The 55,796-nt window shown below is 74.2% G+C and carries 56 protein-coding genes and 3 pseudogenes (2 of these 59 cut by a window edge); 41 read left to right on the forward strand and 18 right to left on the reverse strand.

What is annotated here, in order from left to right:
* The 11 genes from Ae717Ps2_RS05680 to mnhG (Ae717Ps2_RS05730) all read left to right on the forward strand — a co-directional run.
* Nucleotides 1-1,919 carry the 3' portion of a malate synthase G gene (locus tag Ae717Ps2_RS05680; protein ID WP_075307672.1) on the forward strand. It extends 232 nt beyond the left edge of the window, so only the last 1,919 of its 2,151 coding nucleotides appear in the window; the start codon falls outside the window, past its left edge; the stop codon is at nt 1,917-1,919.
* Between the two features lie 89 nt (nt 1,920-2,008).
* Nucleotides 2,009-3,229, forward strand: a complete 1,221-nt coding sequence (locus tag Ae717Ps2_RS05685) for an MFS transporter (protein ID WP_198932142.1) — start codon at nt 2,009-2,011, stop codon at nt 3,227-3,229.
* Nucleotides 3,230-3,282: 53 nt separating this feature from the next.
* Nucleotides 3,283-4,503: a cytochrome P450 gene (locus Ae717Ps2_RS05690; RefSeq protein ID WP_233147462.1), complete on the forward strand. Its 1,221-nt coding sequence runs from the start codon at nt 3,283-3,285 to the stop codon at nt 4,501-4,503.
* A gap of 61 nt (nt 4,504-4,564) precedes the next feature.
* Nucleotides 4,565-4,999: a GNAT family N-acetyltransferase gene (locus Ae717Ps2_RS05695; protein WP_083696296.1), complete on the forward strand. Its 435-nt coding sequence runs from the start codon at nt 4,565-4,567 to the stop codon at nt 4,997-4,999.
* 173 nt (nt 5,000-5,172) lie between these two features.
* On the forward strand, nt 5,173-7,545 hold the full coding sequence (gene mbhE, locus Ae717Ps2_RS05700; RefSeq protein ID WP_233147463.1) for a hydrogen gas-evolving membrane-bound hydrogenase subunit E: 2,373 nt from the start codon (nt 5,173-5,175) through the stop codon (nt 7,543-7,545).
* Nucleotides 7,542-8,126: an MnhB domain-containing protein gene (locus Ae717Ps2_RS05705; protein WP_020622060.1), complete on the forward strand. Its 585-nt coding sequence runs from the start codon at nt 7,542-7,544 to the stop codon at nt 8,124-8,126. The genes mbhE (Ae717Ps2_RS05700) and Ae717Ps2_RS05705 overlap by 4 nt, the downstream gene beginning before the upstream one ends.
* Before the next feature lie 20 nt (nt 8,127-8,146).
* The gene (locus Ae717Ps2_RS05710) at nt 8,147-8,581 is read left to right on the forward strand and encodes a Na(+)/H(+) antiporter subunit C (RefSeq protein ID WP_043276360.1); all 435 of its coding nucleotides are present in this window, start codon (nt 8,147-8,149) and stop codon (nt 8,579-8,581) included.
* A 5-nt stretch (nt 8,582-8,586) separates the two neighbouring features.
* Complete coding sequence (locus Ae717Ps2_RS05715; RefSeq protein WP_086002254.1) at nt 8,587-10,218, forward strand: Na+/H+ antiporter subunit D; 1,632 nt, start codon at nt 8,587-8,589, stop codon at nt 10,216-10,218.
* Nucleotides 10,215-11,024, forward strand: coding sequence for a Na+/H+ antiporter subunit E (locus tag Ae717Ps2_RS05720; protein WP_075307667.1), 810 nt, complete (start codon nt 10,215-10,217; stop codon nt 11,022-11,024). The genes Ae717Ps2_RS05715 and Ae717Ps2_RS05720 overlap by 4 nt, the downstream gene beginning before the upstream one ends.
* On the forward strand, nt 11,021-11,287 hold the full coding sequence (locus Ae717Ps2_RS05725; RefSeq protein WP_020622056.1) for a monovalent cation/H+ antiporter complex subunit F: 267 nt from the start codon (nt 11,021-11,023) through the stop codon (nt 11,285-11,287). Before Ae717Ps2_RS05720 ends, Ae717Ps2_RS05725 begins: the two co-directional genes overlap by 4 nt.
* A complete protein-coding gene (mnhG, locus tag Ae717Ps2_RS05730; RefSeq protein WP_337819525.1) occupies nt 11,269-11,727 on the forward strand; it encodes a monovalent cation/H(+) antiporter subunit G in 459 nt (152 codons plus the stop codon). The genes Ae717Ps2_RS05725 and mnhG (Ae717Ps2_RS05730) overlap by 19 nt, the downstream gene beginning before the upstream one ends.
* Here mnhG (Ae717Ps2_RS05730) and mnhG (Ae717Ps2_RS05735) read toward each other — a convergent pair.
* Genes mnhG (Ae717Ps2_RS05735) through mbhE (Ae717Ps2_RS05760) form a run of 6 tightly spaced genes read right to left on the reverse strand, consistent with a single transcriptional unit; the run spans nt 11,655 to nt 17,277 of the window.
* Nucleotides 11,655-12,035, reverse strand: coding sequence for a monovalent cation/H(+) antiporter subunit G (mnhG, locus tag Ae717Ps2_RS05735; protein ID WP_083695688.1), 381 nt, complete (start codon nt 12,033-12,035; stop codon nt 11,655-11,657). The two genes, mnhG (Ae717Ps2_RS05730) and mnhG (Ae717Ps2_RS05735), sit on opposite strands and share 73 nt — an antisense overlap.
* The gene (locus tag Ae717Ps2_RS05740; RefSeq protein WP_226358826.1) at nt 12,032-12,304 is read right to left on the reverse strand and encodes a monovalent cation/H+ antiporter complex subunit F; all 273 of its coding nucleotides are present in this window, start codon (nt 12,302-12,304) and stop codon (nt 12,032-12,034) included. The genes mnhG (Ae717Ps2_RS05735) and Ae717Ps2_RS05740 overlap by 4 nt, the downstream gene beginning before the upstream one ends.
* Nucleotides 12,301-12,705 carry a Na+/H+ antiporter subunit E gene (locus tag Ae717Ps2_RS05745; RefSeq protein ID WP_051050016.1) on the reverse strand — a complete coding sequence of 135 codons (405 nt, stop codon included), beginning with the start codon at nt 12,703-12,705 and terminating at the stop codon, nt 12,301-12,303. The genes Ae717Ps2_RS05740 and Ae717Ps2_RS05745 overlap by 4 nt, the downstream gene beginning before the upstream one ends.
* Nucleotides 12,702-14,231, reverse strand: a complete 1,530-nt coding sequence (locus Ae717Ps2_RS05750; protein ID WP_075307665.1) for a monovalent cation/H+ antiporter subunit D family protein — start codon at nt 14,229-14,231, stop codon at nt 12,702-12,704. Before Ae717Ps2_RS05750 ends, Ae717Ps2_RS05745 begins: the two co-directional genes overlap by 4 nt.
* Nucleotides 14,228-14,542 (reverse strand): sodium:proton antiporter, encoded by a 315-nt coding sequence (locus Ae717Ps2_RS05755; protein ID WP_075333107.1) that lies wholly within the window; start codon nt 14,540-14,542, stop codon nt 14,228-14,230. The genes Ae717Ps2_RS05750 and Ae717Ps2_RS05755 overlap by 4 nt, the downstream gene beginning before the upstream one ends.
* Nucleotides 14,539-17,277, reverse strand: coding sequence for a hydrogen gas-evolving membrane-bound hydrogenase subunit E (gene mbhE, locus Ae717Ps2_RS05760; RefSeq protein ID WP_075307663.1), 2,739 nt, complete (start codon nt 17,275-17,277; stop codon nt 14,539-14,541). Before mbhE (Ae717Ps2_RS05760) ends, Ae717Ps2_RS05755 begins: the two co-directional genes overlap by 4 nt.
* 189 nt (nt 17,278-17,466) lie before the next feature.
* On the opposite strand from mbhE (Ae717Ps2_RS05760), the gene Ae717Ps2_RS05765 reads away from it, so the two are divergent.
* From Ae717Ps2_RS05765 to Ae717Ps2_RS40235, 3 genes are read left to right on the forward strand one after another with little or no spacing between them, the layout of a single operon-like run.
* Entirely contained in the window at nt 17,467-17,991 is a 525-nt protein-coding gene (locus Ae717Ps2_RS05765; RefSeq protein ID WP_020627369.1) for a gamma carbonic anhydrase family protein, read from the forward strand.
* Nucleotides 17,988-18,668 (forward strand): uracil-DNA glycosylase, encoded by a 681-nt coding sequence (locus tag Ae717Ps2_RS05770; RefSeq protein WP_086002420.1) that lies wholly within the window; start codon nt 17,988-17,990, stop codon nt 18,666-18,668. Before Ae717Ps2_RS05765 ends, Ae717Ps2_RS05770 begins: the two co-directional genes overlap by 4 nt.
* A gap of 28 nt (nt 18,669-18,696) precedes the next feature.
* Entirely contained in the window at nt 18,697-19,032 is a 336-nt protein-coding gene (locus Ae717Ps2_RS40235; protein WP_083696297.1) for a DUF1707 domain-containing protein, read from the forward strand.
* Between the two features lie 71 nt (nt 19,033-19,103).
* Here Ae717Ps2_RS40235 and rpmB read toward each other — a convergent pair whose 3' ends face one another.
* Nucleotides 19,104-19,295, reverse strand: a complete 192-nt coding sequence (gene rpmB / locus Ae717Ps2_RS05780; RefSeq protein WP_020627372.1) for a 50S ribosomal protein L28 — start codon at nt 19,293-19,295, stop codon at nt 19,104-19,106.
* A gap of 157 nt (nt 19,296-19,452) precedes the next feature.
* Here rpmB and Ae717Ps2_RS05785 point away from each other — a divergent pair, with 157 nt between their 5' ends.
* Nucleotides 19,453-21,198 carry a DAK2 domain-containing protein gene (locus Ae717Ps2_RS05785; protein ID WP_075312150.1) on the forward strand — a complete coding sequence of 582 codons (1,746 nt, stop codon included), beginning with the start codon at nt 19,453-19,455 and terminating at the stop codon, nt 21,196-21,198.
* Nucleotides 21,199-23,379: an ATP-dependent DNA helicase RecG gene (recG, locus tag Ae717Ps2_RS05790; RefSeq protein WP_075307661.1), complete on the forward strand. Its 2,181-nt coding sequence runs from the start codon at nt 21,199-21,201 to the stop codon at nt 23,377-23,379.
* Nucleotides 23,380-23,383: 4 nt separating this feature from the next.
* Here recG and Ae717Ps2_RS05795 read toward each other — a convergent pair whose 3' ends face one another.
* Nucleotides 23,384-24,088: a hypothetical protein gene (locus Ae717Ps2_RS05795; protein ID WP_143510319.1), complete on the reverse strand. Its 705-nt coding sequence runs from the start codon at nt 24,086-24,088 to the stop codon at nt 23,384-23,386.
* Nucleotides 24,089-24,238: 150 nt separating this feature from the next.
* Here Ae717Ps2_RS05795 and Ae717Ps2_RS05800 point away from each other — a divergent pair, with 150 nt between their 5' ends.
* Both Ae717Ps2_RS05800 and rsmD read left to right on the forward strand, forming a co-directional pair.
* Nucleotides 24,239-27,619 (forward strand): pyruvate carboxylase, encoded by a 3,381-nt coding sequence (locus tag Ae717Ps2_RS05800; protein WP_075333109.1) that lies wholly within the window; start codon nt 24,239-24,241, stop codon nt 27,617-27,619.
* 21 nt (nt 27,620-27,640) lie between these two features.
* Nucleotides 27,641-28,195, forward strand: a complete 555-nt coding sequence (gene rsmD / locus Ae717Ps2_RS05805; RefSeq protein WP_075307657.1) for a 16S rRNA (guanine(966)-N(2))-methyltransferase RsmD — start codon at nt 27,641-27,643, stop codon at nt 28,193-28,195.
* A 7-nt stretch (nt 28,196-28,202) separates the two neighbouring features.
* Here rsmD and Ae717Ps2_RS05810 read toward each other — a convergent pair whose 3' ends face one another.
* The 3 genes from Ae717Ps2_RS05810 to Ae717Ps2_RS05820 are packed head-to-tail and all read right to left on the reverse strand — an operon-like array spanning nt 28,203 to nt 29,559.
* Nucleotides 28,203-28,886 carry an HAD family phosphatase gene (locus Ae717Ps2_RS05810; protein ID WP_158071461.1) on the reverse strand — a complete coding sequence of 228 codons (684 nt, stop codon included), beginning with the start codon at nt 28,884-28,886 and terminating at the stop codon, nt 28,203-28,205.
* Complete coding sequence (locus Ae717Ps2_RS05815) at nt 28,883-29,332, reverse strand: PTS glucose transporter subunit IIA (protein WP_075307653.1); 450 nt, start codon at nt 29,330-29,332, stop codon at nt 28,883-28,885. Before Ae717Ps2_RS05815 ends, Ae717Ps2_RS05810 begins: the two co-directional genes overlap by 4 nt.
* A complete protein-coding gene (locus Ae717Ps2_RS05820) occupies nt 29,329-29,559 on the reverse strand; it encodes a glucose PTS transporter subunit EIIB (protein WP_020626212.1) in 231 nt (76 codons plus the stop codon). The genes Ae717Ps2_RS05815 and Ae717Ps2_RS05820 overlap by 4 nt, the downstream gene beginning before the upstream one ends.
* Nucleotides 29,560-29,728: 169 nt before the next feature.
* Between Ae717Ps2_RS05820 and Ae717Ps2_RS05825 the strand changes: the two genes are divergently transcribed.
* The 7 genes from Ae717Ps2_RS05825 (at nt 29,729) to Ae717Ps2_RS05855 (ending at nt 35,387) form a co-directional block, all read left to right on the forward strand.
* Nucleotides 29,729-31,033 (forward strand): PTS transporter subunit EIIC, encoded by a 1,305-nt coding sequence (locus Ae717Ps2_RS05825; protein WP_075307651.1) that lies wholly within the window; start codon nt 29,729-29,731, stop codon nt 31,031-31,033.
* A gap of 26 nt (nt 31,034-31,059) precedes the next feature.
* Nucleotides 31,060-31,326, forward strand: a complete 267-nt coding sequence (locus Ae717Ps2_RS05830) for an HPr family phosphocarrier protein (protein WP_043280640.1) — start codon at nt 31,060-31,062, stop codon at nt 31,324-31,326.
* On the forward strand, nt 31,323-32,486 hold the full coding sequence (locus Ae717Ps2_RS05835; protein WP_075333110.1) for an N-acetylglucosamine-6-phosphate deacetylase: 1,164 nt from the start codon (nt 31,323-31,325) through the stop codon (nt 32,484-32,486). The genes Ae717Ps2_RS05830 and Ae717Ps2_RS05835 overlap by 4 nt, the downstream gene beginning before the upstream one ends.
* On the forward strand, nt 32,486-33,265 hold the full coding sequence (locus Ae717Ps2_RS05840; RefSeq protein WP_075307647.1) for a glucosamine-6-phosphate deaminase: 780 nt from the start codon (nt 32,486-32,488) through the stop codon (nt 33,263-33,265). Before Ae717Ps2_RS05835 ends, Ae717Ps2_RS05840 begins: the two co-directional genes overlap by 1 nt.
* Before the next feature lie 8 nt (nt 33,266-33,273).
* Nucleotides 33,274-34,020: a GntR family transcriptional regulator gene (locus tag Ae717Ps2_RS05845; protein WP_233147464.1), complete on the forward strand. Its 747-nt coding sequence runs from the start codon at nt 33,274-33,276 to the stop codon at nt 34,018-34,020.
* A 31-nt stretch (nt 34,021-34,051) separates the two neighbouring features.
* A complete protein-coding gene (gene coaD, locus Ae717Ps2_RS05850) occupies nt 34,052-34,537 on the forward strand; it encodes a pantetheine-phosphate adenylyltransferase (RefSeq protein ID WP_075333111.1) in 486 nt (161 codons plus the stop codon).
* 97 nt (nt 34,538-34,634) lie between these two features.
* Nucleotides 34,635-35,387, forward strand: coding sequence for a DivIVA domain-containing protein (locus Ae717Ps2_RS05855; RefSeq protein ID WP_020626219.1), 753 nt, complete (start codon nt 34,635-34,637; stop codon nt 35,385-35,387).
* Nucleotides 35,388-35,409: 22 nt separating this feature from the next.
* On the opposite strand, the gene Ae717Ps2_RS05860 is transcribed toward Ae717Ps2_RS05855, so the two are convergent.
* Both Ae717Ps2_RS05860 and Ae717Ps2_RS05865 read right to left on the reverse strand, forming a co-directional pair.
* Complete coding sequence (locus Ae717Ps2_RS05860; RefSeq protein ID WP_075307643.1) at nt 35,410-36,696, reverse strand: DUF222 domain-containing protein; 1,287 nt, start codon at nt 36,694-36,696, stop codon at nt 35,410-35,412.
* Between the two features lie 226 nt (nt 36,697-36,922).
* Nucleotides 36,923-37,420 carry a glyoxalase/bleomycin resistance/extradiol dioxygenase family protein gene (locus Ae717Ps2_RS05865; protein ID WP_075333112.1) on the reverse strand — a complete coding sequence of 166 codons (498 nt, stop codon included), beginning with the start codon at nt 37,418-37,420 and terminating at the stop codon, nt 36,923-36,925.
* A 60-nt stretch (nt 37,421-37,480) separates the two neighbouring features.
* On the opposite strand from Ae717Ps2_RS05865, the gene Ae717Ps2_RS05870 reads away from it, so the two are divergent.
* The 7 genes and pseudogenes from Ae717Ps2_RS05870 (at nt 37,481) to mutM (ending at nt 41,925) form a co-directional block, all read left to right on the forward strand.
* Nucleotides 37,481-38,248, forward strand: coding sequence for a helix-turn-helix domain-containing protein (locus tag Ae717Ps2_RS05870; protein WP_075307639.1), 768 nt, complete (start codon nt 37,481-37,483; stop codon nt 38,246-38,248).
* A gap of 449 nt (nt 38,249-38,697) precedes the next feature.
* A pseudogene (locus tag Ae717Ps2_RS40240) lies at nt 38,698-38,850 on the forward strand (ParA family protein); the annotation flags it as partial.
* Nucleotides 38,851-39,209: 359 nt separating this feature from the next.
* On the forward strand, nt 39,210-39,428 hold the full coding sequence (locus tag Ae717Ps2_RS05880; protein WP_143510321.1) for a hypothetical protein: 219 nt from the start codon (nt 39,210-39,212) through the stop codon (nt 39,426-39,428).
* A 26-nt stretch (nt 39,429-39,454) separates the two neighbouring features.
* Entirely contained in the window at nt 39,455-40,030 is a 576-nt protein-coding gene (locus Ae717Ps2_RS05885; protein ID WP_075333114.1) for a DUF177 domain-containing protein, read from the forward strand.
* Nucleotides 40,031-40,100: 70 nt separating this feature from the next.
* Complete coding sequence (gene rpmF / locus Ae717Ps2_RS05890) at nt 40,101-40,283, forward strand: 50S ribosomal protein L32 (protein ID WP_020626225.1); 183 nt, start codon at nt 40,101-40,103, stop codon at nt 40,281-40,283.
* Nucleotides 40,284-40,291: 8 nt separating this feature from the next.
* Nucleotides 40,292-41,041 carry a ribonuclease III gene (gene rnc / locus Ae717Ps2_RS05895; protein WP_075307637.1) on the forward strand — a complete coding sequence of 250 codons (750 nt, stop codon included), beginning with the start codon at nt 40,292-40,294 and terminating at the stop codon, nt 41,039-41,041.
* Between the two features lie 5 nt (nt 41,042-41,046).
* Nucleotides 41,047-41,925, forward strand: a complete 879-nt coding sequence (gene mutM / locus Ae717Ps2_RS05900; protein ID WP_075333115.1) for a bifunctional DNA-formamidopyrimidine glycosylase/DNA-(apurinic or apyrimidinic site) lyase — start codon at nt 41,047-41,049, stop codon at nt 41,923-41,925.
* 34 nt (nt 41,926-41,959) lie between these two features.
* Here mutM and lysA read toward each other — a convergent pair whose 3' ends face one another.
* A complete protein-coding gene (gene lysA / locus Ae717Ps2_RS05905) occupies nt 41,960-43,294 on the reverse strand; it encodes a diaminopimelate decarboxylase (protein ID WP_083695694.1) in 1,335 nt (444 codons plus the stop codon).
* A gap of 241 nt (nt 43,295-43,535) precedes the next feature.
* Here lysA and Ae717Ps2_RS05910 point away from each other — a divergent pair, with 241 nt between their 5' ends.
* Nucleotides 43,536-43,853 carry a PadR family transcriptional regulator gene (locus tag Ae717Ps2_RS05910; protein WP_075307633.1) on the forward strand — a complete coding sequence of 106 codons (318 nt, stop codon included), beginning with the start codon at nt 43,536-43,538 and terminating at the stop codon, nt 43,851-43,853.
* Nucleotides 43,850-45,091: a hypothetical protein gene (locus Ae717Ps2_RS05915; protein ID WP_075307631.1), complete on the forward strand. Its 1,242-nt coding sequence runs from the start codon at nt 43,850-43,852 to the stop codon at nt 45,089-45,091. The genes Ae717Ps2_RS05910 and Ae717Ps2_RS05915 overlap by 4 nt, the downstream gene beginning before the upstream one ends.
* A 40-nt stretch (nt 45,092-45,131) precedes the next feature.
* On the opposite strand, the gene Ae717Ps2_RS05920 is transcribed toward Ae717Ps2_RS05915, so the two are convergent.
* Nucleotides 45,132-46,178, reverse strand: a complete 1,047-nt coding sequence (locus Ae717Ps2_RS05920) for a magnesium and cobalt transport protein CorA (protein WP_020622005.1) — start codon at nt 46,176-46,178, stop codon at nt 45,132-45,134.
* Between the two features lie 42 nt (nt 46,179-46,220).
* Complete coding sequence (locus tag Ae717Ps2_RS05925) at nt 46,221-46,658, reverse strand: hypothetical protein (protein WP_075307627.1); 438 nt, start codon at nt 46,656-46,658, stop codon at nt 46,221-46,223.
* Nucleotides 46,659-47,008: 350 nt separating this feature from the next.
* Here Ae717Ps2_RS05925 and kdpF point away from each other — a divergent pair, with 350 nt between their 5' ends.
* The 6 genes and pseudogenes from kdpF to Ae717Ps2_RS05955 form a co-directional block, all read left to right on the forward strand.
* Nucleotides 47,009-47,107 carry a K(+)-transporting ATPase subunit F gene (gene kdpF, locus Ae717Ps2_RS35965; RefSeq protein WP_020624320.1) on the forward strand — a complete coding sequence of 33 codons (99 nt, stop codon included), beginning with the start codon at nt 47,009-47,011 and terminating at the stop codon, nt 47,105-47,107.
* A complete protein-coding gene (kdpA, locus tag Ae717Ps2_RS05935; RefSeq protein ID WP_075333116.1) occupies nt 47,107-48,789 on the forward strand; it encodes a potassium-transporting ATPase subunit KdpA in 1,683 nt (560 codons plus the stop codon). The genes kdpF and kdpA overlap by 1 nt, the downstream gene beginning before the upstream one ends.
* Before the next feature lie 38 nt (nt 48,790-48,827).
* Nucleotides 48,828-50,918 carry a potassium-transporting ATPase subunit KdpB gene (gene kdpB, locus Ae717Ps2_RS05940; protein WP_075312144.1) on the forward strand — a complete coding sequence of 697 codons (2,091 nt, stop codon included), beginning with the start codon at nt 48,828-48,830 and terminating at the stop codon, nt 50,916-50,918.
* Nucleotides 50,918-51,526, forward strand: a complete 609-nt coding sequence (locus tag Ae717Ps2_RS05945) for a potassium-transporting ATPase subunit C (protein WP_075307623.1) — start codon at nt 50,918-50,920, stop codon at nt 51,524-51,526. Before kdpB ends, Ae717Ps2_RS05945 begins: the two co-directional genes overlap by 1 nt.
* A 23-nt stretch (nt 51,527-51,549) precedes the next feature.
* Nucleotides 51,550-54,051 (forward strand): DUF4118 domain-containing protein, encoded by a 2,502-nt coding sequence (locus Ae717Ps2_RS05950; RefSeq protein WP_283160284.1) that lies wholly within the window; start codon nt 51,550-51,552, stop codon nt 54,049-54,051.
* Nucleotides 54,048-54,359: pseudogene (locus tag Ae717Ps2_RS05955) on the forward strand (response regulator); the annotation flags it as partial. The gene Ae717Ps2_RS05950 and the pseudogene Ae717Ps2_RS05955, both read left to right, overlap by 4 nt.
* A gap of 24 nt (nt 54,360-54,383) precedes the next feature.
* On the opposite strand, the gene Ae717Ps2_RS05960 reads toward Ae717Ps2_RS05955, so the two are convergent.
* Nucleotides 54,384-55,226, reverse strand: coding sequence for an IS5 family transposase (locus tag Ae717Ps2_RS05960; RefSeq protein WP_075329730.1), 843 nt, complete (start codon nt 55,224-55,226; stop codon nt 54,384-54,386).
* Nucleotides 55,227-55,333: 107 nt separating this feature from the next.
* On the opposite strand from Ae717Ps2_RS05960, the pseudogene Ae717Ps2_RS05965 reads away from it, so the two are divergent.
* Nucleotides 55,334-55,732 (forward strand): annotated as a pseudogene (locus tag Ae717Ps2_RS05965) (winged helix-turn-helix domain-containing protein); the annotation flags it as partial.
* 13 nt (nt 55,733-55,745) lie between these two features.
* Here the strand turns inward: Ae717Ps2_RS05965 and Ae717Ps2_RS38865 are convergent.
* On the reverse strand, nt 55,746-55,796 hold the 3' portion of the coding sequence (locus Ae717Ps2_RS38865) for a CAP domain-containing protein (RefSeq protein WP_075554074.1). Its footprint extends 756 nt past the window's final position; the window shows 51 of its 807 coding nt (coding positions 757-807); its start codon lies beyond the right edge, outside the window; the stop codon is at nt 55,746-55,748.

Genomic DNA, 55,796 nt, shown 5'->3' on the forward strand with positions numbered 1-55,796 from the left:
AGTTCCTCACCGACCTCGGCTACCTGCTCCCGGAACGGTCCCCGACCATCGACGTCGACCGGGTCGACCCGGAGATCGCCGAGATCCCCGGCCCGCAGCTGGTCGTGCCCTCCACCGTGCCCCGCTACGCGCTCAACGCCGCCAACGCGCGCTGGGGCTCGCTGTTCGACGCCTTCTACGGCACCGACGCGCTGCCGCAGGACCACGAGCTCGCCCCCGGCTACGACGAGCGCCGCGGCGCGCAGGTCATCACCGCCGCCGACGAGCTGCTCGACGAGCTGTTCCCGCTCGCGAAGGGCAGCCACGCCGACGCCACCGCCTACCGGCCGTCGACCGACGGGCTCGTCGTCGACACCGCCGCGAACGGCACGGTCGGGCTCGCCGACCCCGCGCAGTTCGCCGGCTTCCGCCCGGTCGACGGCGACGGTCGCGGCGCCGTCCTGCTGACCCGCAACGGGCTGCACCTGGAGATCACGATCGACCCGACCACCCAGGTCGGCACCCAGCACCACGCCGACGTCGCCGACGTCGTGCTCGAGTCCGCGGTCACCACGATCGTCGACCTCGAGGACTCGGTCGCGACCGTCGACGGCGAGGACAAGGCCCTGGCCTACCGCACCTGGCTCGGGCTGCTGCGCGGCGACCTGACCGCCGAGTTCCGCAAGGGCGGGAAGACCGTCATCCGCCGGGTCAACCCGGACCGCGAGTACACCGCGGCCGACGGCTCCGCCCTCACCCTGCCCGGACGGTCGCTCATGCTGGTCCGCAACTGCGGCCACCACATGACCACGAACGCCGTGCGCACCGCCGACGGCGGCGAGATCGCCGAGGGCGTCCTCGACGCACTGGTCTCGGCCGTCGCCGGGCTCTACGACCTGCAGGGCAAGGGCCCGCACACCAACTCCCGCGCGGGCAGCGTCTACATCGTCAAGCCCAAGCAGCACGGGCCCGAGGAGGTCGCGCTCACCGTCGAGCTGTTCAGCGCCGTCGAGGAGGCCCTCGGACTGCAGCCGAACACCCTCAAGATCGGCATCATGGACGAGGAGAAGCGGACCTCGGTCAACCTCTCCGCCTGCATCGCCGAGGCCGCGAACCGGGTCATCTTCGTCAACACCGGCTTCCTCGACCGGACCGGCGACGAGATCCACACCTGCTTCGCCGCGGGCCCGGTGCTGCGCAAGGGCGACATGAAGTCGACCACCTGGCTGAAGACCTACGAGGACCGCAACGTCGACGTCGCGCTCGCCGCCGGGTTCGCGCACACCGCGCAGGTCGGCAAGGGCATGTGGGCCAAGCCCGCCGCGATGGCCGAGATGATCGAGCAGAAGATCGGCCACCCGAAGGCCGGTGCGAACTGCGCCTGGGTGCCCTCGCCGACCGCCGCGACCCTGCACGCGCTGCACTACCTGCGCGTCGACGTGCACGCGGTGCAGGACGAGATCGCGTCCCGCACCACCGCCGACCGGCGCAGACTGCTGGAGGTGCCGGTGACCGACGCGTCCTCGCTCCCGGCTGACGCCGTGACCCACGAGCTGGAGACCAACGCCCAGTCGATCCTCGGCTACGTGGTGCGCTGGGTCGGGATGGGCATCGGCTGCTCCACCGTGCCGGACCTGGAGGGCGTGGGGCTGATGGAGGACCGCGCCACCCTGCGGATCTCCGCCCAGCTGGTCGCGAACTGGCTCCGGCACGGCGTCGTCGACGAGGCGGTCGTGCGCGACACCTTCGCCCGGATGGCCGCCGTCGTCGACGAGCAGAACGCCGGCGAGGACGGCTACCCCGCGATGGCCAAGGACCTGGAGTCCAGCGAGTCGTTCCAGGCGGCGCTGGAGCTGGTGTTCAGCGGGGCGACCGAGCCGAACGGCTACACCGAGCGGACGCTCACCCGCTGGCGTCAGCGGGCCAAGGCCGCGGCCTGAGGTCGCATCACCGTCACCACCACCGTCGACGACGACGCCCCCGGGACGCGTTCCCGGGGGCGTCGTCGTGATCAGGGAGGACGAGGATCGTGAAGCCGTGGATGCGGCCCGCGCTGGTGCTGTTCGGCGTCGGCTACGGCGCCAACCAGTTCAGCCCGCTGATGGTCATGTACCGCGAGCAGGGCCACTACTCGGCGACCGTGGTCGCCGCGTTCTTCGGCGTCTACGTGCTCGGTCTCGCCCCGGGTCTGCTCGTCGGCGGACCTGCGTCGGACCGCTGGGGGCGGCGCCGGGTGCTGCTGCCCGCCACGGCCGCCTCGATCCCGGCCAGTGCCGTCATCGCGCTGGGGGCGTTCTCCGAGCCCCTCCTCTACATCGGACGGCTGCTGTTCGGCCTGTGCATCGGCGTCGCTATGGCGGTGGCGACGACCTGGGTCAAGGAGCTGTCCGGCGAGGGTGAGGGTGCGCGGCGGGCCGCACTCGCGCTCACCGCGGGGTTCGGCCTCGGCCCGCTGGTCGGCGGGCTGCTCGCGCAGTTCGCGCCGCTGCCGATGGAGCTGCCCTACCTGGTGCACATCGTGCTCATGGTCCCCGTCACCTGGTGGCTCGTGGCCGCCCCGGAGACGGTCGAGCCGGGCCGCTCCCGGTCCTGGCTGCGCGACCTGCGGGTGCCCGCCGCCGCCCATCCGCGCTTCCGGTGGCTGGTGCTGCCCGCCGCGCCCTGGGTGTTCGGCGCCGCCGCGCTGTCGTTCGCGGTGCAGCCGACCGCGCTCGGCGACGTCCTCGGCGGCTACGGGCTGCTCGACGCGACCCTGCTCACCGCCGTCACCCTGGGCTGCGGGTTCCTCGCCCAGTCCGCCGCCCGCGCCGTCGACGCCCGCTCGCCGCTGGCCGCCACCCGGATCGGGCTCGCGCTCGTCGTCGCCGGGACGGTCGTGGCGGCGTTCGGCGCCGCCGGGCGCAGCATCCCGGTGGCGTTCGTCGCGGCCGCGCTGCTCGGTGCCGGTTACGGGTTCGTGCTGCTGTCCGGGCTGCAGGAGGTCCAGCGGATCGCCGCGCCGGAGCACCTGGCCGGGCTCACCGCGGTGTTCTACTCGCTGACCTACCTCGGGTTCCTGCTGCCGATGCTGCTCTCGGCCCTGACCGGGGTCGCGGGGTACCCGGTGCTGCTGCTCGTCGTCGCCGGGGTGCAGGCGCTCTGCCTGGTCCTGGTGTGGGCCGGAGCCCACCGGGTGGCGGAGCCGGTCCCCGCGGCTGATCCGCTCCGCGCGCGCGGAGCGGATCATGCGGCCGGCCGCGGATCCACCTGATGTCCACCTCCGGGCGGAGGCGGGTGCCGGCCCGCGCTCGTAGCGTCGGGCGGGTGACCACCACCACGGATTCCGACGCCACGGACCTGCCGCGCCTGCCGTTCCCGCGCCACGACGTCCTCGACCTCCCGCCGCAGTTCGACCACCTGCGGGACCGGTCCCCGATCACCCCGGTCCGGACCCCGGCCGGCGATGTCGCGTGGCTGGTCACCGGCTACGACGAGGCCCGTGCCCTGTTCGCCGACGACCGGCTCGGCCGCAGCCATCCCGCGCCGGAGCGGGCCGCGCGCATCTCCGACTCGATGATCTTCGGTGGGCCCAGCGGCGACTCACCGGAGACCGAGCGGAGCAACCACACCGCCATGCGCAAGTTGCTCGCGCCCGCGTTCTCGGCGCGGCGGATGCGCAGGCTGTCCGACCACGTCGCCGAGCTGGTGCACAGCCGGCTCGACGTCGTCGAGGCCGCCGGGCCCGGCTGCGACCTGCACGAGCTGTTCTCCTTCCCCCTGCCGGTGCTGGTCATCTGCGAGCTGCTCGGCGTCCCCTTCGACGACCGCGAGGAGTTCCGTCGCTGGTCCGGCGAGCTCGGGCTGCTCCACGACCGGCCCCGCGCCGAGGCCGCGGCGCAGGCGTTGTTCGCCTACGTCCGCGGCCTGATCGATCGCAAGGACGACGAGCCGGGGGAGGACGTGCTCTCCGACTTCGCCGCGCTCGGCTCGGCGCCGGAGCAGCGCGACCGGCTCGCCGCGCTCGGCGCCGGCCTGCTGTTCGCCGGGCACGAGACGACGGTCGGGCGGATCGACACCGGCACCGTCCTGCTGCTGGACCGGCCGGGGGAGTGGGCGGCGCTCGCCGCGGACCCGGAGCGGGCCGCGGGCGCGGTCGAGGAGGTCCTGCGGCTGGCCGTGCCCGGCGGGGGCAACGGCGGCATCCCGCGCTACGCCCACGCCGACATCGACATCGCCGGGGTGCACATCCGTACGGGCGACGCGATCCTGCTCGCGCTCGGTGCCGCGAACCGGGATCCGCGCCACTTCGACGGGGCCGAGGACATCGACGTCACCCGGAAGCCGACGCACCTCGCGTTCGGACACGGGCCGTACTTCTGCGTGGGCGCGAGCCTGGCCCGGGTCGAGCTGACCGAGGTGTTCCGGGCGCTGCCCGCCCGGTTCCCGTCGCTGCGCCTGGCCGTGCCGCGCTCCGAGCTGGAGCTGCGCACGGACGTGCTCACCGGGGGCCTGCGCGCGCTGCCGGTCACCTGGGACCGATCATGAGGGTGTGGGGGAGCTCGAACTGAGGGTGTCCGGGATCGACCATCCGGACGTCACGCCGCTGATGCGGCGGCTGCAGGCGTTCTACGGCGAGGTCTACGGCGACGGTGACGTCACGCCCGTCGTCCCGGCCGACTTCCGCGCCCCGTCCGGGTTGTTCCTCGTCGGCTACGAGGACGGCGTCCCCGTCGCCACCGGGGCGTGGCGCGCCGTGGACGCCGACCCGGCCGACCCCGCGCGCCGCGACGGCGACGCCGAGCTGAAGCGGATGTACGTCGAGCCCGCCGCCCGCGGTCGGGGACACGCCCGGACGGTGCTCGTCGCGCTGGAGCGCGCGGCGGCCGCCGCCGGGCGTCGTCGGATGATCCTCGAGACGGGTGACCCCCAGTCCGCTGCGATCGCGCTGTACGAGAGCAGCGGATACCGTCGGACCAGCAGATTCGGTGTGTACCGGAACGACCCCCGCTCCCGGTGCTTCGCCAAACCGCTGCCGGGGTGAGCCTCGGTACGGTCACGGGCGAAACGTCCGGTTGCGCCGATAGGATGACCTCGGCGTCGTCGCCGCGTCCCCTCCGGTGAGCGTGCGGCGGCCTCTTCCGGCGCTCCCCGTGTCCGGCCGTGACGTGAGCGGAACCGCTGGTCCGAACGACCCCGTGACCCCAGGAGGTGTCGGTGCTCGCCGTCGTGGCCGCCCATCTCGTCCTGGCGCTGTGCCTGCCCGCACTCGCCCGGTACCACCGGCGGCTGGCGTTCGGCGCAGGCGCCGCCCTGCTCGCCGCCACTCTCGTGTGGACGACGGCGCAGGCCTCGACCGCGCTCTCCGGCGGGGTGACCGACCGCATCGAGTGGGCCCCCGAGCTGGGGCTGACGCTGAGCCTGCGGATGGACGCGCTCGCGATCGCGATGATCGTGCTCGTCTCCGGCGTCGGAGCGCTGATCATGATCTACGCGGCCTGGTACTTCGGGCCGCGCTCCACCGACGCGGCCCGCTCCGCGGCGCTGCTGGTCGCCTTCGCCGGGATGATGCTCGGCCTCGTCCTGGCCGACGACCTGCTGACCCTCTACGTGTTCTGGGAGCTGACGTCGCTGACGTCGTTCCTGCTCGTCGGACAGGGCGGCCAGTACCGGGAGAACCGGCGTGCCGCGGTGCAGGCGCTCGTCGTCACCGTCTTCGGCGGGCTGGCGATGCTGCTCGGGATCGTGCTGCTGGGCCAGCTGGCCGGCACCTACTCGATCCCGGAGATCACCGCGGCCGCGACCTCCGGCACGCTCGCCCCCGACAGCCCGGTCGCGCTCTCGGTCTCGCTGGTGCTGATCCTGCTCGGTGCGCTGACCAAGTCCGCGCAGCTGCCGTTCCACCCGTGGCTGCCGTACGCGATGGCCGCCCCGACGCCGATCTCGGCGTACCTGCACGCGGCGTCGATGGTGAAGGCCGGGGTCGTGCTCGTCGCGCGGCTCGGGCCCGCGTTCTCGGTGCACCCCGTGTGGTGGGCACCGGTCATGGTGCTCGGTCTCGCGACGATGGTGCTGGGCGGCTGGCGCGCGATGCGCCAGACCGACCTCAAGCGGCTGCTGGCCTTCGGCACCGTCTCCCAGCTCGGGTTCCTCATGGTGCTGTTCGGGTCCGGCTCGCGGGTCGCCGGTCTCGCCGGCATCGCGATGCTGCTGGCGCACGGCCTGTTCAAGGCGCCGCTGTTCATGGTGGTCGGGGCGATCGACAAGGCCTGCGGCACCCGTGACCTGCGGGAGCTGTGCGGGCTCGGACGCCGCCGGCGCGGTCTGGCCGTCGTCACCACGCTCGCCGGGCTGTCGATGGCGGGGCTCCCGCCGATGCTCGGCTTCGTCGGCAAGGAGGCCGCGTTCGAGGCGTTCGTGCTCGAGGGCGGCGTCCGTGGCTGGATCACCGCGATCGGCCTCGTCGCGGGCTCGCTGCTGACCGTCGCCTACACCGCACGGTTCCTGTGGGGGGCGTTCTCCACCAAGGGGCTGCACCCCACCGGTGGCGACCCGGTCCCGCTCGGCCTGTCCGGCCCGGCCTGGCTGTGCGCGCTGACCGGGATCGCGGCCGGGTTCGCCGCGCCGCTGGTCCAGCAGCTCGCCGCCTCCTATGCCGCGTCGCTGCCCCCGGTCGGCGACGCCTACGCCGCCCGCTACGAGCTGGCCCTGTGGCACACCCCGGGGCTGCCGCTGCTGTTCACCGGGGTCGCGCTGGTCGGCGGACTCCTCCTGCACCGCTACGGGCAGCCCCTGACCGGGCACCTCTCGGTGCCGCACGTGTCGGCGCAGCGGGGGTACGAGGCCGTCGTGACGGGGCTGGAGCGCTCGGCGATCGCGGTCACCGGCCGGCTCCAGATCGGGTCGCTGCCGGTCTACCTCGGCTGCATCCTCGCGACCCTGATCGCGCTGCCCGGCCCGGTCATCGCCGTCACCGGGACGTGGCCGACCGACCAGGCCCCGTACCACTCGATCATGCAGGTCCCGGTCGGACTGATGGTGATCATCGCGGCGATCGCGCTCTGCCTGGCGCACCGCCGGTTCACCGCGGTGCTGCTGGTCGGTGCCGTCGGCTACGGCATCGGCGGCCTGTTCGTCATCGACGGCGCCCCCGACCTGGCACTCGCCCAGTTCCTGGTCGAGACGCTCACCCTGGTCGCGTTCGTCTTCGTGCTGCGACGCCTGCCCGCCCACTTCGACGAGCCGGACACCGAGCGCCGCGTCCGGGGCCCCAAGGCCGCGGTCGCCGCGGTCGGCGGCCTGCTCGTCGCCGGGATGGCCGTGATGCTCTCGGGGGCCCGCACCCTGCCGCCCGCCACCACGGAGCCGTTCATCGCGGGCGCACCGGAGGCCGGCGCGACCAACCTGATCAGCGCGATCCTGGTCGACTTCCGCGCACTCGACACGGTCGGCGAGATCACCGTGCTGCTGATCTGCGCGTCCGGCACCGCGAGCCTGGTGCTCGCGACCCGGTACGACAAGAGGCAGAACGGCAAGGTCGTGCGCAGCGGCTCGGGATCGCCCAAGCACGAGAAGGAGGTGCTCGGATGACGACCTCGCAGGAGAAGCCCGCGTCCCCGGCCGGGGACGCCGAGAGCTGGGCCAGGATGGACCAGCCCAGCGGCCGATGGATGCTCACCGGCACCTGCCCGGACGTCCGCGAGCGGACCCTGGTGCTGGAGTCCGCGGCCCGGCTGCTGTTCCCGGTGGTGCTGGTGTTCTCGGTGTTCCTGCTGCTGGAGGGCCACTACGGTCCCGGCGGCGGGTTCTCCGGCGGCCTGGTCGCCGGGCTCGCGTTCGTGCTGCGCCACATCGCAGGCGGCGACGACAACCTGGGCTCCCGGTTCCGGATCCGCCCGCCCGTGCTGGTCGGCACCGGACTGATCATCGCGGTGCTCACCGCGCTGGCCCCGGTGGCCTGGGGCGACCCGGTGCTCGCCTCGGTCAAGTGGACGATCACCTTCGGTCCGTTCGGCTACCTCGACATCGTGAGCAGCCTGCTGCTCGACGTCGGCGTCTACCTGCTGATCATCGGCGTGGTGCTCGACCTGCTGCGCTCGCTCGGGTCCGGCATCGCCCGCGACGCCCGCGAGGCGGGCGAGGACCTCCCGCGCGGGGGTGGCCCGAGGTGAACACCACCATCAACCTGAGCATGGCGATCGTGCTCGCGGTGCTGTACTCGGTCGGTTTCTACCTGCTGATGCAGCGGTCGCTGATGCGCATCCTGATCGGCATCGTGGTGCTCGGGCACGGCGCGAACCTGCTGCTGCAGGTCTCCGGCGGACCGCCCGGGCGGGCCCCGATCCTCGACGCGGTGCTCCCCGAGCAGATCGCCGACCCGCTCCCGCAGGCGCTGGCGCTGACCGCCATCGTCATCACCTTCGCCCTGACCACGCTGCTGCTGGCGCTGGGCTACCGCTCCTGGGTGCTCGTCGGGCACGACGAGGTGCAGGACGACGTGGAGGACCGCCGCATCGCCGACCGGCAGAAGCCCAAGGGCGCGATGGAGGAGGGCACCGCGGACGAGACCGACGCCGAGCCCGAGGACACCGCCGACTCCCACGAGCTCGAGGAGGGCCGCAAGTGACCCCGCTGCAGGCCCTGGTCACGCTGCCGGTGCTGCTGCCCATGCTGGGCGCCGCGACCAGCGTCGTCGTCAGCCGTCGTGCCTCGGCCCAGCGTGTCATCGGCGTGGTGACCCTGGCGCTGGTGTGCGTCGTCGGCGCGGTGCTGCTGGTGGCCGCGGACACCTACGGGCCGGTCGTCGCCGAGCTCGGCGGCTGGCCCGCCCCGATGGGCATCGTGCTCGTCGCCGACCGGATGTCGGCGCTGCTGCTGCTCATCTCCTCGGTGGTGACGCTCGCGGTGCTGGTCTACGCGATCGACCAGCGGATCTCCGACTACGGCCGGGAGACCGCCAGCACCACCTTCCACCCGATCTTCCTGCTGCTGTCGACGGGTGTGTCGCTGGCCTACCTGACCGGTGACCTGTTCACGCTGTTCGTGGCGTTCGAGATCATGCTGGCGTCGAGCTACGTGCTCATCACCCGGCGGACGTCGGCGTCGCGGATCCGGTCCGGCATGACCTACGTGATCGTGTCGCTGACCTCGTCGCTGCTGTTCCTGACCGCGGTCGGGCTCGTCTACGCCGCCACCGGCACGGTCAACCTGGCCGACCTCGCCGGGCGGATGGGCGCGCTGCCGGAGGGCCTGCGCGCGGTGCTCGCCCTGGTCCTCATCGTGGTGTTCGGCATCAAGGCGGCGATCGTGCCGCTGCACTTCTGGCTGCCCGACAGCTACCCGAACGCTCCCGCCCCGGTCACCGCGCTGTTCGCGGGCCTGCTCACCAAGGTCGGCATCTACGCGCTGCTGCGCACCCAGACCCTGGTGTTCCCGCAGGACAGCCCCTCGACGCTGCTGCTGGTGATCGCCGCGGTGACGATGGTGGTCGGCGCGCTCGGCGCCGTCGCGCAGGACGACCTCAACCGGCTGCTGTCGTTCCTGCTGGTCAGCCACATCGGGTTCATGGTGTTCGGGCTGGCTCTGCACACCCCCGACGGCATCGCCGGGACCGGGCTCTACGTCGTCCACCACATCACCGTGCAGGCGACGCTGTTCCTGGTCAGCGGGCTCATCACCCGGCGGACCGGCACCGTGTCGATCTCCCAGATGGGTGGGCTCGCCCAGCAGGCACCCCACCTGGCCGTGCTGTTCGCGATCCCGGCGATCACCCTGGCCGGGCTGCCCCCGACCTCGGGCTTCGTCGCGAAGCTCGCGTTGCTGCAGGCCGGTGCGGGCGCGGGCCTCGCCGGGGAGCTGGTCGCCGCCGTCGTCGTGCTGGCGAGCCTGCTGACCCTCTACGCCGTCGCCCGGGTCTGGGTGCGGGTCTTCTGGGGCGCCCCGAAGGAGCCCCTCGCCGACGACGACCCGAACGACGAGCTCGTCGTCGGGACCGCGCGCAGCGCCCGCGGCATGTACGTCGGCGCGTCCACGCTGGTCGTGGTCAGCGTCGCGATCGCGGTGTTCGCCGGCCCGCTGTCCGGGGTGACGGCCAGGGCCGGGGTGGACCTGCACGACCGGACCGGCTACACCGCCGCCGTCCTCGGGCCGGGCGCCGACCCCGGGGGTGACGGGACCATCAGCGCGAGCGGACGGTCCGGTGACCTCGCCGGGGACACGACCGTGCGGACCGCGGCCGGCGACACCCCGGAGGTGACCCCGTGAGCGAGCAGACCCCGAGCCGCGGTGGCGCGGGCACGACCGACGGCCCGGACCCGCAGGGCCGCCCCGACGGCGACGACCGCGAGGACGCCGTGCTCTCCTCGCCGGAGGCGCGCCGCGAGGCCGAGATGGGCGCGGCCGAGGTCGGCGAGCCGCCGGAGCCCGACCACGCCCGCACCCCCGCCCGGGTGCCGCCACCGGTCCCCGACACCGTCGCCGAGCCGATGGGCGGGTCCGCCCGCGGCGGGAGCGTGCGCCGGCGGATCCCGCAGGTGCTCGCGCTGGCGCTGGTGTGGGTGCTGCTGTGGGGGAGCGTGTCCGCGGCCGCGATCGTCGGCGGTCTGCTCGTCGGCCTCGCGGTGACGGCGATCTTCCCGCTGCCGCTGCTGCCCGAGCGGCTCCCGTTCCGCCCGTGGAAGCTGCTGCGGCTGCTGGCGTTCCTGGCCTCGGACCTGGTCGTCTCCGGGATCCGGGTCAGCATGGTGACGCTGCGGCACGGGCCGCGCGCCCGGTCCGGGATCGTCGGGCTACCGCTGTGTACCGGCTCGGACCGCACCGCGACGACGATCGTCGCGGCCTGCGCGCTGTCCCCGGGCAGCTTCACGCTGCAGATCGACCGGGCCCGGCGTCGCTGGTACGTCTATGCACTCGGCCTGCACCGGCCCGGCGCCGTCGAACGGCTCCGCCGGGACATGATGCGGCTGCAGCTGCGGGTGATCGACGCCGTCGGCAGCCAGGAGGACCGGGACCGGTGCGCCGCCGCCGTCGCCGCGGTCGCCGCCGGGGACACGGGGAGGAACGACCGGTGACCGTCGTCCACACGCTGGTACTGATCATGTTGACCGCCGCGGGGGTGCTGACGATGTGGCGGCTCCTGAAGGGCCCCACGACGCTGGACCGCATCGCGGCGCTGGACGTGTTCGTCGTGCTGATCGTGGCCGCGGCCGCGGTGTACGCGGCGATCTACTCCGACGGGTCGAACATCCCGCTGCTGGCCGCGGTCGCGCTGATCGCGCTGGTCGGCTCGGCGACGGCGGCCCGCCTGGTCGAACGATGGGAGCGGCACCGCTGATGGGCCTGCACGACGTGCTCGACGTGGTCTCTGCCGCACTGATGCTCGCCGGCGGGCTGTCCTGCCTGCTCGGTGCGCTCGGGCTGGTCCGGCTGCCGGACCTGCCCGCCCGGCTGCAGGCCACCACCAAGCCGCAGACCCTCGGCCTGCTGCTGATCCTGCTGGGCGTCGCGGTCAACCTGGAGTTCGAGAACTCCTCGACGCTGATCCTGGTCGTGCTGTTCCAGGTGCTGACGGCGCCGGTCATCTCGCAGGTGGTCGGGCGCTCGGCCTACCGCAGCGGCGCGATCGACCGGGACGCGCTCGTCGTCGACGACCTGGGGGAGGACATCGACAGCGACGCGCGCGCCCGGGAGGTGCGGACGGTTCAGCCGTCGTCGCCGGAGCCGGGGTCGTCCTCGCGCAGCGTGGACGGGGTCGACGGGGCCCCGGACCGGTAGGCGGCGTGCCCGATCGCGAAGCTGGCGATCGGGATCGTGAACAGCTGCAGTGCCACGGCCACGCCGAGGGTGAGCAGCACCCCCGGTTCGGGCACCAGGATCGCGACCCCGACGAGGATCGCGACGATCCCGAGCCCGGCGGCCTTGGTGACGGCGTTCGTGCGGTTGTAGACGTCGGGCAGGCGCACCAGGCCGACCGCGCCCGCCGCCACGAGCAGGACCCCGGCACCCAGTACGACGCCGCCGATCGCGTTCTGCACGGGCCCGCCGGTGAGCACGGTCCCCAGGCCGGCGTCGACGCCGCTCATCTGCGAGCCCCCTTCTCCGCCCAGATCAGCCGGGCCACGGCGACCGTGGTCAGGAACCCGACCAGCGTCGCGACGACGACGAGGTCCAGCATCGCGACCGAGCCCAGCCGCAGCGCCAGCAGCGCGATCAGCCCGACGACGACCACGAAGCCGTAGTCGACGGCCAGCCCGCGGTCGGCGTCGGTGGGCCCGGCCAGGACCCGCCAGACCGCGACGAGCAGGCCCAGGGCCAGCAGGACGATCCCGGCGTCCAGCAACAGGGTGCTCACGGCGTCTCCTCCGGATCGCGGTCGACCACACCCGGGGTGGGGCGGCGCAGGAACGCCAGCAACCGGTCCTCCATCTCGTGCACGCTCGCCCGCAGCTGCTCCGGGTCGGACGCGTGCATGCCGTGCACGAGCAGCTCCGGGCTGCGCGCGCCGGTGGTCAGGTTCAGGGCGAGGGTGCCGGGCGTCAGGCTGAGCAGGCTCATGATCGACGCGATCTCGACCATGCTCCGCGACCGCAGCCGGACCCGGACCACCGCCGGGTCGATGCCGTGCCCGGGGGTGAGGACCTCGCGGAGCACGACGGCGTTGGCGCGGAGGAACTCGCCGGTGAACCACAGCAGGAACCCCACCGCGGCGCGCAGGCGCCCGCCGCGCCCGGGTGCACGTCGGCGGGTGGTCACGGCGCCCCCACCGCCCCGACGTAGGCGGCGGTGTCGGCGAGCCCCTGCCCGGCGACCGTCGAGAGCGCCAGCAGCGGCTCCGCCCACAGCCCGAGCAGCAGCGACAGCGCCCCCAGCGCCAGCGCCGGGACCCCCGCGCGGACCGGGACCGCCACGGCGACCACGGTGCCCGCACCGCCCCCGGGGTCCGGTGCGGGGGCCTCGCCGCCCCAGAACGCGCCGTTCCAGATCTTGAGCATCGACAGCAGGGTGACCACGCTGACCGCGACGGCGACGACCGCCGCGGCGACCATGCCGGCCTCGACCGCGCCGAGCACCAGGGCGAACTTCGCGACGAACCCGGACAGCGGCGGGATCCCGGCCAGGCTCAGCGCCGACACCGCGAACGCGACCGCGGTCGCCGGGTTGCGGGCGGCGAGCCCACCGAGCCGGGACAGCGTGTCGGTGCCGGCGTACTGCTCGACGGCACCGGCGACCATCAGCAGCGCCGCCTTGCCCAGCACGTACTGCACCAGGAAGTAGATCGCGGCGGCCAACCCGGCCGGGGTGGAGATCGCCAGGCCGAGCACGATGTAGCCGATCTGGCTGACCATGTGGAAGGTCAGGATCCGGCGCATCCCGCCGGCGCCGACCGCGCCGAGCACCCCGACGACCATCGTCAGCAGCGCCGCCACCAGGACGACCGGCAGGAAGCGCGGGTCGCCGTCGTAGACGAGGGCGTAGATCCGGAACAGCGCGTACACACCGACCTTGGTCAGCAGCCCGGAGAACAGCACGGTGACCGCGGCCGGCGCGGCGGTGTAGGCCCGCGGCAGCCAGTTGTGCAGCGGCACCAGCGCGGCCTTCACCGAGAGCGCCAGCAGGATCACTGCGGTCGCCGCGGCCAGTGCCGGGTCGGTCACCGCGCGCCCGGCGAGGTCACCGAGCTGCACGGTCCCGGCGACGCCGTAGACCAGGCCGAGCCCGGCGAGGAACACCGTCGAGGCCAGGAGGTTCACCGTCAGGTACAGCCGCGACGCCGCGATCCGCTCCGGGCCACGGCCGGTCGCGATGAGCACGTAGCTGGGGACGAGCATGACCTCGACGAACACGAACAGGCTGAACAGGTCCGCGGTGAGGTAGGCGCCGTGCACCCCGGCGAGCAGGAGCAGCGACTGCGGCAGGAACGCCCGGTCGGTGTCGGAGCCGGTGACCGCGGCGAAGGCCAGGCAGGCGATCCCCAGCACCCCGGTGACGGTCAGCATGATCGTGCCGAACGCGTCGGCGGCCAGCGGGATCGCGATGCCCGCGGGCCAGTTCCCGAGCCGTTGCACGATCACCGCGCCGTCCGCGGTGGCCGCCAGGAGGACCGCCGACACCGCCGTCGACACCACGAGCGCGGTGAACGCGACCACCCGGCGCGCCGTCATCGGCAGCAGGAACGGTCCGCCCCCGCCCGGTGGGCGCGCGGTGAGCAGGATCAGCAGGCCCGCCGCGGCGAGCGGGACCAGGATCGGTACGACGACGAGCGCCTCGAGACCGGTCACCGGGGCTCGTCCTCCTCGGTGTCGGCGGTGCCACCGGCCTTCAGCAGGGCCAGCAGGTACACCGTGATCGCGAAGGCGATCACGATCGCGGTGAGCACGAACGCCTGCGGCAGCGGGTCAGCCATCTGCGCCCGGTCCTGCTGGCCCAGCAGCGCGGGCTCGCGGGTCGCCATCCCGCCCGCGGAGATGATCAGGACGTTCACCCCGTGGCCGAGCAGCACGAACCCGAGCACCGTGCGCAGCAGCTCGCGCTGCAGCATCAGGTAGACCCCGCCCGCGACGAGCACGGCGACGACGACCGCGGCGGTCACTCGGAGCTCCCCAGCACGGAGCCGGTGCGGGCGCGCCCGCCGATCCGGTCGGTCGCGGCCACGATCAGCCCCACCACCATCAGGTAGATCCCGAGGTCGAACACGAACGACGACAACAGCACCCCGCCGGGCAGGTACACCGGCGTGAGGAACGGCAGCCCCAGCGGGTACACCGCGATCCCGGTGAGCAGGCTCAGCAGCAGCCCGGACCCGACCAGCGGCTCGGGCCGCAGCCGCAGTGCCCACGCGTTGCCGCGGTGGGCGAGCCGCAGGAACACGATCGCGACGCCGCCGACCAGCGAGGAGATGAACCCGCCGCCGGGCTCGTCGTGGCCGCGCCAGAGCAGGAACAGCGACATCAGGAGCATCAGCGGGGCCAGCACCCGGCTCGCGACCCGCATGACGATCGTGTCGGCCGGGCCGTCGGTGGCGACGCGCTGCCGCGGGCTCGCATCGGCCCCGGCCTCGCCGCGGCGGATCAGCACGAGCAGGCCGAGCGCCGCGGCCCCGACGACGACGGCCTCACCGAAGGTGTCCATGCCGCGGAAGTCGACGAGGATCGTGTTGACCACGTTGGTCCCGCCGGTCGCGGCCTCCGCGGTGTCGAGCAGGTACCCGCCGACCGGCGACGGCGCGCGCCGCCCGGTCAGGACGTAGGTCGCCGCCCCCAGCGACAGGCCCGCGGCCAGTGCGGCCACCGCGGCCGGGACCCGCCGCCACCGCGCCGGGCGGCGCAGCCGGACCCCGCGTCCGCGCAGCACCAGCACCGCGACGACCGTGGTCAGCACCTCGACCAGCAGCAGCGTCATCGCGACGTCCGGGGCGCCCGCGAGCAGCAGCCACAGCGCCGTCGCCAGCCCACCGAAGCCGGTCAGCGCCAGTGCCGCGGTGACCGAACGGGTCGTCACGGCCCCGGCGACGGTGGCCGCCACGAGCACGACGACCACCCAGTCCAGCGGACGGGTCACCGGCCCGGGGAACGGTGCCGGTGCGGGCAGCGCCACCCAGGCGACGACGGCGAGCACCGGCAGCGCCAGCACCGGGCGGACCAGGACGGCGGCGGGGGAGGGGTCGGTGTCGGGCCGCCCCACCCGGGCGCCGAGGTCGAGCACCCCGGCCCGGATCCGGTCGAAGACCGCGGCGCCGTCGGGCACCGGGAGCCGCTCCAGCGCCCGGTCGACGCGGCCGCGCCAGTGGAACAGCGCGAGACCGGCGGCGACGGTGAGCACCGACAGCACCAGGGCGGTGCCGAACCCGGGCCAGAGCACGAACGTGACCGGCTCCGAGCCCGGGTCGAGGTCGCGCGCGGCCCGGTCGGTCAGCGGGTTGAGGACCCGCACCGCCGGCCCGAGGACCAGCCCGAGCAGCGCGGCGACGGCAGCCGGTGCGAGGAACGCCCACGACGGCTCGTAGAGGCCGGGCTGGGTGAGCCTGCCGCCGAACGCGCCGTGCACGATCCGGGCGGAGTAGGCGAAGGTCAGCGCCGAGGCCACGACCGCGACGGCCGCCGCGACCGGCCCGGCACCGGGCGCGAAGTCGGCCTCCAGGAAGCCCTCGTAGAGGTTCTCCTTGGACACGAACCCGAGCAGCGGCGGCACCCCGGCCATCGACAGCGCGGCGACCCCGGTCAGTGCCGCGGTGACCGGCATGACCTTCCACAGGCCGCCGAGCTCGCGGACGTCCCGGCTGCCCGCCTCCTTGTCGATGATCCCGACCAGCATGAACAGGGTCGCCTTGAACAGGGCGTGGGCGAAGGTGTGCAGGACCGCCGCGGACAGCGCGTAGGACGTGCCGACGCCGATCGCGGCGGTGAGCAGGCCGAGCTGGCTGACCGTGGAGTGGGCGAGCATCGCCTTCAGGTCGTGCTCGCGCAGCGCCAGCACCGCGCCGACGACGGCCGTCGCCAGCCCGAGCGGGACGAGCACCGCCGACCAGGCCACCGACGGCACGTAGATCGGGGTGAACCGCATCAGCAGGTAGATGCCCGCCTTCACCATCGTCGCGGCGTGCAGGTAGGCACTGATCGGGGTCATCGCGACCATCGCGCCGGGCAGCCAGAAGGTGAACGGCAGCTGCGCGGACTTCGTCGCCGCGGCCAGGATCAGCAGCGCCCCGGCGGGCAGGGCCAGGGGGCTGGTGAGCACCGCGCCGGGGTCGGCGAGCACAACGTCGAGGCTGGTGCTCCCGGCCGCGACGCCGATCATCACCACCGCCCCGAGCAGGGCGAACCCGCCCATCGCCGTCACCACGAGCGCGCGGCCCGCCGGCAGCGCCGCCGCCGGACCGGCGGTGTTGATCAGCAGGAACGACAGGACGGTCGTGAGCTCCCAGAACACGTAGAGCAGCACGAGGTCGTTCGCGGTGACCAGGCCGATCATGGCGGCGGCGAACCCGGTGAGCAGGCCGTAGACCGTGCCGATCGGGTAGTACGCCTCCAGGTAGCGCGGGCAGTAGGCCATCACCAGCGCGCCCACGCCCAGCACGATCGTCACGAACAGCAGCGACAGGCCGTCCATGCGCAGGCCGAAGGAGACGCCCAGCGACGGCATCCAGGACACGCCCGCGGTGGGGACCTCCCCGCGGACGACCTCTCCGGCGGCGGTGTTCGCGTACACGGCCAGCGCGGCGAGACCCGCGGCCAGCGGGTAGCCGGCGTTGCGGCCGAGCAGCCGGGCGAGCACCGGGGCGAGCAGCGCCAGCGCGACCGCCCCACCCAGGGTGACCAGGGGGATCACCGGGCAGCGCCTCCGTCCAGGGGGCCGGGGGTGCCAGGCACCCTGATCATGACTCGGGAGCTTCTACCCGTTCGACGGGGTTTCCACACCGAGGTTTCCGGTCACTCCACCCGGTTGCGCCGCGCACGGTTTCCCGGGGTGGGTGGGCCCCCGGCGTGGCGGTCCGCGGGGGCTTCGTACCCTCCCGGTGTGCCTCTGTACGCGCTCGGTGACGCCGAACCGGACATCCACCCGACCGCCTACGTCCATCCGGACGCCGTCGTGATCGGCAACGTGACGCTGGGCCCGGAGTCCACCGTCTGGCCGACCGCGGTGCTGCGCGGCGACGACGGCCGGATCGAGGTCGGCGCCCGCAGCAGCATCCAGGACGGGTCGATCATCCACACCACCCTGCAGCAGCCGACGATCATCGGGGACGAGGTGACCGTCGGGCACAACGTGCACATCGAGGCGGCCACCATCGGCAACCGCGCGCTCGTCTCGTCGGGCTCGGTGGTGCTGAACGGGGCGACGGTCGGCGAGGGCGCGGTCGTCGCCGCGGGCGCGGTCGTCTCCCCGAAGGCCGACGTGCCCGCGTACCGGATGGCGCTGGGCGTACCCGCCCGCGTCCGCGACGGCTACGAGGTGCCCGCCGACCGCTGGCGGTACGCCGTGGAGTCCTACGTGGACCGGGGCCGCCGGTTCGCCTCCCAGCTGCGCCGGTTGGAGGGCTGATGGCCAAGCCGCTGCACGAGGTCGTCGAGGCCGGGTGGGCCAGGGCCCTGGAGCCGGTCGCCGAGACGATCACCGCGATGGGCGAGTTCCTGCGTGCCGAGATCGCCGCGGGCCGTCGTTACCTGCCCGCCGGGGCGAACGTGCTGCGCGCGTTCCAGCAGCCCTTCGACGACGTCCGGGTGCTGCTCGTCGGCCAGGACCCGTACCCGACCCCGGGGCACGCTGTCGGGCTGTCGTTCTCCGTCGCCCCCGGGACCCGGCCGCTGCCGCGCTCGCTGCAGAACATCTTCCGCGAGTACACCGAGGACCTCGGGCACCCGGCGCCGAGCTCGGGCGACCTGACCCCGTGGACCGAGCAGGGCGTGCTGCTGCTCAACCGGTGCCTGACCGTCGCACCGGGAGAGCCGGCCTCGCACCGCAACAAGGGCTGGGAGGAGGTCACCGAGCAGGCGATCCGCGCCCTGGTGGCCCGCGACGCCGCGCCGATGGTGGCGATCCTCTGGGGCCGCGACGCCCGCAACCTCGCGCCGCTGCTGGAGGACGTGCCGACGATCGAGTCGGCGCACCCGTCGCCCATGTCGGCCGACCGCGGCTTCTTCGGGTCGCGGCCGTTCAGCCGGGCCAACGACCTGCTCGAGGAGATCGGCGGGGAACCCGTCGACTGGAAGCTGCCCTAGGCTGGACCGGGTGGACGACCCGGGGGACATGCGCATATCGGACGCCGACCGTGAGGCGGCGGCCCGCCGGCTGCACGACGCCCTCGGTGAGGGCCGCATCACGCTGGCCGAGCTGGAGGAACGGCTCGACGCGGTCTACGCCGCCCGCGTCGCCCGGGACCTGCGGCCGCCGCTGGCGGACCTGCCCGAGGGCGGCACCGCCGACGTCGACGGCACGAAGGCGTCCTGGGGCGAGGTGAAGACCAAGGTGCCCTCGACGCCCGGGGCCGCCGGGCCGCACGTCGTGGTCCACGGCAAGGTCGGCATGGGGTCGGTCACGGTGCGCGGTCCCCGCCGCAGCTGGTGGCGGTCCATGGTCGAGTGAGCCGCCCCGGGAACGACGAAGGCCCGGTCCCCAGGGGACCGGGCCTCGATCGTGGTTCGGGTCTCGCGCACTCAGACGCGGGTCACCTTGCCCGCCTTCAGGCAGGAGGTGCAGGCGTTGATCCGACGGCGGTTGCCGCCGTTGATCGCGGCGCGCACCGTCTGGATGTTGGGGTTCCAGCGGCGGTGGGTGCGGCGGTGCGAGTGCGAGACGGACATGCCGAAGCCCGGACCCTTGCCACAGACGTCGCAGACGGCAGCCACGTCGGACACTCCTCGGGTTGACGAACAGATTCACGAACAGATTCTCGGCACGGACGTGCCGAGGCTCGGCCTTCAAGTCTAGCCACCCCCGTGTCGCGACCGGCGCGCGGGGCCGTCCCGCGGCACCGGGGGCCGCCGCGCACCTAGTGTGGTGCCCGTGGCCTCGCCGTTCGACCCCGCGCTGCTGCGCCGTTGGATCGACGCCGCCGCCGAGCGGCTCACCGCCGGGCGGGCCGAGATCGACCGCATCAACGTCTTCCCGGTCGCCGACCACGACACCGGGTCGAACCTGCTGCTGACCGCCCGCGCGGCCGCCTCGGCCCCGCTCGACGGGGACGCGGCCGAGGACGTCCGACCGGTGCGGGCCGCGTCGGCCCTGGCCGCGGCCGCCGTGCGCGGAGCCCGCGGGAACTCCGGCCTGATCCTGTCCCAGCTGTTCCGGGGCCTGGCCGAGGAGCTGGAGGCCGCGGCGGCACGACGCCCGAACACCCCCGCCGGTGAGCTGCTCGCCGGGGCGCTGCGGCGGGCGGCGGCGCTGGCGGCCGTCGCGGTGTCCGCGCCGCGTCCGGGGACCGCACTCACCGTGCTCGACGCCGCCGCCGCGGCCGTCGCGGCGCGGGTCGCCGCCGGTACGGCGTCCGGGCCTGCGTCCGAGCCCCTGGTCCCCGGTGCGACGCCCACCCGGGTCGCCGGCCCCGCCGACCCCGCGGACCCCGCCGACGCGGGACACGGGACGGACGCGGGACACGGGACGACCGTCGCCCTCGCCGAGGCCGCGCGCGTCGCGGCGGACGCGGCGCGGGCCGCGCTGGCCCGGTCCACCGGGCGCCCGCCGGAGCTCGTGCGGGCCGGGGTCGTCGACGCGGGCGGGCTCGGCCTGGTCGTCGTCCTCGACGCGCTGGTCGCCGCGGCCGGCGGTGATCCGGCGCCGCCGCCGTCGTCGCAGGTGGCGGGGCCTGGTCCGGCCTCGACGGTCACCGCCGACGGCGAGCTCGTGCCGTGGGTGCCCCAGCCGGTCTACGAGGTCACCTACTGGCTGCCCGCCCCCGACCCGGCGGCGGTGGAGACGCTGCGCGCCCGGCTCGCCGGGCTCGGGGACTCGGTCGGCCTCGCCGGCGACGGCGGCGGCGGCGGGGTGATGGTGCACGTCCACACCACCGAGGCCGGGCCCGCGGTCGAGGCGGGGCTCGCGGCGGGGCGCCCGTCCGGGATCCGGATCGAGGCGCTGCCGCCGGCGCGGCCGAGTCGGGACCGCGCCGTCCTGCTGATGATCGAGAGCAGCGGGGCCGGGGCGCTGGCCCGGGCCGCGGGTGGGAACGTGCTGGTCGCCGACCCGGACCCGACCGTCGACGAGGTCCTGGCCGCGATCCGGGCGACCGGTGCGGAGCACGTCGTGGTGCTGCCGTGCGCGACGCACCGGCGCACGGTCACCGAGACCGCGGCCGAGCGGGTGCGGTTCGAGGGCATCGACGTCGTGGTGGTCCCGGCGAGCTCGGTGCTGCAGGGCCTGGCCGCGCTCGCGGTGCACGACCCGGCCCGTCGCGCCCCGGACGACGTCGTCGCGATGGCCGAGGCCGCGGCCGCCACCCGGACCGGTGGGCTCGCCGTCGCCGAGGCCGAGGCGCTCACCTGGGCCGGTCCCTGCCGTCCGGGGGAGATCCTCGGGATCTCCGACGGCGAGGTCGTGCTGATCGCCCCGGATCTCGCTGTCGGTGCCCTGTGGTTGGCTCACCGCATGCTCACTCCGGGTGGGGAGCTGGTGACCGTGCTGCTCGGCGCGGCCGCCCCCGACGAGCTCGGGGAGCGGCTCGCCGAGGACCTGCGCCGCACCCACCCGGAGGTCGACGTCGTGGTGCACCGGGGGGAGCAGGGCGACTACCCGCTGGTGCTGGGAGTGGAGTAGATGGACGACGGGTTCGACCTCGACAGCCGGCTCGACGGGCCGCTCGGGCGCAAGGCCGCCGACGCGCTGGCCCCGCTCGGGCTGGAGACCGTCGGCGACCTGCTGCGGCACTACCCGCGCCGCTACGTCGACCGCGGCAGGCTCACCGAGATCGCCGGTCTCGTCGCGGGGGAGCACGTCACGGTCGTCGCGCAGGTCGCGCGGGCCGAGCTGCGGGACATGCGCAACCGGCGCGGGAAGATGCTCAAGGCCGTCATCCGGGACGAGAAGGGCGGCGAGCTCGACGCCACCTTCTTCAACGGCTGGAAGCTGCAGGGCTTCATCAAGCAGGGCGTCGTCGGGGTGTTCTCCGGCAAGGTCGGGGTGTTCAACAACCGGCTGCAGCTGACCCACCCGCAGTTCGAGGAGATCGAGGAGAGCGACTCGCTGCGCCCGTTCCTGTCGGTCTACCCGGCGAACGCCAAGGTGACCTCGCAGGCGATCGCGCGGTCGGTCCGCCAGGTGCTGGACCAGATCGACGACCCGACCGACCCGCTGCCCGAGTCGCTGCGCGAGCGGGAGAAGCTGCCCGAGCTGGGGCGGGCGCTGCGGCGCATCCACGTCCCCGAGACCGAGGCCGACCTCTTCGCCGCTCGGCACCGCCTGGTGTGGGACGAGGCGCTCGGTGTGCAGCTGGCGCTCGCGCTGCGCCGGGAGGCCACCGTCGCGCGGCCGGCCCCGGTGTGCCCGCGCCGCGACGACGGCCTGCTCGCCGCGTTCGACGCGAACCTGCCGTTCCCGCTCACCGAGGGCCAGCAGGAGGTGGGTGAGCAGGTCGCCGCGGACCTCGCCCGGGAGCACCCGATGAACCGCCTCGTGCAGGGCGACGTCGGCGCGGGCAAGACGATCGTCGCGCTGCGGGCGATGCTGCAGGCCGTCGACGCGGGCACCCAGGCCGCGATGCTGGCCCCCACCGAGGTCCTCGCCGCCCAGCACGCCCGCTCGCTGCGGGCGATGCTCGGCCCGCTCGGGCGCAGCGGCGAGCTCGGCGCGGCGGAGAACGCGACCGCGGTGACGCTGCTGACCGGGTCGATGGGGGCGAAGGCCAAACGGCAGGCGCTGCTCGACGCGCAGTCCGGGGCGGCGGGGATCGTCGTCGGGACCCACGCGCTGATCCAGGACACCGTCGGGTTCGCCGAGCTGGGGCTGGTCGTGGTCGACGAGCAGCACCGCTTCGGCGTCGAGCAGCGTGACGCGCTGCGCGCCCGCGGGGAGAAGGCCCCGCACATGCTGGTCATGACGGCCACGCCGATCCCGCGCACCGTGGCCATGACCGTCTACGGCGACCTGGCCGTGTCCGAGCTGAAGGGGCTGCCGAAGGGCCGTTCCCCGGTCGCGACGACCGTCGTGCCGCTCGCGGAGCACCCGTCGTGGATCGAGCGGGTCTGGCAGCGGATCCGCGAGGAGGTCGAGGCCGGTCACCAGTGCTACGTCGTGTGCCCCCGGGTCGGCGGTGCCGAGAAGGAGGGCGCCGAGAAGGAGGACACCGAGGAGCCCCCGCCGGACGACGACGGCGGCGAGGAGCGGCGCGCCCCGCTCGCGGTGCTCGACATCGCCCCGCTGATCTCCGAGAAGCTGGCCGGGCTGCGGGTCGGGATCCTGCACGGCAAGCTCCCGCCGGAGGAGAAGGACACCGTGATGCGGGCCTTCGAACGCGCCGAGCTGGACGTGCTGGTCGCGACCACGGTGATCGAGGTCGGCGTCGACGTGCCGAACGCGACCGGGATCGTGCTGCTCGACGCGGACCGGTTCGGGCTGTCCCAGCTGCACCAGCTGCGCGGCCGGGTCGGCCGGGGCAGCGCTCCCGGGCTGTGCTTGCTGGTCACCGACATGCCCGCCGCGACCGCCGCCCGCGAGCGGCTCGACGCGATCGCCGGGACCACCGACGGCTTCGAGCTGGCCCGGCTGGACCTGGAGCTGCGCCGCGAGGGCGACGTGCTCGGATCGAGCCAGTCCGGGTCCCGCTCGGGGCTCAAGCTGCTGTCGCTGCTGCGCCACGGCGAGGTCATCGAGAAGGCCCAGGTCTACGCCCGGCACCTGGTCGCCGAGGACCCGGGCCTGGCCGGCCACCCGCGGCTGCGGGCCCTGGTGGCCGAGACCCTCGGCGACGAGGAGCGGGCCGCCTACCTGGACAAGTCCTGACCGGTCACGGCCCGGGGAGCTCACCGCGGGCCGCGGCGTCGAGCCGGGCGCGGGCCGGGCGGGGCAGGTGCACCCGCCCGGACCGCTCGAGGCGGTCCAGCTCGGCGCGGGCGCGGCCGTAGGCGGCGAGCCGTTCTGGTTCGGAGTCGGAGTCCCGCGCCGTGGTCAGCAGCTTCACCACGCGCTCGACGGTGCGCCGCTCCTCGGGGTCCAGCCCGGCGAGCCGGATCCGGTCGGCGGCGGCCACCGCGGCGGTCCAGGCGCGGCGGGCGGCGTCGACGGCGCGCACGTGGGTCGCGGCGTGCGGCTCGCCCGGGTAGCCGTCGGTGTCCAGCGCCTGGGCCTCGGCGAACGCGTCGACGAACCGGGCGGTGGCCGCCACCGTGGTGTCCGACAGCGCCGGGCGGCGCAGCACGGCCAGCGGGTCGGCCTCGTGCGCGGCGAACTCGCCGCGCAGCCGCTGGAACTCGGCCCGTGCACGTCGCCACGCCTGCTCGGCGGCGACGGCGTCGGGCGACAGCGCAGGCCGCGGGACCGGTTCCGCCACCGGACCGTCCGCCGGGCCGCGGTCGGCGCGCAGCCGCCGGTAGGCGCCGACCACGGCCATCACCAGCAACGCCAGCGACAGGAGCTGGACCACCACGGTCAGCACCGGCACCACCGCCCCGGACCACCGTCCACGGTGCCCCAGGTGGGCGGATCGCGCCACGTGCCTCACGGAGCCGGGCGTCGTCCCGCTGGGTGGGCACCCCGTCCCGAGCGGTGGTCGGGACCGCTCCGATCGTGTCAGGATCACGCGTCCGTCGCGGGGGAACCCCTGTCGCGACGGGGTTCGTCGCCGACCGTGATGAGGAGACCGATGTTCCGCAAGGTGCTGGTGGCCAACCGGGGCGAGATCGCCATCCGGGCGTTCCGGGCCGCGTTCGAGCTGGGTGTCTCGACGGTGGCGGTGTTCCCGTACGAGGACCGCAACTCGCTGCACCGCGCGAAGGCCGACGAGTCCTACCAGATCGGTGAGCAGGGTCACCCGGTCCGCGCGTACCTGTCGGTGGAGGAGGTCATCCGCGCCGCGAAGAAGGCCGGCGCGGACGCGGTCTACCCCGGATACGGCTTCATGTCGGAGAACCCCGACCTCGCCCGTGCCTGCGCCGAGGAGGGCATCACCTTCGTCGGCCCGCCCACCGAGGTCCTGCACCTGACGGGCAACAAGTTCCGCGCCGTGGCGGCCGCCCGCGAGGCCGGCGTGCCGGTGCTGGAGTCCTCCGACCCCTCCGACGACGTCGAGGAGCTGCTCGCCGCCGCCGAGAACATCGACTTCCCGATCTTCGTCAAGGCCGTCGCCGGCGGCGGCGGGCGCGGGATGCGCCGGGTCACCGAGCCCGGCGACCTGCGCGACGCGATCGAGGCCGCGAGCCGGGAGGCGGAGTCGGCCTTCGGCGACGGCACCGTGTTCCTGGAGCAGGCGGTGGTCAACCCCCGCCACATCGAGGTCCAGATCCTCGCCGACGCCGAGGGCAACGTCGTGCACCTCTACGAGCGCGACTGCTCGGTGCAGCGCCGCCACCAGAAGGTCGTCGAGATCGCCCCGGCCCCGAACCTGGACCCGGAGCTGCGGGACCGGATCTGCGCCGACGCGGTGAACTTCGCGAAGACGATCGGCTACGTGAACGCCGGCACCGTGGAGTTCCTGCTCGACGAGCGCGGCAAGCACCACTTCATCGAGATGAACCCGCGGATCCAGGTCGAGCACACGGTCACCGAGCAGGTCACCGACCGCGACCTGGTCATCGCCCAGCTGCGGATCGCCTCCGGGCTCACGCTGCCGGAGCTGCGGCTGACCCAGGACGACATCACCCTCACCGGTGCGGCGATGCAGACCCGCATCACCACCGAGGACCCGGCCAACGAGTTCCGCCCCGACGTCGGCACACTGTCGGTCTACCGCTCCCCGGGCGGCCCGGGCGTGCGCCTGGACGGCGGCACCGTGCACGTCGGCGCCGAGGTCTCGGCGCACTTCGACTCGATGCTGGTCAAGCTGACCTGCCACGGCCACGACTTCGCCAACGCCGCCCGGCGCGCCCGGCGCGCGCTGGCCGAGTTCCGGATCCGCGGTGTGGCGACGAACCTGCCGTTCCTGGCCGCCGTGCTGGAGGACGAGGACTTCAAGCAGGGCCGGGTGACCACCAGCTTCATCGAGGAGCGCCCGCACCTGCTCAAGGCCCGCCCGTCGGCCGACCGCGGCTCGCGGATCCTGCAGTACCTGGGCGAGGTCACGGTCAACAAGCCCAACGGTGACCGGCCGCTGGTCGTGGAGCCGGTGGACAAGCTGCCCGTCGGTGTCGACCTGGAGACGCCGGCGCCGGACGGCTCCGCGCAGCTGCTGCGTGAGCTCGGTCCCGAGGGCTTCGCGCGCCGGCTGCGTGAGCAGACCGCCGTCGCGGTCACCGACACGACGTTCCGCGACGCCCACCAGTCGCTGCTGGCGACCCGGATCCGGACCCGGGACCTGCTCGCGGTCGCGCCGTACGTGGCGCGCACCATGCCCGAGCTGCTGTCGCTGGAGTGCTGGGGCGGTGCGACCTACGACGTCGCGCTGCGCTTCCTCGCCGAGGACCCGTGGGACCGGCTCGCCGCGATCAAGGCGGCGGCGCCGAACATCTGCACCCAGATGCTGCTGCGCGGGCGCAACACGGTCGGCTACACGCCGTACCCGACGGAGGTGACCGACGCCTTCGTGCAGGAGGCGGCGGACACCGGCATGGACGTCTTCCGGATCTTCGACGCCCTCAACGACGTGTCCCAGATGCGTCCGGCCATCGACGCCGTCCGCGGCACCGGCACGGCGCTGGCCGAGGTCGCGCTCTGCTACACCGCGGACCTGTCGGACCCGGGGGAGAAGCTCTACACCCTGGACTACTACCTGCGCCTGGCCGAGGAGATCGTTGAGGCCGGTGCGCACGTGCTGGCGATCAAGGACATGGCCGGGCTGCTGCGCCCGCCTGCGGCGCGGACGCTGGTCACGGCGCTGCGGGAACGCTTCGACCTCCCGGTGCACCTGCACACCCACGACACCGCTGGCGGTCAGCTCGCGACGCTGGTCGCGGCGATCGACGCCGGGGTCGACGCCGTCGACGGCGCGGTCGCCTCGATGGCCGGCACCACGAGCCAGCCGTCGCTGTCGGCGCTGGTCGCGGCCACCGACCACACCGAGCGTGCGACCGGGCTGAGCCTGGCCGCGGTCGGGGACATGGAGCCGTACTGGGAGGCGGTGCGCAAGGTCTACGCGCCGTTCGAGTCCGGGCTCGCGTCGCCGACCGGGCGGGTCTACCACCACGAGATCCCCGGCGGGCAGCTGTCGAACCTGCGCCAGCAGGCGATCGCGCTCGGCCTCGGCGACCGGTTCGAGCTGATCGAGGACTGCTACGCCGCCGCGGACCGGATGCTGGGCCGGCTGGTGAAGGTGACGCCGTCGTCGAAGGTCGTCGGTGATCTGGCCCTGCACCTGGTCGGGGCCGGGGTGGAGCCCGCGGACTTCGAGAAGGACCCGGCGAGCTTCGACATCCCGGACTCGGTGATCGGGTTCCTGCGCGGTGAGCTGGGTTCGCCGCCCGCGGGCTGGCCGGAGCCGTTCCGGACCCGCGCGCTGGAGGGCCGCAGCCCCGAGGCGGAGAAGGCGGAACTGTCCGGCGACGACCGCGAGGGCCTCGCCCACGACCGGCGCCGCACGCTGAACCGGCTGCTGTTCCCCGGCCCGACCAAGGACTTCGACACCCACCGCGAGCAGTACGGCAACACCGCGGTGCTGTCGTCGAAGGACTTCTTCTACGGGCTGGAGGAGGACCTCGAGCACACCGTCGACCTCGAGCCCGGCGTCACGCTGATCATCGAGCTGGAGGCCGTCTCCGAGCCCGACGAGCGCGGCTACCGCACCCTGCTGACCACCCTGAACGGCCAGCTGCGCCCGGTGTCGGTGCGCGACGAGTCGGTCGCCACCGAGGTGAAGGCCGCGGAGAAGGCGGAGAAGGGCAACGACGCGCACGTCGCCGCCCCGTTCGCCGGTGTCGTGACGCTGCAGGTCGAGGAGGGCGACACCGTCGACGACGGCCAGACCGTCGCCACCATCGAGGCCATGAAGATGGAGGCGTCGATCACCGCGCACCGGGCCGGCACCGTCACGCGGCTCGCGATCGGGAAGGTCACCCAGGTCGAGGGCGGGGACCTGCTGGTCGAGCTGGACTGAGCCGCACGGCACGATGGAGCGATGACCAGGCTGATCGCGGGCACGGCGGGCGGACGACGGCTCGCCGTGCCGCCGTCGGGGACCCGGCCGACGTCGGACCGGGTCCGGGAGGCGCTGTTCTCCGCGCTCGACCACGACCCGGGCCTGCACGGGACCGCCGTGCTGGACGTGTGCGCGGGCTCCGGCGCGCTGGGGCTGGAGGCGCTGTCCCGGGGCGCCGCCGAGGCGCTGTTCGTCGAGTCGGACAAGCGGGCAGCGGGGGTGCTGCGGCGCAACCTGGCCGCGGTCGGGCTCGGCGGGACGGTCGTCGCGGGGCGGGCCGGGACCGTGCTGGCCGGGCCCGCGCCGCGGGCGTTCGACGTCGTGCTGGTCGACCCGCCCTACGCGGTGCCCGACGACGAGGTCGCGGGCTGGCTGAGCGCCGCCGCCGCCCACGGGTGGCTCGCACCCGGGGCGGCCGTCGTCGTCGAGCGGGCGAAGGCGTCGGGGGAGTTCGGCTGGCCGGAGGGGTTCACCGCGGGCCGGTCGCGCCGCTACGGCGACACCGTCCTGCACCACGGCTCGCTCGTGGGCTGAGCCCGGATCAGGCCGCCGGGCCCAGTAGCCGGTCGGGCGTCAGGTCGGGCACCGTGCGGTGCGCCCCGGCCGCGGTCAGCTCCGCGTCCCCGGCCGTCGTCCGTACCCCGACGATGGTGCCCATCCCGGCCGCGACCAGCGAGGACACCCCGGCGACGGAGTCCTCGAACGCGACGCAGCCGCCCGGTTCGGCGGCGAGCCGGCGGCATGCGGCGAGGTAGCCCTCCGGGTCCGGCTTGCCGCGCACCACGTCCTCGGCGGTGACGACCAGCTCGACCAGCGGGGCCGCGCCGAGCACGTCACCCAGCACCCGGTCCGCCCAGCTGCGACGGGCGCTCGTCACCACCGCGAGCCGGTGCCCGCGCTCGGCCAGCGAGCGGAGCAGCGCGGGTGCGCCGGGGACGACGTCGACGTCCTCGGCGAGGGCGGAGCCGTGCCCGGCCAGCTGCGCGGCGAGCTCGTCGGGGTCCTGGCCGCGCCACGGCCCGACGACCTCGCGCAGTACGTCGACCGCGCGGCGGCCCATGAACCGGTGCCGGTAGGTGTCGTCGTCGACCTCGGCGCCCCACTCGGCGAAGAACCGGGCCCAGATCCGGCGGTGCACGTGCTCGCTGCGCACGAGGGTGCCGTCGAGGTCGAAGACGACCGGGGCCCCGTCGGGGACGGTGGCCACTGCATCGGCGCCGCTCACAGGCGGAACAGCTCGTCGCCGGCGCGCACGGTGTGCCCGGTGGGGGCGCTCACCGACCCGGCGGGTGAGTCCAGCACGACGACCGGGCAGGTCGCGGCCAGTCCGGCAGCCCGCACGGCGGCGAGGTCGACGGTCAGCACCGGGCTACCCGGGTCGACCGCGTCGCCCTTCGCGACGTGCACGGTGAACCCGGCCCCGCCGAGCGAGACCGTGTCGATCCCGACGTGCACCAGCACCCCGGGCCCGTCGGCGGGGGCGACGACGAAGGCGTGCGGGTGCAGCGCCGCGACCGTCCCGCCGACCGGGGCCAGCACGACCGCCTCGGTGGCGTCCGCGGACGGTTCGACGGCCGTCCCACCGCCGAGCAGCTCGTCGCGGAACACCGGGTCCGGCACCCCCGCCGGCCCGACCACGGTCCCGTCGACGGGCGCGAGCACGGAGCTCACAACAGGTCCCGGACGTCGTCGCAGAGGTTCTCCGCCTCCGGCCCGATCACGACCTGCACGACGGTCCCGGACCGGACCACACCGTGCGCCCCGGCGGCCTTCAGCGCGGCGTCGTCGACCAGGCCGGGGTCGCCGACCTCGGTCCGCAGCCGGGTGATGCACGCCTCGATGTCGGTGATGTTCCCGGGCCCGCCCAGCCCCGCCACGATGTCGTCGGCCCTGCTCATGGGGTTCCTCCGCTCTCCGGTCACTACTGGTCATGACCAGTGTCTTGACAGTGCCGCGATCGCCCCGCACCCTCACTGGTTATAACCAGACCGTACCGGCTGACGCGGCGGCTCCACAACGCCCGCGCACCGGTCCCGGTCGCCGACACCTCACGAGGAGTGCGAGCCCATGAGCACCTCCACAGCGGAACCGGTACGACGACGGGCCGGGCTGGCCGGCCTGCAGCGTCTCGGCCGGAGCCTGATGCTCCCGATCGCCGTCCTGCCCGCGGCCGGTCTGCTGCTGCGTCTCGGGCAGGACGACCTGCTCGGCGGGGTCGAGGCGCTGAAGCAGCCCGCGGCGGTGCTCGCCGCGGCCGGCGGCGCGCTGTTCGACCACCTCCCGATGATCTTCGCGGTCGGCATCGCGATCGGCTGGGCGCGCCGCTCCGACGGTTCCACCGCGCTGGCGGCCCTCGTCGGCTACCTCGTCATGGACGGGGTGTTCACCGCGCTGTCCCCGGTGCTGCTGCCCGGGGTGCTCGACTCGAAGGGCGAGCAGGCCACGATCGACTTCGGGGTGCTGGGCGGCATCGTCGCGGGGCTCGTCGCGGCGCTGCTGTGGCAGCGCTTCCACCGCACGACGCTGCCGACCTTCCTCGGTTTCTTCAACGGCCGTCGGCTGGTCCCGATCCTCACCGCGGTCTCGATGATGGTGATCGCGTCGGTGATGAGCCTGGTCTACCCGGTCTTCAACGCCGGGCTGACCGGGCTGGGCACCGTGGTCGGGGAGAACGCTGTCGTCGGCGGCGGGATCTTCGGCCTGGTGAACCGGCTGCTGCTGCCGATCGGGCTGCACCACATCGTCAACAACGTCGTCTGGTTCCTCATCGGGGACTACCAGGGGGTGCACGGCGACCTGCAGCGGTTCTTCCAGGGTGACCCGACCGCGGGCACCTTCATGACCGGCTTCTTCCCGATCATGATGTTCGCGCTGCCCGCCGCGGCACTCGCGATCTGGCACGAGGCCCGCCCGGAGCGGCGCAAGCTGGTCGGCGGGATCATGGTGTCGGTCGCGCTGACCTCCTTCGTCACCGGCATCACCGAGCCGCTCGAGTACGCCTTCGTCTACGTCGCGTGGCCGCTGTACCTGATCCACGCGGTGCTCACCGGCACCTCGCTCGCGCTGGTCAACGCGCTCGACATCCACAGCGGGTTCGCCTTCTCCGCCGGCGCGATCGACTATGTCCTCAACTTCGGCCAGTCCACCCGGCCGCTGTGGCTGATCCCGATCGGGCTGGCCTACGCCGTCGTCTACTACGTGCTGTTCCGCTTCGTGATCCGCCGCTGGAACCTGCGCACCCCCGGCCGGGAGGACGACGAGACCACCGGCACCGAGACCACACCGGCCACCGTCACGGCCGCGACCACCGAGAGCGCCGGGACCACCGGGGCCGCCGGCGACACCGACACCGCCGGGCGGGCCGACCGGTGACCACCCACGAGGAGCAGGAGAGCACCGTGCACACCCGCACCGCCGTCGTCGCGTCCCGGGTGGGGCTGCACGCCCGCCCGGCCGCGCTGTTCGCCCGCGCGGCAGGCGCCACCGGACTGGACGTCACCGTCGCGACGCAGGGGAAGGACCCGGTCGACGCCCGCAGCGTCCTCGGGCTCATGACTCTCGGCGTCGTCTTCGGCGACGAGGTCGTCCTGCGGGCCACCGGCGACGACGCACCCGCCGCGCTGGACGGCCTCGTGGCGCTGCTCGAGACGGACCACGACGCGTGACGGCGGACCGCGTGCTGCGCGGCACCGTCGTCACCGACGGCCGGCTGCTCCCGGACTCGGTCGTCGCGATCGCGGGGGACCGGATCGTCGCGGTCGTCCCGGCCGCGGCGTACGACGGTCCGCTCCCGCCCGCGTCGTCGTCGCTGCTGCTGCCCGGGCTGGTCGACGTGCACGACCACGGCGGTGCCGGACACGGCTTCCCGGACGCGACGGCGGCCGGGGCCGCGGCGGCCGTCGCCCACCACCGGGCGCACGGCACGACGACGACGGTCGCCTCGCTCGTCTCGGCCTCGCCGGACGTGCTGGCGGAACGGATCGCGACGCTGCGCCCGCTCGTCGTCGCCGGGGACCTCGCCGGGATCCACCTGGAGGGCCCGTTCCTGGCCACCGCGCGGTGCGGCGCGCACGACCCGCGCGCGATCCTCCCGGGCGACCCCGTGCTGCTCGACGAGCTGCTGACCAAGGCCGACGGCGCCGTCGCGTCGGTGACCTACGCGCCGGAGACCGCGCACGCGGCGGACCTGCTCGCGGTACTCGCCACGCACGGCGTGCTGCCGAGCATCGGCCACACCGACGCCGACGCCCGCACCACCGCGTCCGGGATCGAACGGGCCGGCGGGGCGCCGATGAGCGCCACCCACCTGTTCAACGCGATGCCCCCGGTGCACCACCGGGCGCCCGGGCCGGCCGCGGCGTGCCTGGCGGCGGCCGCGCGGGGCGAGCTCGTCGTGGAGCTCGTCGCGGACGGGGTGCACCTGGCCGCGGAGACCGTCGCCGCGGTGTTCGACCTCGTCGGGCCGGACCGGGTCGCGCTGGTCACCGACGCGATGGCCGCGGCCGGGATGCCCGACGGCCAGTACCGCCTGGGCACGATGCAGGTCCGGGTGGACGACGGTGTCGCCCGGATCCCGGACGGGCCCATCGCCGGCGGCACCGCGTGCCTGGTCGACGTCGTCCGGGCCACGGTGCGCGACGCGGGGGTCCGGCTGCCGGACGCGGTGCTCGCCGCGACCCGCACGCCGGCCCGGCTCCTCGGGCTCGACGGCGAGGTCGGGTCGCTGGTCCCGGGCCACCGCGCCGACGTGCTCGTCACCGACGCGGACCTGCGGCCGCGCCACGTGCTGCGTGCCGGGGAGCCCGTCATCGGTGGGGGTGCGTGATGGAGATCGTGGTCCTCGACGACCCACGGGCCTGCGGGCGGGCGGTCGCCGACGCCGTCGCCGAGGTCCTGGCCCGTGACACCGGCCGGCCGGCGACCCTCGGGCTCGCCACCGGAAGCTCCCCGCTGCCCGCCTACGCCGAGCTGATCCGGCGGCACCGCGAGGAGGGGCTGTCCTTCGCCGGGGCGCGGGCGTTCCTGCTCGACGAGTACCTGGGCCTGCCCGCGGGGCATCCGCAGTCCTACCGCGAGGTCATCCGCCGGGAGCTGACCGACCACCTCGACATCGACCCGGCCGCGGTGCACGCCCCCGACGGCACCCGCGCCGACCCGGAGGCGGCCGCCGCAGACTACGAGCGGCTGCTCGCCGCGCACGGCCCGGTGGACCTGCAGATCCTGGGCATCGGCGGGAACGGCCACATTGGGTTCAACGAGCCCGGCTCGGCGTTCGACTCGCGCACCCGGGTCACGACGCTGACCGAGCGGACCCGCGCCGACAACGCACGGTTCTTCGACCGTCCGGCCGATGTGCCGCACCGGGTACTCACCCAGGGGCTGGCCACCATCACCGGCGCGCGGCGGATCGTGCTCGTCGCGACCGGGGAGGGCAAGCGCGCAGCCGTGGCGGCGACGGTGTCCGGACCGGTCACGACCGACGTGCCCGCGACCGTGCTGCGCACCCACCCGCACTGCACGCTCGTGCTCGACCGGGCGGCCGCCGGGGAGCGGGCCGGGCCCGTCGCGGCCGGGCAGGTCGGCGCACCGGGACGGGGGCGGTAGTGGCTACGGTGGACGGCACCATGAACGGCGAGGTCCGGATCGGCGACGGGGTCGTGCCCAAGCACGAGCAGCTCCGCACCCTGCTCGCGGAGACGATCGCGCGGGACTTCTCACCGGGCGACCCCTTCCCCAGCGAGCGCAGGCTGTGTCTGGACCACGGCGTGAGCCGGGTGACGGTGCGGGCCGCCGTCGGCGAGCTGGAGCGCGACGGGCTGCTGACCCGGGTCCGCGGCAAGGGCACCTACGTCGCCGCCCGCACCGCGCGCTCCCGGCTGCACCTCGCGTCCTTCCACGACGACATGCGCCGGCTCGGACTCACCCCGACCACGGTCGTCCTCGAGGTCGCCTGCACCACCGGGCCGCCGGAGGCCGTCCGTGCGCTCGGCCAGGGTCCCGACGACCGGTGCTGGCACCTGCGGCGGCTGCGTGTCGCCGAGGGGGTGCCGATGTCGATCGACGACGCCTGGTACGACGCCGAGCGGGTCCCCGACCTCGACGCCCACGACCTCAGCGGCTCGGTCTACAAGATCCTGCAGGACCACTACCGGCTCCCCATCGACCGCGCCGAGCAGACCGTCGCCGCCCGGCAGGCCGACGAGGCCTCGGCGGTCCTGCTCGGGATCCCCGCCGGGCACCCGGTCCTGGTGTTCGACCGGACCGCCAGCTCCGGCGACCGGCCGGTCGAGTACACCGTGTCCCACTACCGCGGTGACCGCTACGAGCTGCACATGTCGCTCGACCGGAGCTGGGCCTGACCGGTGATCACCGGCTGATAGGTTCCGCCCCATGCCCGAGGTCCGCCGCGCCGTCTGCCCCGGTTCCTACGACCCGCCGACGGTGGGGCATCTCGACGTCATCGCCCGCACCGCGGGGCTGTTCGACGAGGTGTTCGTCGCGATCCTCGTGAACCCCCGCAAGGAGGGGCTGTTCTCCGTCGACGAGCGTGTCGTGATGCTCACCGAGATCACCGCGGACCTGCCGGGCGTGCGGGTCGAGTCGTTCCAGGGCCTCGTCGTCGACTACTGCCGTGAGCGCGGCGCCCGGGCGATGGTCAAGGGCCTGCGCGGCGCGACGGACTACGACTACGAGCTGCCGATGGCGCACATGAACCGGCACCTGACCGGGGTCGAGACGCTGTTCCTGCCCGGCGCGCCCGGTCAGGTCTACGTGTCGAGCTCGCTGGTCAAGGAGGTCGCCCGCGGCGGCGGCGACGTCACCGCGTTCCTCCCGCCGAGCGTGCACACCCGGCTGCTGGAGCGCCTGTCCGGCTGAGCCCGGACCCCTGCAAGGCTCACCCGGTCGGAACTTGACACGCGGGAGCGGCGCCGAATAACGGGTCCGCGCCCGCGACGGTGAGAGGATCGCTCGCGTGTACCGGGTCTTCGAGTCGCTGGACGCGCTGGTGACGATCGTCGAGGAGGCGCGCAGCGTCCCGATGACGTCGAACTGCGTGGTCCCGCGCGGCGACGTGCTGGAGCTGCTCGACGACGTCCGCGAGGCGATCCCGGGCGAGATGGACGACGCCCAGGACGTGCTCGACCGGCGCGACGACATCGTGTCCGAGGCCGAGCGCGAGGCGGAGGAGACCCGGACCGCGGCGAACTCCGAGGCCGAGGAGACGCTGCAGAACGCGCGCACCGAGGCCGAGCGGCTCGTCGCCGAGGCGCAGGAGGAGGCCGGGCGCACCCTGGCCGAGGCCCGCCACGAGGCGGAGCGCGCCGTCGCCGAGGGCCGCCGTCAGTACGCCGAACTCACCGACCGGGCCCGTGACGAGGCCGAGCGGATGAGCCACGCCGGCCGGGCCGCGCACGACCGGCTCATCGCCGACGGGCAGAACGAGCAGACCCGGCTGGTGTCCCAGACCGAGGTCGTCCGTGCCGCGCACGCCGAGGCCGGCCGGATCGTCGACGGCGCGCACGCCGAGGCCGACCGGCTGCGCCGCGAGTGCGACGACTACGTCGACACCACCCTCGGCGAGCTGGAGACCACCCTGAACAACGCGCTGGGCGTCGTCGGGCGCGGGCGCAGCCAGATCTGGCGCGGTCAGTACGGCCCGAACTACGGCGGCGGGCTGCCCCCGGAGCAGGGTCGCACCGGCACCGGGATGGACCTGATCGACTGACGGCCGCCGACACCGGGTCGGGTCAGTCCGGCCCGCGGTAGGTGTGCCCGGTGGGTGTCGTGGTCGTGACCCCGTCCGGACCGCGGGCCACGTGCCATCCGGGTTGTTCGCGGATGTGGTTGTGGAACTCGCACACCCCGCGTCCGTTGTCGAGTTCGGTGTGTCCGCCGTCGGCGGCCCGGTGGATGTGGTCGATGTGGCGGGCGGGGGCGTCGCAGTAGGGCTCGGTGCACCGGTTGTTCGCTCGGGCTTTGACGAGGGTGGCGAGGAGGCCGGTGAAGGTGCGTTGGCGTGAGTCGCCGCCGATGACCAGGCCGTGGTCGGTGAGTAGCCGCCGTAGGGATGCGGTGCCGTCGCTGGTGGCGAGCAGGTCGGCGGGGACGGGTCCGAGTCCGGGGATCTCTGCGGGGAGTGGGGAGGTGGGGTCGAGCAGGGCCTGGACGGGGACGGTGACCTGGACCTCGAGGTTGACCGCGGTGGCGGTGGCTTGTCCGGTGACGCGTTCGACCAATGTGTCGGCGTGTACCTGTCCGCGGCTGCGGGTCAGCGGTGCCGGGTCGACCTGGGCCTGCACGAAGGCTTTCTGGAGTGCGGCGAGGCAGGCGGCGCCTTGTGCGGCGGTGAGGTAGGCGGTGAGGTAGCTCATCGCGTCCGGTGCCGGGCGCAGGGTGACTCGGCGTTCGGCTGTGGCGGTGTGGACGCGGGCTCGGAAGCGTTCGGGCGCGATCTCGGCGACCATGCGGCGGGTCATGGTGCGGAGTCGGCCGATGCCGAGCCGGGTGAGGTCGTGTGTGGCGAGGCGGGTGTCGAGGTGTCTGCGCTGGTGTGGGTCGAGGTCGCGGCATTCGACGGCGATGGCGGTGACTTTGGCGGCGCTGAGCTCCCCGGCGGTGTGCAGGCCGCGGACGTGGTCGAGCCCGGAGTGCAGGTCGCGGGTGTTGGCCACGCGGGTGCGGGCTTCGGTGGTGGAGATCCGGCAGGCGAGCTGGATCTGGGCGACGACGCTGCGGTGGAGCCGCTCGGGGGCGGTCCGGGCGCGGTCGGTCCCGTCGGTCTGGTCGTCGGTGAGGTGGTTCTCGACGTGGGCTCGGGCGAACGCCCGGATGCGGGTGGACTGGAGTGCGGCGAGGGAGGCCTGGACGGACTCGATCTGCTGGATCTGGTCGATCAGGTCTGTCTCGGAGAGCAGGGTGGTGTCGTCGCCGATCGCCTGGTCTATCAGGAGCTGGATCAGGGCGAGGTCACCGGAGCGGAACCTGCCGGAGCCCACGCCGGTGGCGTGGGCGGGTGGCTCCTGGGTCGCGGTCACCTCGTCGATGGTACTCGAACATTAGTTCGATCTCTAGTTCTCGTTCACCATTGCGAACTCGTGAGCTGCGAGAACGGTGCCGGTCCCGCGTGGCAGGTACGGGCGGGAACACGATGCGCCGGCACCCCGGACCACGGCAGGGCCGAGGCCCCGGCCGGCCCTGCCGTATGCCGTCGGCGGCGGCCGGGACGCCGGCGCGCCGATCGGGGCCCCGCTCGCCCCACCGTCAGCCCTGCTCCGCCGCCCACTCGGTGACCCGCCGTGCGCTCTCCTCCGGCGACAGGTCCTCCACCCGGGTCATCACCGCCCACCGCACCCCGTACGGGTCGACGACCGAGCCGAACCGGTCCCCGGACACGAACGTCGAGACCGGCTCCCGCACGGTCGACCCGGCCTCGGCCAGCGTGGCGACGGCCGCGTCGGTGTCGGGCACGTACACCGCGAGCGACAGCGACACCGGGTGGTCGCCCGCCGGGGCGGCGACGAGGCCGTAGTCGGGCATCGCGTCGGAGACGGTGAACCGGCCGGCCGCCAGCTCCAGCTCGGCGTGCCCGATCATGTCGCCCATCTCGGTGACCGAGAGCACCCGGGCCCCGAAGGCGGCACAGTAGAGTTCGATCGCCGCGCGGGCGGGCGAGGCCACCAGGTGCGGGGTGATCGAGGTGACCCCGTGCGGGCGGCCGTCGGTGGTGTGGGTGCCGGTGACGCTGCTCGTGAGCTCCATGGGACGAGCGTGCCCGCCCCGCGACACAGGCGGATTGAACATTGCCGACAGGAGTGGCCGATGACCGTCGAGTCGCGCGGGCACCTGAACCCGGGCGCCCCGGAGGTCGCGCTCGACCGGGTCCGGATCGGGCTCGACGACCTCGTGCGCTGGGTGTGGACCGCCCGCTGGGACGTGCCGCCCGGGCGCACGGTGCGCCAGCGGGTGCTGCAGTACCCGGCGTTCAACCTCGTCACCGACCCGGTCACCGCGATACTGCACGGGCCGCGCACCGGCGTCGACGTCCGGGAGCTGACCGGGCGGTCCTGGGTCGTCGGCGTGCTGCTCCGGCCCGGCGCGACTCCGCTGTTCACCGCCACCGCACCGGCCGCACTGCGTGGCGCCGACGAGGAGGTCCACCCCGCGCCGGTGGCGGAGCTGACCACGGCCGTGGCGTGCGGCGACCCGGCCGCGACGGTGCGGGACTGGCTCGCCCCGCTGGCCGACCGGGTCACCGACGCCGGACGCCTGGTCAACCGGGCCTGCGCGCTGGCCGAGTCCCGCACCGACGTCGTGCGCGCCGACCAGCTCGCCGAGCTCGTCGGCGTCGCGCCGCGGACGCTGGAACGGCTGGTCCGCGGCCACATCGGGCTGACCCCGCTGTGGCTGATCGAGTGCCGTCGCCTGCAGCACGCCGCCGCGGTGCTCCGGACCGACCCGGACGCCGCGCTGGCCGGGCTGGCCGCCGAACTCGGCTACGCCGACCAGGCCCACTTCACCCGTCGCTACCGGGCCGTGCTCGGCGAGACCCCCGGCGCGACCCGGCAGGCGGCCCGCGCGGCCGGGTGATCGCGGCAACGGCTGCGGCGCAGGTGCTTCACCGCGGGCAGTCACTGTGATCGGATACGCCGGAAGCAGGAATCCAGGTCACCCGCCGTACTACTCTCCCGCGCATGGCACGCTGGCCCGAACCCGACCCGACGACCTGGTGGGAACGCTATGGGCACCGGCTGGAAGGACCCCCCGTGACGAACCCGGCCCCGCCCCCCGAGGCCCCGCGTCCCGAGCTGCCCCGCTCCGAGGCTCGGCGTGGGAACGCCGGGGCGGCCGCGGCGGACCTGCGTGAGGACTCCATGCTGCGGCCCCGGCCCGACCGGCCGCGCACCGGTTGGCGTCGTGCCCTCTACGACATCACCGGTGGCCGGGTGAACCCCGGCCCCAGCGACGCCGAGGAGCTCCGCACCGGGATGCTGGCCCGGGTCCGCGCACCACTGGCCGGTGCGCACCGGGTGGCGGTCATGTCGGTGAAGGGCGGCGTCGGCAAGACCACGGTCGCGGCCTGCCTCGGGCAGGCGCTGGCCGAGCACCGAGGGGACCGGGCCGTCGTCCTCGACGCGAACCCCGACGCCGGCACGCTCGCCGACCGGCTGACCGGCGACTCCCGGATCACCGTCCGCGAGCTGCTGAACGACCTGGAGGGTGTCGGCACCTGGACCGACGTGTCCCGCTACACGAGCCTCGCCGGGCGCCTGCAGGTCCTGGCCTCGGAGCAGGACCCCGCCTCCGGTGAGGCGTTCTCCCGCGACGAGTACGAGCGCGTTGTCGACCTGCTGGGCCGCTTCTTCAACATCATCATCACCGACTCGGGCACCGGGATGGTGCACTCCACGATGCAGGGCACCCTCGCGCGCGCCGACTCGGTGGTCGTCGTGGGAGCCCCCACCGTCGACGGGGCGGGCCGGGCCAGCAAGACGCTGGACTGGCTGGTCGCGCACGGCCCCACGGCGACCTCGTCCGCAACGCGGTGGTCGTGCTGTCCTGCGACCGGCGCAGCGCCGAGGTCGACGCCGCCCGGATCCGCGAGCACTTCGCCCAGCGGGTGCGCGGCGTCGTCGAGGTGCCGCACGACCCGCACCTGGCCACCGGCGGGCGGATCGACCCGGCCCGGCTCCGGCCGGCCACCGCGGACGCGTTCCTGGAGCTGGGCGCCCTGGTCGCCGACGCGTTCGACGTGCGACGACGCGACTGACCGGGCCGCGTACGCTGGTCGGCGAGATGAACACCGCGCGCAGCCAGAACCGTCCCGACGACAACCCCTGGGTCCTCTCCACCCGCGAGCTGGCCCGCCGCCCCGGCAACCAGCGCACCGTGGCCCGCACGGTCCCCGCGCCGTCCGGCGACGCCGAGATCGGCTTGACCGGGGTGATCACGGTCCCCGGCGGGTCCGACGTCGAGCTCGACGTGTCCCTGGAGTCGGTGACCGAGGGCGTCTACGTCGCCGGCACCGCCGACGCCCGGCTGGCGGGGGAGTGCTCGCGCTGCCTGGAGCCGATCGGGGAGGACGTGCAGGTCCGGATCGGCGAGCTGTTCGCCTATCCGGACTCGGTCACCGAGGAGACCACCGACGCCGACGAGATCCCGCGCCTGGTCGACGAGCGCATCGACCTCACCCAGGCCGTGCGCGACGCGATCGTGACCGAGCTGCCGATGGCACCGCTGTGCCGCGAGGACTGCCCTGGTCTGTGCGTCGAGTGCGGGGAGAGGTGGGCCGATCTCCCATCGGATCACGGGCATGAGACACTGGATCCTCGTTGGGCGGCGCTCCGTGAGCGCCTGCCCTCCACCGACTGAGCGGCGGCTCCCCGTGAGCCCGCTCCCCGGTGGGCAGACCTGATCGTTCGAAGTACCGAGGAGTGTCATCATGGCCGTTCCCAAGCGCCGGATGTCGCGGTCGAACACGCGTGCGCGCCGGTCGCAGTGGAAGGCCACTGCGCCGACCCTGGTCGCCTGCTCGAACCGCGCCTGCCGTGAGCCGAAGCTGCAGCACATCGCCTGCCCGACCTGTGGGCAGTACGACGGTCGTCAGGTCACCAGCCCGGCCTGATCGCAGCAGTGGGCGACAAGAGTGTGACCGGTCCGGTGACGGACCGGTCACCTCTGCTGTCCGCACTCGGTGTGGACCTGGACGAGACGCTGCTCACGCTGGCGCTGACCCACCGGTCCTACGCCTACGAGCACGGTGGACTGCCGACCAACGAGCGCCTGGAGTTCCTGGGCGACTCGGTGCTGTCGATCGTGATCACCGAGCGGCTGTACCGGGACCACCCGGAACTCCCCGAGGGGCAGCTGGCGAAGCTGCGCGCGAGCGTGGTCAACATGCACGCGCTCGCCACCGTCGCCGTGGCGTTGCCCACACCGGACGGTGTGCCTCACGGCCTCGGCGCGTACCTGTACCTGGGGCGCGGTGAGGAGCTGACCGGTGGCCGGTCGAAGGCCAGCATCCTGGCCGACGCCACCGAGGCGCTGCTCGGCGCGGTGTACCTCGCGCACGGCCTCGAGCCGTCCCGCGAGCTGATCCACCGGCTGTTCGCGGACCTGCTGCACAGTGCCCCGTTGCTCGGCGCGGGCCTGGACTGGAAGACCAGCCTCCAGGAGCTCACCGCCGCCGGCGGGCACGGTGTGCCCGAGTACCGGATCGACGAGGAGGGCCCGGACCACCTGAAGGTGTTCACCGCGACGGCCGTCGTCGGGGGTCGTGACCTCGGCAGCGGCGCGGGGCGCACCAAGAAGGAGGCCGAGCAGAAGGCGGCCGAGATCGCCTGGCACGCGCTGTCCGACGAGAGTGCCGGCTCCGGGCGGTAGCCGCGATGCCGGAACTGCCCGAGGTCGAGGTCGTCCGCCGCGGCCTCGCCGACCACGTGCTGGACCGGCGGATCGCGCGCGTCGAGGTGCTGCATCCGCGCGCGGTGCGCCGGCACCCCACCGGGGCTGACGACTTCACCGCCCGGCTGGCCGGGCGCACGCTGTCCGCGGCCGCCCGGCGCGGCAAGTACCTCTGGCTGGAGCTGGACACCGCAGGCCCCGGTGACGACGCGCTGCTCGCGCACCTGGGCATGTCCGGGCAGATGCTCGTCGAACCCCCGGACGCGCCCGACGAGAAGCACCTGCGGGTCCGCGTCCGGTTCGACGACGACGGCCCCGAGCTCCGCTTCGTCGACCAGCGCACCTTCGGCGGGCTGTCGGTGCACCCCCTCGCCGCGGCCGCGGGCGGCGGCCTGGTGCCCGAGCCGGTCGCCCACATCGCCCGCGACCCGATGGACCCGGCGTTCTCGGCCGACGACGCCGTCGCGGCGATGCGTCGCCGTCGCACCGAGGTCAAGCGGGCGCTGCTCGACCAGACCGTCGTCTCCGGGATCGGCAACATCTACGCCGACGAGGCGCTCTGGCGGGCCCGGCTGCACGGCACCCGGCCCACCGAGAAACTGACCCGGGCCCAGGGCCACACCGTCCTCGACGCCGCGACGACCGTCATGCACGAGGCGCTCGCCCAGGGCGGCACCTCCTTCGACGCGCTGTACGTCAATGTCAACGGCGCCTCGGGCTACTTCGACCGCTCCCTGAACGTCTACGGCCAGGCGGACCGGGCGTGCCGTCGCTGCGGCACCCCGATCCGCCGGGACGCGTTCATGAACCGCTCGTCGTTCACCTGCCCGCGGTGCCAGCCGGCCCCGCGGCCCCGCCGCTGACCGGCGCTGACCGGGTGCCGACCGGCGCGGGGCCTCAGGAGCAGTCGCGGCGCAGCAGGTCCTCCGGGGTGTCGCGGCGCAGCAGCGGCAGCGACGCCCCCGCGGCGACGGCGACCACCGGCGGGCGCGGGACCTGGTTGTAGGTCGAGGCCATCGAGGCGTGGTACGCGCCGGACACCGGCACCGCCAGCAGGTCCCCGGGGGCGACGTCGGCGGGCAGCCGGACGCCGTCGGCGATCACGTCGGAGGACTCGCAGTGCCGCCCCGCCACGCGGACCGACTCCAGCGGTGCCCGGGTGGCGCGCCCGACGAGCCGGACCGGGTAGCGGGCGCCGTAGAGGGCGGGGCGGGGGTCGTCGCTCATGCCGCCGTCGACCAGCACGGTGGTGCGGCCGTCGCCGCAGCGCTGCACCGCGCCGACCCGGTAGAGCGTCACCCCGGCCCGGGCGACGATCGCGCGCCCCGGCTCGACGAGCAGCCGCGGCTCGTCGATGCCGTGCGCCGCGCAGGCCCGGGCCAGGGTGCCCCGCACGGCCCGGCCGAAGATCGCCGGGTCCAGGCAGGGCTCGCCCTCGGCGTAGCCGACCGCGTGCCCGCCGCCCAGGTCCAGCTCGGCGACGGTGACCCCGTACCGCGCACGCAGCGCCGCGATCACGCCCACCATCCGGACCGCGGCCCGCTCGTAGCGCGACACCGACGGCACCTGCGAGCCGAGATGGCAGTGCAGCCCGGCCAGCTCCAGCTCGGGGCGGGCCAGTACCCGTCCGGCGACCTCCAGCGCCTCGGAGGGCGGCATCCCGAACCACGACGACGCGGTGCCGGTGGTGAGCCCCGGGTGGGTGCCGGCGTCGACGTCCGGGCTGATCCGCAGCAGCACCTTCTGCCGGCGCGGCGCGAGGGAGGCGATCCGGTCGACCTCCGCCGCCGAGTCCAGCACGATCCGCCCGACGCCCGCGGCGAACGCCGCCTTCAGGTCCTCGTCGGTCTTGACGGTGCCGTGCAGCACGATGCGGTCACCGGGCAGCCCAGCGGCCGCGGCCACCGCGACCTCGCCGCCGGAGCACGCGTCGACCGAGCAGCCCTCGTCGGCGACCAGGCGGGCCATCCCGCGGCAGAGGAACGCCTTGCCGGCGTAGACGATCTCGGCGTCGGGCAGCGCGGCCCGGTAGGCGCGGCAGCGGGCGCGGACGTCGGCGGTGTCGAGCACCTGCACCGGGGTGCCGAAGCGGGCGGCGAGCTCGGTGAGGTCGACCCCGCCGATCTGCAGGGCGCCGTCGGAGGTCGTGCGGGTCGTGACCGGCCACAGGCCCGGCTCGAGGCGGGCGGCGAGCGTCGGGCGGAGGGAGGGGAGCAGGTCGGCGAGGGTCACCGGGATGACTCCTTGGTGGCGGGCGCCCGGTGCGGGCGCCGTGCCCCTCCGTTGTCGCCCCGCGGAGCCGCGCGCGTCCGCCGTCGCTACGCCGCCCTGACGCCGTCCGGCGCAGGACTGGCGGCCCGTTGACACCCGGCCCCGACACCCGGCTCCGACCCCCGGCTCGACACGCGCCCGGTGCAGCGGTGCGCGGACTACTGCGCATCGCGTAGTAGTCTGCGAAGCGTAAGGAGGTGCGATGGACACCAGCCAGCTGCTCAAGGGAGTGCTCGACCTCGCGGTGCTCGCGGTCCTGGACCGCGCGGACGGATACGGCTACGAGGTCGTCCGGGCCCTGCGCGGCGCCGGCCTCGCCGAGGTGGGGGACGCCTCGGTCTACGGCACGCTGCGCCGGCTCTACGGCGCGGGCCTGCTGACCTCGTACGTGGTCCCCAGCGAGGAGGGGCCGCACCGCAAGTACTACGCGATCAACGAACCGGGCCGGGTCCGGCTGCGGGAGACGACCGAACGGTGGCGTGCGTTCGCCACCACGATGGAAGGCCTGGTGGGCACGTGAGCACCGAGCAGAGCGGGGGCGGCCGCGGCGGCGGCAGCAACGGCGGCAACGGAACTGACACCGACGTCACGGCGCGCATCGGCGACCCGGTCACCGACGACTACCTGGTGGGCCTGCGGGTCGCCCTGACCGGCCTGCCGCACACCGAGGTCGCCGAGATCGTCGACGACGCGCGCGGGCACCTCGCGGAGCTCGCCGAGGAGCTGGGCGCCGGCTACGGCCGCGACGCGGTGCACGCCCGGCTCGGCAGCCCGCAGGACTACGCGGCCGAGCTGCGCGCGGCGGCCGGGTACCCGCCAGCACAGCAGGAGCCCGTGGAGCGCCCGCGCACCGGGCGGGCCGGGTTCGCCCTGGCCGCGCTCGTCGTCGCGACCGCCGCGGCGGGGGCCGCGGGGCTCGCGGTGGGGCAGGTCGGGCCGTCGACGGTGGCGCCGCTGTTCCTCGCGGTGCCGCTCGCCGCTGCCGGTGCGCTGGCCGCCTGGTCCGACGGGCCGGCGCAGCCCGCGGCGGCGTCGCTGCCGTCGGTCGTCGCGCTGCGCGAACGGCTCGCCCGGGCCCGTACCGACGGCGCGGCCGGGGGGTTCGTGCTGTCCCTGCAACCCGGCTGGTGGGTGCTGCGCGCGCTGGTCGCGGCCGGGGTCATCGGGTGGGCGTTCGGCGGCGGCGGGTCCGCCGTGCTGGTGACGGCGCTGGTCCTCGCCGTGCCCGCGGTGCCGTTGTCGGTGCTGCTCGGCCCGCGCAGTGCGGCCGACCGGCGGCTGCTGTGGGCCGTCGTACCGCTGAACGCGTTCGCGGTGGGACTGCTGGTGGCCGCGGTGCTGGGACTGGGGCAGGACCGCAACGGGGGCGCGGTGTCCTACGCGCCCCCGGCCGGGCTGAGCCTCGACGGCACCTCCGTCGCCGACGTGCGGCCCTTCGACGCGAAGGGGAGGCCGCTGAGCGGGGTGTACCTGTTCGACGAGAACGGCCGCCCGCTCGCGGTCGACGACCACTCCTGCGTCGACGAGGGGGTGGACGGGGGGTATGCCGCCACGTCCACCCCGCCGGCCCCCGGGCCGTACCCGCGGGGCGTCCGCACGATCGACCCGACGACCGGGCGCTGCGTGACCCGGCCGCCGCAGCCGCTGGTCGTGACGATCCCGCAGACCACGGCACCCCGTCCGACGAGCGCGGCGCCCGCCCCGTCGCCCGCGCAGTCGACCGCGCCGGTGCCGGCCGCGCCGACCACGACGGGCTGACGCCGGGGCCGGGCGCCCACGGGGGGTGGGCGCCCGGCCCTCACAGCCAATCGTTGTGCTTGAACGCCACGTACAGCACGAGGCCGAGCAGCAGCATCAGCCCGATGGCCATCGGGTAGCCCAGGGCCCAGTGCAGCTCCGGCATCTCGTCGAAGTTCATGCCGTAGATGCCGGCGATCAGGGTCGGCGCGAACAGGATCGCCGCCCACGACGACACCCGCTTCATCTGCTCGTTCTGCGCGTAGCCCGCCTCGGTGAGCCGGGTCATCTCCTCGTTCTGGCGCTGCGCGACGAGCGTCGAGTTGACGGTCAGGATGTTGCCGAGCAGGTCCCGGAAGCCCTCGACGCGCTCCCGCACACGGGTCGCGTGGTCGATCACGTCGCGCATCGCGCGGCGCAGCTCCAGGTCCGGGGCGTCGCCGGACTTGGCGAACCGGGCCCGCAGCTCGATGAAGATCTCCTGCAGCGGCTCGACGGCCCGCTGGAACGCGATGACCTGCCGGGTCAGCTGGTAGATGCGCCGCGACACGTTCGGGTCGCCGCGGAACACCTCCTCCTCGATCCCGTCGATGTCGTCCTGCAGGCCGTCGAGGACGGGGAAGTAGTCGTCGACGACCCGGTCGAGCACCGCGTAGAGCACCGCCATCGGGCCGTGCGCGAGCAGATCGGGGTCGTTCTCCAACCGGTCGCGGACCTCGCTGAGCTGCGGCTCGACGGCGTGCCGCACGGTGATCACGAAGTCGGGACCGAGGAACAGGTGGACCTCGCCGATCTCCACGACCTCGTCGGCGTCGACGTAGCGGGCGGGGCGCAGCACCACGAACTCGGTGCGGCCGTAGCGCTCCAGCTTCGGGCGCTGGTGGGCGTTGACGGTGTCCTCGATCGCGAGCGAGTGGAGATCGAACTCCCGCGCTACCTGGTGGAGCTCCTCGACGTCCGGGCGCAGCATCCCGATCCAGCAGAACGCCGTGGAGTCCTCGCCGTGGTCGGCGCGGCAGCCCTGCAACACCTCGACCGCGCTGTCGACGGACTCCGGCGCCGCGGCGCGCTTGCCGTCGACGTAGACCGCGTTGTCGATCACGGACATGCGTGGGCCTCCTCCGGTCCCGGCCGGGGAGCGCCCCCGCCGTCACCGGGAAGGGTATCCAGCGGTGCGGTCCGCAACCGTGCGACGACGAGCGGGCCGCCGACGCCCCACCGCCGACGGTGCGACCGTCGCGGCACGGGTGAGCAGCGCGGCCCCGAGCAGCACCGCCAGCAGCCACAGGTCCGGGCCCGCGAGGTGCAGCTCGGCCAGGTGGTGCAGGCCGAAGCCGTCGCTGAACCCCCAGCAGACCACGGCGACGGCGAGTGCGCCCACCGCCGTCGTCGCGGCGGCCAGGAGCACGGTTCCCACCCCGGCGACCACGACCGCGGCCGCGGCGGACCCGCCGGGCCCCGCACCGGCCAGGGCCGCGGCGCCGGCGCTCAGGCCCGCGGCGACACCGGCGGCGATCCCCGCGACGAAGCCTGCGCCCCCGGTCAGGGGCGGCGGTGGGACCGGACGGGCGGGGCGGCGCTGCAGCATGCGCGGGAGGGTGCGCCCTTCACCGGGCCGCCGGCCGGGCTCCTGACGCGGTGTTGGCGTCGTCACACGCGTGTGTTGACGGGTTCCTGAGACCGACCGCCCGTCCGGGGGACGTGATGGCCACCACCGGGCGTCAAGAACGCGTCAACGCGGGAGCCGGTGGGCGTCAATCCGCCGTCATCGACCGGTCCCGCGGGACCTCGTTCGGCGCACGATCCCCGGCGGCCCGCCGGAGATCCCCGGCGGGTGAGCACGACCGAGGAGAGTCCCGTGGCCGACCTGGCCTACATCGCGTTGCTGGTGGCGTCCTTCGCCGTCCTCGCGCTCACCCTGCGCGGGATGGAGAAGCTGTGATCGCGACCGTCGTCGAGAACGCGGCCGGGGGCCTGCTCGCCCTGGGCCTGCTGGTGTACCTGGTCATCGCGCTGCTCCGCCCGGAGCGGTTCTGATGGCCGGGCTCGCGCAGGCGGCGGCGCTGGTGGCGCTGCTCGCCGTGACCTGGAAGCCGCTGGGCGACTGGATGGCGCGGGTCTACACCGACACCCGGCACTGGCGGATCGAGCGGCTCGTCTACCGGATCTGCCGCATCGACGCCACGTCCACGCAGCGCTGGACGACCTACACCGCGGGCGTGCTGGGCTTCTCGTTCGTCTCGATCGTGCTGCTCTACCTGATGCAGCGGCTGCAGGCCTTCCTCCCGCTCGGCTTCGGCCGCGGCACCGACGGCGGCACCTCGGTGTCCCCGGCGATGGCGTTCAACACCGCGGTGTCGTTCGTGACCAACACGAACTGGCAGTCCTACGTGCCCGAGCAGGTGCTCGGCCACACCGTGCAGATGGCCGGGCTGACCGTGCAGAACGTCGTGTCCGCCGCCGTCGGCATGGCGGTCGCGATCGCGCTGGTCCGCGGTTTCGTGGCCCACGGCGCGACCGGCGACGACGAGGGGGGCCGGATCGGGAACTTCTGGGTCGACCTGACCCGCGGCGTCGTCCGGATCCTGCTGCCGCTCGCCGCCGTCGCCGCGGTCGTGCTCGTCGCCACCGGGGTGGTGCAGTCGCTGCGATCCGGCGTCGACGTGACGACGGTCGACGGCAGCACCCACACCCTGGCGCTCGCCCCGGTCGCCTCGCAGGAGGCGGTCAAGGAGCTCGGCACCAACGGCGGCGGCATCCTCAACGCCAACTCCGCGCACCCCTTCGAGAACCCGAGCCCGCTGTCGAACCTGCTCGAGATCTTCCTGATGCTCGTGATCCCGGTCGCCCTGACCCGCACGTTCGGCGTGCTGGTCGGACGGGTCCGCCAGGGCGTCGTGCTGCTGTCGGTCATGGGCGGGCTGTGGGCGCTGTTCCTCGCCGCGACCTGGCTGGCCGAGCTGCACCCCAACGGCCCGGCCGCGCTCGCCGCGGGCGGGGCGATGGAGGGCAAGGAGGTGCGGTTCGGCATCCCCGGCTCCGCACTGTTCGTCGTGTCCACCACGGGCACGTCCACCGGCGCGGTGAACTCCACCCACGACAGCCTCACCGGCGCGGGCGGTGGCGTCGCGCTGCTGAACATGCTGCTCGGCGAGGTCGCACCCGGCGGCGTCGGCTCCGGGCTCTACGGCCTGCTGGTCCTCGCGGTCATCGCGGTGTTCCTGGCCGGACTGATGGTCGGGCGCACCCCGGAGTACCTGGGCAAGAAGCTCGGCCGGCGCGAGATCACCTACGCCGCCGTGTCGATCCTGGTCATGCCGGCGTTCGTCCTCATCGGCGCCGGGTTGGCCATCGCGCTGCCGGGCACCGCCGACGCGCTGGGCAACTCGGGGGCGCACGGCTTCTCCGAGGTCCTCTACGCCTGGGCCTCGGCCGCCAACAACAACGGCTCCGCGTTCGGCGGGCTTACCGCGACCAGCGACTTCTTCCAGGCCGGTCTGGGGCTGGCCATGCTCTTCGGACGGTTCGTGCCGATGCTGGCGGTGCTGGCGCTCGCCGGCTCGCTGGCCCGCCAGCGCCGCGTCCCGGCCGGTGCCGGGACCCTCCCGACCGACGGGCCGCTGTTCGCCGGCCTGGTCGGCGGCACCGTGCTGCTGGTGTCGGCGCTGACCTTCTTCCCGGCGCTCGCGCTCGGCCCGATCGCCGAGGCCCTGTCGTGACCGCCACCCACCACCACCGTGCCGAGTCGGAGGAATCCGTGTCCGTGACGACCGAGCCGCAGGCGGCGCCGCAGAGCGCGGCGCCCGTCGCCGCCGGGGCGTTCGCGCCGCGCCAGCTCCTGGCCGCCCTGCCCGAGGCACTGCGCAAGCTCGACCCGCGCGTGCAGGCCCGCAACCCGGTCATGTTCGTCGTCTGGGTCGGGTCCGTGCTGGTCACGGTGCTCGCCGTCGCCGACCCGAGCGTGTTCGCGGTGCTCGTCGCGGTGTGGCTCTGGTTCACCGTGCTGTTCGCCAACCTCGCCGAGGCCGTCGCCGAGGGACGGGGCAAGGCCCAGGCCGCGTCGCTGCGCGCCACCCAGCGCGACACCGTCGCCCGCCGCCTGCTGGGCGCCGACCCGGCCGACCCGGCCGCGGCCGAGGAGCAGGTCCCCGGCGCCACGTTGACGCTCGGCGACCTGGTCGTCGTCGAGGCGGGGGAGACGATCCCCGGCGACGGCGACGTCGTCCACGGCATCGCCTCGGTCGACGAGTCCGCCATCACCGGCGAGTCCGCACCGGTCATCCGGGAGGCGGGCGGCGACCGCTGCGCCGTCACCGGCGGCACCACCGTGCTGTCGGACCGGATCGTCGTGCGGATCACGACGAAGCCGGGGGAGTCCTTCGTCGACCGGATGATCGCCCTGGTCGAGGGCGCCGCCCGGCAGAAGACCCCGAACGAGATCGCGCTGACCATCCTGTTGTCGGCGCTGACGATCATCTTCCTGCTCGCCGTGGTCGCGATCGCGCCGATGAGCGCCTACGCCGGCACCCAGGTGCCGCTGCTGGTGCTCACCGCGCTGCTGGTCTGCCTCATCCCGACCACCATCGGCGCGCTGTTGTCGGCGATCGGCATCGCCGGGATGGACCGGCTGGTGCAGCGCAACGTGCTCGCCACCTCCGGGCGCGCCGTCGAGGCCGCGGGCGACGTCGACACCCTGCTGCTCGACAAGACCGGCACGATCACCTTCGGCAACCGGCGCGCCACCGCGCTGCACCCGGTCGGCGGCACCGACCTCGACGAGCTGGCCCGCTCGGCGCGGCTGTCCAGCCTCGCCGACCAGACCCCCGAGGGACGCAGCATCGTCGAGCTCTGCGCCGCCGAGCACGGCCTGCCCCCCGAGGCCGACGCGACCGAGGCCGTCGCCGAGTTCGTGCCCTTCACCGCCCAGACCCGGATGTCGGGCATCGACCTGCCCGGCGGCGTCGTCCGCAAGGGCGCCGCGGCCGCGGTCCTCGACTGGGCCCACGCGGGCGACCGCGCCGAGGTGGACCGGCTGGTGGAGACCATCTCCGACGGCGGCGGCACCCCGCTGGTCGTCGCCAGGGCCTCCGGGCCGGCCGGCGCCGACGGGCGGGTGCTCGGCGTCATCGAGCTGTCCGACGTCGTGAAGCCCGGCATGGCCGAGCGGTTCGCCGAGCTGCGCGCGATGGGCATCCGCACCGTCATGGTCACCGGCGACAACCCGCGCACCGCGGCCGCGATCGCCGCGCAGGCCGGCGTCGACGACCACATCGCCGAGGCCACCCCGGAGGACAAGCTCGCCTACATCCGCCGCGAGCAGGAGGGGGGCCGGCTCGTCGCGATGACCGGTGACGGCACCAACGACGCGCCCGCGCTCGCCCAGGCCGACGTCGGCGTCGCCATGAACACCGGGACCTCCGCCGCCAAGGAGGCGGGGAACATGGTGGACCTGGACTCCGACCCGACCAAGCTCATCGAGATCGTCGAGATCGGCAAGCAGCTGCTGATCACCCGCGGCGCGCTGACGACGTTCTCCGTCGCCAACGACCTCGCGAAGTACTTCGCGATCCTGCCGGCGATGTTCGTCGCGCTGTACCCGTCGCTCGGACTGCTCAACGTGATGGGCCTGGCGACGCCGGAGTCCGCGATCCTGTCCGCGGTGATCTTCAACGCGCTCGTCATCGTCGCGCTGATCCCGCTGGCGCTGCGCGGGGTGCGGTACCGGCCGTCGTCGGCGGCGTCGCTGCTGCGGCGGAACCTGCTGATCTACGGCCTCGGCGGGGTCGTCACCCCGTTCGTCGGGATCTTCCTCATCGACCTGCTCGTCCGCTTCGTCCCGGGGATCTGATGCTCACCACCCTGCGCCGCCAGACCGCGACCGGTCTGCGCGTGCTCCTCGTCATGACCGTGCTGTGCGGCATCGTGTACCCGCTCGCGATCTGGGGGGTCGCCCGGATCCCCGGGCTGTCCACCGCCGCGGAGGGCTCGGTGCTGCCGGGCGGGACCGGCTCGTCGCTCATCGGGATCGACCCGGTCGCCGCCGACCCGGCCGCCGACCCGTACTTCCACACCCGGCCCTCGGCGACCGCGGAGGCCGACCTGGGTCTCGGCCCGGCCGACACCACGACCTCCGGGGCGTCCAACAAGGGCGGCTTCGACACCGGGCTGCTGGACACGGTCCAGCAGCGCCGCGCGGCGATCGCCGCCCGGGAGGGTGTCGCGCCCGCCGCCGTCCCCACCGACGCGGTGACCGCGTCCGCCTCCGGACTCGACCCCGACATCAGCCCGGCCTACGCCGTGCTCCAGGCACCGCGGGTCGCCCGGGTCACCGGGCTGTCGCTCGACCGGGTGGAACAGCTGGTCGCCGACGCGACCAGCGGCCGCACCCTCGGCTTCCTCGGCGAGCCCAGGGTGAACGTCACCGAACTCAACCTGTCCGTGCGGGACGCGCGGTAGTGGGGCGGGACCACAATGGCCGGGTGAGGGGAGAACTGCGCATCCATCTCGGTGCCGCACCCGGGGTCGGGAAGACCTTCGCCATGCTCGGCGAGGCCCACCGGCGGGTCGGCCGCGGTGCCGACGTGGTCGTCGGCGTCGTCGAGACCCACGGCCGCGAGCGCACCGCCGGGCTGCTCGAGGGACTGGAGGTGGTGCCGCGGCGCACCGTCCTGCACGGCGGGACCGAGCTGCACGAGATGGACGTCGACGCGGTGCTGGCCCGCCGCCCCCAGGTCGCACTGGTCGACGAGCTCGCCCACACCAACGCGCCCGGCTCGCGCAACGCCAAGCGCTGGCAGGACGTCGAGGAGCTGCTCGATGCCGGCATCGACGTCATCTCCACGGTCAACGTGCAGCACCTGGAGTCCCTCGGCGACGTCGTCGAGACCATCACCGGGGCCCGCCAACAGGAGACCGTCCCCGACGAGGTGGTCCGCCGCGCCGAGCAGATCGAGATCGTCGACATCACCCCGGAGGCGCTGCGCCGCAGGCTCGCGCACGGCAACGTCTACCCGCCCGAACGCGTCGACGCCGCCCTGGCGCACTACTTCCGGGTCCCCAACCTCGTCGCGCTGCGGGAGCTCGCGCTGCTGTGGATCGCCGACGAGGTGGACGTGGTGCTGCGCCGCTACCGCACCGAGCAGCAGGTGTCCGACGTGTGGGAGACCCGCGAGCGGGTGGTGGTCGCGCTGACCGGCGGCCGGGAGTCCGAGACCGTGCTCCGCCGCGCAGCGCGGATCGCGAAACGCTCCGGCGGCGCCGACCTGATGGCGGTGCACGTGCTGCGCGGCGACGGCCTCGCCGCCACCGGTGTCGGGGCCGCGGACCGGGTCCGGCGGATGGCCGAGGGGGTCGGCGCGAGCTTCCACACCGTCGTCGGGGAGTCCGTCGACGACGCCCTGCTCGACTTCGCCCGCGGGGCCAACGCCACCCAGCTGGTGCTGGGCACCTCCCGGCGCTCCCGGCTGGCCCGGGTGTTCGACCCCGGCATCGGGGCGCGGGTGGTGCAGGAGTCCGGACCGATCGACGTGCACATGGTCACCCACTCCGCCGCCGGGCGGGCCCTGCGCCTGCCGAGGCTGCGCAACGGGCTGCCGGCGGGGCGCCAGGCGCTCGGCTGGGCGACCGCCGTGCTCGCCCCGGCGGCGGCGACCGTGATCGGGATCGCGCTGACCGACTGGGTGGACCTGTCCACCGACGTCGTCCTCTACTTCCTCGCGACCGTGCTCGCCGCGCTGGCGGGCGGGCTCGGTCCGGCGCTGCTCGCCGCGCTGCTCGGTGGGCTGCTGCTGAACTTCTTCCTGTCCCCGCCGCTGTACTCGCTCGCGATCGCCAACCCCGGCAACGTCATCACCGTGTCCACGATGCTGCTGGTGGGGGTGCTGGTGGCGCTCGTCGTCGACCGGGCGGCCCGGCGCGCGGAGCAGGCGGTGCGGGCCAGGGCCGAGGCGGCGCTGCTGGCGTCGTTCGCGCGGACCGTGCTGACCCGGTCCGACCCGCTGCCGCGGCTGCTGGACCGGGTCCGCGAGACCTGGGCACTGCAGTCGGTGGCCCTGCTCGAGCAGGGCGAGGACCGGGTGTGGCGCCGGGTGGCGTGCACCGGCGACGCCGGGGCGTGCGACCGGCCGGAGAAGGCCGACGTGGACGTCGTCGTCGACGAGGGTCTGCACCTGGTCGGGACCGGCCGGGCCCTGCCCGCGGCCGACCGCAGGCTGCTGGAGGTCGTCGGCGGGCAGGCGCTGCTGGCGCTGCGCGGGCAGCGTGCCGAGGCGGGCGCCGCCGACGCCGAGCGCCGCGCGGCCGCCAACGAGACCCGGGGAGCGCTGCTCTCCGCCGTCGGACACGACCTGCGCAGTCCGCTGACCTCGATCAAGGCCGCCGCGGGCAGCCTGCGCGACGAGCACCTCCCGCTCGGGCCCGACGACCGCGCCGAGCTGCTGGCGACCGTCGAGGAGTCCGCGGACCGGCTCACCGGCCTGGTGGACAACCTGCTCGACTCCTCCCGGCTCGCCGCGGGCGCGGTGACCCCGCTGCTCGCCCCGGTCGGCTACGACGAGGTGGCCGCGACCGCGCTGCTCGGTCTGGAGGGCGCCGACCGGGTCCGGGTCGAGATCGACGAGGACCTGCCCGACGTGCTCGCCGACGCGGGCCTGCTCGACCGGGTGCTCGCCAACGTCGTCGACAACGCGCTGCGGCACGGCGGGACGGAGGTGGTCCTGCGCGCCAGCGCCTACTCCGACCGGGTCGAGCTGCGCGTCGTCGACCGGGGCCGCGGTGTCGCCCCGCGCGAACGCGACGCGCTGTTCGCCGCCTTCCAGCGCCTCGGTGACCGCGACGCGACGTCCGGGCTCGGCCTGGGCCTGTCGGTGGCGCAGGGGCTGACCGTGGTGATGGGCGGCGAGCTGACCGCGGAGGACACCCCGGGCGGCGGACTCACCGTGGTCGTCTCGCTGCCCGCCGCGCCGGTGGGGGCGGCCCGATGAGCGGGGGCGGGAACGGGGTGCGGGTGCTGGTCGTCGACGACGACCCGCAGATCCTGCGGGCCCTGCGGATCAACCTCACCGCGCACGGCTACACGGTGCTCGTCGCCGCGGACGGCTCGGCGGCGCTGCGGGTGGCCGCGGACGGGCACCCGGACGTCGTCGTGCTCGACCTGGGGCTGCCCGACCTCGACGGCACCGAGGTCGTCGAGGGGCTGCGCGGCTGGAGCACGGTGCCGGTGATCGTGCTGTCCGCGCGCACCGACTCCACCGACAAGGTGCGGGCGCTCGACGCCGGCGCCGACGACTACGAGGTCGCGCGGATTGATGGATGATCATGGGCGGCGGTGTGGTCGGCTGTCCCAGCGGTGCGTGGTCCAGGCCTGCCGGATCAGGCTACGGAGTGTGATGATGGTGTCGGCGAGGTCGAAGAACGCGTCGACGACGGTTTCGCGGCGTTCGTAGCAGCGCTGCAGCCGGTTGAAGCTGTTGTGCCAGGCGTTGGTGCGCTCGATGTGCCAGCGTTGGGTGGCCTGGATCGGTGCTTTCTCGCCCTTGCGCGCGATCTCGCTGTGCAGGCCCCGTTCGGTGAGTGTGTCGCGGGTCTTACCGGAGTCATAGCCGGCGTCGAGGTGCACGGTGATGTCGTCGGGCAGCGGGCCGAGAGCGTCGAGGTGGTCGAGAGTGGGGCCCAGTAGCGGGGAGTCGTGGCGGTGTGCCCCGGCCAGGACCCGGCCCAGTGGGATGCCATGGCCCTCGACGAGCACCGATCGCTTCATGCCCTGTTTACGCCGGTCAACCGGTGACGGTCCGGCGACCTCACCGCCGCCGGGGGCCTTGGTGATGGCGCCGTCGACGGCAACGTCGTCAAGCAACAGGCCGACGATGCGGTCGTAGGCGTCCAGGGCGATCCGGCGTAGCTGGGCGAAGACCCCGAGCCGGATCCACTCGTCACGGCGATCGCGGATGGTGGTCGCCGAGCAGGTGCTGTCGGAGACGCCCTGATACGGGCAGCCGAACCGCAGCACCTGCAGGAGCTTGTCGAACACGACCCGATCCGCGATCCGGCGGCGGTGACAGCCCCACGGATGAGTGGGATCGAACTCGACCCGGGGCGGCAGCAGCGCGGCGAACTGGTCCCACAACGGCTCGGTCAACCATGATGGCAGGGCGGGCACGCGGCCTCCAGACGATCACGAAGAGTCAACAACTTCATGATCGACAGGCCCGTGCCCGCCCCTCACCATCGACACCCGGCCGCGACCCAGCTGTGATCAATCCGCGCGACCTCTACGTCACCAAGCCGTTCGGGATGGCCGAGCTGCTGGCCCGGCTGCGGGCCGCCGTGCGCCGCGCCGCGGTGTCGTCCGTCGACGGCGAGGCCGTGGTGACCACCGCGGACTTCACCGTCGACCTGGCGGCCAAGACGGTCGTGCGCGCCGACGGCGCCGAGGTGCACCTGACCCCGACCGAATGGGGGATCCTGGAGCTGCTGGTGCGCCACCGCGGGAAGCTCGTCGAGCAGAAGCGGCTGCTGCGCGAGGTCTGGGGGCCGCAGTACGGCACCGAGACCCACTACCTGCGGGTCTACCTCGCCCAGCTGCGGCGCAAGCTGGAGCCGGTGCCGTCGCGGCCGAAGTACCTGATCACCGAGGCGGGGATGGGGTACCGGTTCGACGGCTGAGGCGGCGTGTCCCTCAGCGGCCGAAGTCCTGGGTCCAGTAGCCGTCGGCCAGCCCGACGCCGAT

The sequence above is a fragment of the Pseudonocardia sp. Ae717_Ps2 genome (genome assembly GCF_001932475.1).
GTDB lineage: Bacteria > Actinomycetota > Actinomycetes > Mycobacteriales > Pseudonocardiaceae > Pseudonocardia.

What these genes read in the sequence shown, in the direction of transcription:
- Ae717Ps2_RS05695 (WP_083696296.1), top strand. Translation starts at nt 4,565, where the DNA reads ATGCGGCGGCTGCAGGCGTTCTACGGCGAGGTCTACGGCGACGGTGAC.
- Ae717Ps2_RS05705 (WP_020622060.1), top strand. Translation starts at nt 7,542, where the DNA reads ATGACGACCTCGCAGGAGAAGCCCGCGTCCCCGGCCGGGGACGCCGAG.
- Ae717Ps2_RS05710 (WP_043276360.1), top strand. Translation starts at nt 8,147, where the DNA reads ATGGCGATCGTGCTCGCGGTGCTGTACTCGGTCGGTTTCTACCTGCTG.
- mnhG (WP_337819525.1), top strand. Translation starts at nt 11,269, where the DNA reads ATGGGAGCGGCACCGCTGATGGGCCTGCACGACGTGCTCGACGTGGTC.
- mnhG (WP_083695688.1), bottom strand. Translation starts at nt 12,035, where the DNA reads ATGAGCGGCGTCGACGCCGGCCTGGGGACCGTGCTCACCGGCGGGCCC.
- Ae717Ps2_RS40235 (WP_083696297.1), top strand. Translation starts at nt 18,697, where the DNA reads ATGCGCATATCGGACGCCGACCGTGAGGCGGCGGCCCGCCGGCTGCAC.
- recG (WP_075307661.1), top strand. Translation starts at nt 21,199, where the DNA reads ATGGACGACGGGTTCGACCTCGACAGCCGGCTCGACGGGCCGCTCGGG.
- Ae717Ps2_RS05800 (WP_075333109.1), top strand. Translation starts at nt 24,239, where the DNA reads ATGTTCCGCAAGGTGCTGGTGGCCAACCGGGGCGAGATCGCCATCCGG.
- rsmD (WP_075307657.1), top strand. Translation starts at nt 27,641, where the DNA reads ATGACCAGGCTGATCGCGGGCACGGCGGGCGGACGACGGCTCGCCGTG.
- Ae717Ps2_RS05820 (WP_020626212.1), bottom strand. Translation starts at nt 29,559, where the DNA reads ATGAGCAGGGCCGACGACATCGTGGCGGGGCTGGGCGGGCCCGGGAAC.
- Ae717Ps2_RS05825 (WP_075307651.1), top strand. Translation starts at nt 29,729, where the DNA reads ATGAGCACCTCCACAGCGGAACCGGTACGACGACGGGCCGGGCTGGCC.
- Ae717Ps2_RS05840 (WP_075307647.1), top strand. Translation starts at nt 32,486, where the DNA reads ATGGAGATCGTGGTCCTCGACGACCCACGGGCCTGCGGGCGGGCGGTC.
- coaD (WP_075333111.1), top strand. Translation starts at nt 34,052, where the DNA reads ATGCCCGAGGTCCGCCGCGCCGTCTGCCCCGGTTCCTACGACCCGCCG.
- Ae717Ps2_RS05865 (WP_075333112.1), bottom strand. Translation starts at nt 37,420, where the DNA reads ATGGAGCTCACGAGCAGCGTCACCGGCACCCACACCACCGACGGCCGC.
- Ae717Ps2_RS05870 (WP_075307639.1), top strand. Translation starts at nt 37,481, where the DNA reads ATGACCGTCGAGTCGCGCGGGCACCTGAACCCGGGCGCCCCGGAGGTC.
- Ae717Ps2_RS05885 (WP_075333114.1), top strand. Translation starts at nt 39,455, where the DNA reads ATGAACACCGCGCGCAGCCAGAACCGTCCCGACGACAACCCCTGGGTC.
- rpmF (WP_020626225.1), top strand. Translation starts at nt 40,101, where the DNA reads ATGGCCGTTCCCAAGCGCCGGATGTCGCGGTCGAACACGCGTGCGCGC.
- mutM (WP_075333115.1), top strand. Translation starts at nt 41,047, where the DNA reads ATGCCGGAACTGCCCGAGGTCGAGGTCGTCCGCCGCGGCCTCGCCGAC.
- Ae717Ps2_RS05910 (WP_075307633.1), top strand. Translation starts at nt 43,536, where the DNA reads ATGGACACCAGCCAGCTGCTCAAGGGAGTGCTCGACCTCGCGGTGCTC.
- Ae717Ps2_RS05920 (WP_020622005.1), bottom strand. Translation starts at nt 46,178, where the DNA reads ATGTCCGTGATCGACAACGCGGTCTACGTCGACGGCAAGCGCGCCGCG.
- Ae717Ps2_RS05925 (WP_075307627.1), bottom strand. Translation starts at nt 46,658, where the DNA reads ATGCTGCAGCGCCGCCCCGCCCGTCCGGTCCCACCGCCGCCCCTGACC.
- kdpA (WP_075333116.1), top strand. Translation starts at nt 47,107, where the DNA reads ATGGCCGGGCTCGCGCAGGCGGCGGCGCTGGTGGCGCTGCTCGCCGTG.
- Ae717Ps2_RS05945 (WP_075307623.1), top strand. Translation starts at nt 50,918, where the DNA reads ATGCTCACCACCCTGCGCCGCCAGACCGCGACCGGTCTGCGCGTGCTC.